Origin of the sequence: Bryocella elongata (genome assembly GCF_900108185.1) — a bacterium.
GTDB classification, from domain to species: domain Bacteria; phylum Acidobacteriota; class Terriglobia; order Terriglobales; family Acidobacteriaceae; genus Granulicella; species Granulicella elongata.
Genome location: NZ_FNVA01000003.1, coordinates 230686 through 288356, shown reverse-complemented (window position 1 = coordinate 288356; position 57671 = coordinate 230686). Strand labels below are relative to the sequence as shown.

Sequence of the window (57671 nt, the reverse complement as noted above, 5' to 3'; positions counted from 1 at the left end):
GCCTCCGCGCCCTCGAGCATGATCTGGCTTCCGGTCGTGGACGCCAGAGGAACCGCACCCGCAGTGGTCATCTCCAGCGCCGGCTTCCCGCCGGCCTCGCCTGGCACGATCGCAATCGCCGCAGCATTTGCCACGACTAACTCCGCATAGGTGTGCGAGCTCAGCCCGAACACGCGATCTCCCACCTTCAAGCCGGTCACCTTGTCGCCAAGAGCTTGCACGGTTCCTGAGAAGTCGTAGCCCAGAATTGTAGGAAACTCCTGCGGCATGAACTCCTTCATCGCGCCCGAGCGCACTTTCCAGTCGATGGGATTGATCCCCGCCGCATGCACTCGCACCAGCACCTCGCCCTCGCCGGGCTGCGGGTCGGGAGCATCTTCCCACCTCAGGTTCTTCGCCGGACCATACTCATGCAACAACACTGCCTTCATTCCTTCACCTCTTGTGCAGTTGAGATGCGTAAGACGCAACCCACGGTGCGGTCCCTTCGAGGGATCGCTCACTGTTCACGGCGCATCAACATACTCTCGCCAGCCGTCGCCCTCCGCCAGCCGCTTGATCAACGCAAACCGCTCGCGCATCAATCGCTGAGCGTGGGGCGCTACGATCCATTGCCCCACCAGCTTGCCCGCCCAGCCGAACGGGAGAGAGAACTCCACCCGGTCACGCAATATCGTGTCCTCGCCGTACTCCTGTCGAAAGTCGTGCTCATGCGAGAATCGCGCGAACCGTCCTTGTTCCTGCCTATCCACGAAGACGGCGCTCTTGTATCGCACCGGGGCCTCGCCCGGCCTCCGTGCAGGAAGTTCATACTCGTGCGGTTCCTTCAGCTCGCTGATCAGCGTGTGATGTTCCGTGGGCAGGCCGAACTTCCATCCCCGCCACACCACCCGGCTCCCCGCGCCCACGTGGCCACTTGTCACGCCAGCCACCGGTTTCATCCCCAATGTCGTGCGCACCAGCTCGATTCGCGTGGACAGTGCAAAGCACCGCTCCAGCGGAGCATTGATGGCAATCGATTCCCGCAGCGTGAACATCATGGCTTCCACTGTATGCTGGTGTCGCTTCGCCGGGGAGGAACTCATGCGCGCCATCAAGTGTTTGCTTGCCACCTTCGCACTCGCTGCAACCAGCCTCGCCATGAACGCGCAACAGCCAGTCCCGATCGCGGTCATCGGCCTGGAGCACGGCCACGCGATGGGTCTCTTCAACACCCTGCGCCACACACACAACGTCGAGGTCGTCGGCATCGTCGAGAAGGACCCCACCCTGCGAGCGAAGTATGCAAAGCAGTTCAGCCTCGCCAGCTCCCTCTTCTACGACACGAACGACGCCATGCTGGCCGCAGTCCATCCCAAAGCAGTCCTCGTCTATACCTCGCCCGAGAAGCACCGCCTGGTCGTCGAATGGGCCGCAAAGCATGGCCTCGACGCCATGATGGAGAAGCCCTTCGCCACCACGCTCGCCGACGCCGTCGCCATGCGAGACGCCGGCCGCAAGTACCACACCCGCGTGCTCGTCAACTACGAGACCGGCTGGTACGCCAGCAACGCCGAGGTGCTGAAGGACGTTGCGGACGGTAAGCTCGGCCACGTCTACAAGGTTGTTGTGCACGACGGCCACCAGGGTCCGAAAGAAATCGGCGTCGGCCCCGAGTTCATGGCCTTCCTGGGCGATCCCGCTCGCGGCGGCGCAGGAGCCATGTTCGACTTCGGCTGCTACGGCGCCGACCTGCTGACCGTGATGCGCCACGGCGAGCTGCCCGTCAGCGTCACCGCCGTCGCCCAGACCAACAAGCCCGGCACCTATCCGCACGTCGATGACGACGCGACCATCATCCTCCGCTACAAGGATGCGCAGGCCGTCCTGATGCCCAGCTGGGACTGGAGCTTCGCCCGCAAAGACATGGAGGTCTACGGCGACAAAGGCATCGAAGTAGCCCTCGATCCCGACCGCGTCAGCACCCGCTTCGCCCAACGCGACCAGCCCACCACGCAGGACGCACCCAAGTTGCCCCTCGCCTACACCAACTCCCTCGAGTACCTAGCCGCCATCGAACGCGGCGAGATCAAAGGCGACGACGACCTCACTTCAGTAGACGTGAACCTCGCAACGATGCAGATCCTCGACGCCGCCAAACGCAGCTCCCAGACCGGTCGCACGGTAACGGTGATTCCTGTTTCGAAGTGATCCTGCGAGGACGCCGTCGAGGTGCGAGGTCATGAGACCCAAGCGCCCAACCTCGCACCTGAAAACCTCGTACCTCATACCTCTACAGATCAGTGCTCTTACGGAGCGGCATCGCCCTTGTCCGTATCGATGTATCGTCGCCAGTCATTCGTCGACTGAGCTACACGACGAATCACTTCATTCCGTTCGCGAAGGAAGCGCTCGAGATAGCCGCGCAGTACAAGCTTCTCAGCAAGAAAGCCTATCGGCCTCAACGGAGCTTCGAAACGAAGCGTATCGCGCATGATCGTTCCTTCGTTGCCGTTCTCCTCGAAGAAGTGATCGTGTACGAAGCTGCGAAAGGCTCCACGGGTCATGGAGTCCTGAAAGTAAGTCGGCCTCTCGTATGCTGTGATCCTCGTCGTCTGCGTAAGCATGACGCCAAAGTGCCTTCCGCGCCACGTGACAGACTCTCCTGGGCCTATAAGCCCGCGCGTGACGCCGGCAATCGCCCGCTCACCAGTCCGTTTGGTCGATTCGACATGTAGATCGATACTGAGAGACAAAAGAAAGCAGCGCTCTACAGGCGCTGCGATCTTTGTCACGAGTTCGATCTGCTGCACTACAGCTCCATCGAGTGCGAGCCAACCAGCCCCTTCGCCCGCGTCAGGAACTCCTCCACCGTCACCGAGCCCTGATCGCCCTTGCCTCGGGTGCGCACGGAGACCGCGTCCGTCGCGGCTTCCTTGTCCCCCATGATCAGGATGAATGGCACCTTCTGCAGGCCGAAGTCGCGGATCTTCGCGTTCATCTTCTGGTTGCTCTGGTCGAGCTCCACGCGCAGGCCCGCTGCTTCGAGCCGCTTCTTCACCGTCTCCGCGTACTCCAGGTGCTTCTCGCTGATGGGCACCAGGCCCACCTGCACCGGCGCGAGCCACATGGGGAACGAGCCCGCGTAGTGCTCGATGAGCACGCCGAAGAACCGCTCCACCGAACCGAACAGTGCGCGATGGACCATCACCGGCTGATGCGCCGCGCCATCCTCGCCGATGTACTCCAGCTCAAACCGCTTGGGCAGGTTGAAGTCGAACTGCACCGTTGAGAGTTGCCACAACCGGCCCAGCACGTCGACCAGCTTCACATCGATCTTCGGGCCATAGAACGCAGCTTCGCCGGGGAAGCTCTGGAACTTGAGCCCACGGCCGGTGAGCACATCGCGCAGCGCGCCTTCCGCCTTGGCCCAGTCCTCATCGCTGCCCACAAAGTCGCCCGGCTTCTTCGGATCGCGCACCGAAAGCTCCACGCGATACTCCTGGAAGCCGAAGGTCTTCAGCACCGCCTCGGCGAAATCAAGGCAAGCCTCAATCTCCGAGACGATCTGTTCCGGTGTGCAGAAGATGTGCGCGTCATCCTGCGTAAAGCCGCGCACACGCAGCAGGCCATGCATGGTGCCGCTGCGTTCGTAGCGATACACATTGCCGAGCTCGGCATAACGCTGCGGCAGGTCGCGATAGCTCTTCGGCGTGGCCTTGTAGATGAGCACGTGGCCCGGGCAGTTCATCGGCTTCAGCCGGTACTCCGCATCGTCCAGCGTCATCGCGGGGTACATGTTCTCCGAGTAGTAGCCCTCGTGGCCGGAGATCTTCCACAGCTCGCGCCGCATGATGTGCGGCGTGAAGACCATGTGATACCCACGCCGGATGCATTCCTCGCGCATCCAGTCTTCCATCGTCTTGCGGATTAACCCGCCCTTCGGATGCCAGAAGATCAGGCCTGCGCCTGCGACCTCCTGGATGGAGAACAGGTCGAGCTGCTTGCCCAGTACGCGATGATCGCGCGCCTTGATCTCTTCCAGCCGCTTGAAGTGCGCGTCCAGGTCCTTGGCGTTGAAGTACGCCGTGCCATAGATGCGCTGCAGCTGCTGGTTGTTCTCATCGCCCAGCCAGTACGCGCCCGCCAGCGACGTGAGCTTGAACGCCTTCACCCGGCCGGTCGAAGGCACATGCGGCCCGCGGCAGAAGTCCGTAAAGCCGCCGTTCTTGTATAGCGAGATCTCTTCGCCGGGCTTGGCGAACCGCTCGATGAAGTGGACCTTCATGAACTCCGCCTTGGCCTCGTACTCCGCAAGGCCCTGCTCGCGGGTCTCTTCCACGCGGACAAACTTCTCATCGCGCGCGACCACCTCTGCCATCCGTGCTTCGATCGCCGCGAGATCGCTCTCCGTGAACGGCACCTCGCGATAGACGTCGTAGAAGAACCCGCTGTCGGTCGCCGGGCCGTGGCCCAGCTTCGTCTCGGGATAGAGCTCGAGGATCGCCGTCGCCATCACGTGCGCGGCCGAGTGCCGCACCACCTGCAGCGCAGCAGGGTCGGCCTCCTTCAGGAGCTCCAGCGTGACGTCCTCCGTCAGCGGCGCGTTGAGGTCGACAATTCGCGAGCCGGTAGCGTGCGACGAGTACATCGCCTCTTCGCTGGCCTCGAGAGCCGCTTCGCCTTCCGTGGCGGGCGTCTCGGTCAGCGGCGCGATGCGCGCCACAACAACCGCTGCGGCGAGTCGAGGGGAGATGCTGTTGGCGATATCGAGCGGCGATGTCCCGCGCGCCACCTCGCGCACGGAGCCGTCAGGAAGCTGAACCTTGATCATGTCACTCACGCCGTTAAGGATATCCGTTTGCGCGCTGCCTTGCGCTAGTCTTCGGGCTTCAGGTAATCGTGCAGTACCCGCAGGGCTCCGATGGCGTGGTGCCCCCAGTGCGAATAAAAGCTGAAGCGCCAATTCCACCAGACTCCCCTCTCGGCCGCGGCGTCGGCATTCTCAAGTGCCAGGAGACCGTTTTTCAGATCGCGCCAGATGTCGGTTAGGTCATCCACGAGCGAGCTCGCAATCGCAAGCTCCGGAGGATCAGCGAGTGGTTGGAAGGTATCCCAGTAGTAGTCAATCGGGAGTTTCTTTCCAATGAGCCGGAAGATTCCCATGGCCTCGTCGTGAGTAATGTCCCTGGTTGGGGCTGGACCGCATGGAATTGCGGGAAGAGATACTGCTGCAACATAAAGCTTCAGGAGGTGGGTTCGGAGAATGGATAGCTCGGCTCCTACCTCAAGAGCCTTGCAGTATGCCTGCGCCAACTCGCGGAACTCCTCGTAGATCTCTGCTGTGCTTCGCTCGTTCATGGGGACTCTACGTCAGCTTACGTCCAACTGTCCCACTCTGAAACACCTCTCTGTCCCACCCACCGCTCAACCCTCATCCCGCAACCCTCCGTCGCCGATGGGGTCTCTACCGACGGGCGGTGCGTACGCAGGCACACTCTTCGGGAAGGAGGCCCACCATGCGGTTACGGTGCGAGGCGTCGAATGCAGGCAGCGACATCCGCTGCAGCGTGTGTGGCCAGGGATTTCTCACCCACTGGTCCTCTGAATCCCCCGAGACTCCGGAAGAACAAGCCATCCTCCGTGCCCAGCTGATGCGTGAGCTCCGCCGCCACCACGCAGTGAGCACCGACCACCCGGCTGCCCATCCCCGCTGCTGCTTCCATGTGCATACGCCGGAGCCGCAGGCGGAAGTCTCGTTGCCGGTCTTTGGCAGCGTCCCCGAGTGGGCTACGGCCTGATCCCAGCTGGCAGCAGGCTTGCCGCCCAGCTCAGCCCGCCGACGCAGAGCACAATCGCCCACGCCGGCATCCGCGTAAGCGTCAGCACCGCGAACACGCCACCGGCGACGCCCACATCTACGAAGCTGTGCACGCTCTCAGTCCAGACCGGATGGACCATCGCCGCGAACAGCACCCCCACCATCGCTGCATTGATCCCCGCGAGCGCCGATCGCAACGACGCTCGCGAGCGAATTGCGCCCCAGAACGGCAGCGCCGCTGTAATCAGCAGCAGCCCTGGCAGGAAGAGACACACCAGCGCCAGCAGGCCGTCCAGCAGAGGGTGCGCCGCTGGCTGCGCGGCGGCGCCCACATACGCCGCGAAGCTGAATAGCGGTCCTGGCAGCGCTTGCGCCGCGCCGTAGCCCGCCAGATACGCGTCCTGCCCGATCCACCCCTTCGCCACCACCGCGTTCTGCAGCAGAGGCAGCACCACGTGGCCTCCGCCGAAGACCAATGCTCCGGTACGGTAGAACGCCGCGGCCAGCGTCCTCGCGCTCAAGACGTTCCCCTTCGCCGCCAGCGTTGCGGCCAGCAGCAGCACGGCGAACGTCCCCAGCGCCACCCCGCCCACACGCCGCGATAGACACAGTCCGGATACGGCAGCTGCTGGTTCCGCGACCTTGCCTTGCAGCAGGGCTCTTCCCGCAGCAGCCCCCACGACCAGCACCGCGAGCGTCCCCACTCCTGCTGGCCGCCACAGCGCCAGCGCCGCCGCCACAGCTGCAATCCCCATCCGGACCGCGTCGGGTGAAAGCTTCTTCTGCATCGCCAGCACCGCCTGCGCCACCACCGCCACTGCCACCAGCTGCAGCCCATGCAGCGCAGCCATGGCATGGGGTCCCCGCAACGCAGCGTGACCAAACGCAAACGCCAGCATCAGCGCCGCCGATGGGCCGGTAAACCCCACCCACGCCGCCAGCGCTCCCGGCATTCCCGCCGTCAGCATTCCGATGCCAAACCCCACCTGGCTGCTGGCTGGACCGGGCAGAGACTGTGACAGCGCCACCAGCTCCGCGTAGGCGTCGGCGGAGACCCATGCCCGCCTCTCCACGAACTCCCGCTGGAAGTACCCCAGGTGCGCCACGGGCCCGCCGAACGACGTGCAGCCCAACCGCAGAAAGGCCAGGAAGACAGCCGTCGCGGACTGGCGTGGAGCGCTCGAGGGATGGTTCTCGGGTGGCATAGGGAGCGAGGTCGCTCCATTCTGCACCAGTCTGCTTGCCGCCGCGTTAAGCCCAGTCCCGCGGGGTTCGATACAATGGCGGAGGCCCGAGTTTCGGGGCCGGAGATCCGCCCAAGCGATGAGCTGGTTTAAGCGCGAAGACAACGAGATCGTACCGCCCGAGGGGCACGAGGTCCGCACCGAGGGCCTCTGGATCAAGTGTCCCCAGTGCCGCAAGGTCATCTGGAAGGCCGATCTCGAAGCCAATCTGCAGGTCTGCACCAACTGCGGCTACCACTTCAAGTTCGACGCCCGGTCCCGGATCGCCAACCTCCTCGACGAGGGCTACGAGCTCGTCGATGGCGGCCTGACCTCGACGGATCCGCTCGAGTTCACCGACCTCAAGCCCTACAAGGACCGCCTGCGCCAGGCGCAGAAGAAGTCCGGACTCAACGACGCCATCATCAATGCCATCGGCAGGATGGGGCCGCACGAGATCGTTCTCTCCGTCATGGAGTACAGCTTCATTGGTGGCTCCATGGGAGCCGTCGTCGGCGAAACCATCGCCCGCGCCGTCGATCGCTCTCTCGCGACGCGCCACCCCCTCATCATCGTCTCGGCCTCCGGCGGCGCCCGCATGATGGAAGGCATTGCCAGCCTGATGCAGCTCGCCAAGATCTCCGCTGGCCTCGCGAAGATGGACGACGCGAAGATCCCGTACATCAGCCTGATGACCGACCCCACCACGGGTGGCGTCACCGCCAGCTTCGCCATGCTGGGCGATCTGAACATCGCCGAGCCCGGCGCCCTGATCGGCTTCGCCGGCCCCCGCGTCATCGAGCAAACCATTCGCCAGAAACTCCCCGAGGGCTTCCAGCGCTCCGAGTTCCTCCTCGAACACGGCTTCCTCGACGCCATCGTCCCCCGCCGCGAGCTGAAGGACTACCTCATCAATGCACTGAGCTGGATGAAGGACAAAGCGTAAGTTGGGTGCTTCGCAGCACCTGCGGCTGTTCCCCTATGCGGCAGGTTCTCGGTCCAGGGCTTCATGAACCGCCAGACGCACGTACTCAAGGAATGTGATTCGGCGTCTGCGCGCGGCGTCGTGTACCTTCAGTAATTCGTCATCGCTCAAACAGAGACCAGGTACTTCAGCAGACGGGGTACTGCTATCGGAGCGGCGGAGAAGGCGTCCCTCCCGTGCCGCTAATGCAAACTCTTCGGACACAAGGTCGCGATTCGAGTCCCACCAGGCTGCCTCGTCCGCTTCGTTTGCAAAGGCCGGAATCTTCACGTCTAACATGATCAGCTCCAATCGGAAATTGCTTCCAGATAGGCAAGGCGCTCAAACCGGGTCGCGTCCCAGCCCGTAATCGCGCGAATCTGGCCGTCACGATCCACGGTTATCAGGGTGATCGTCCGGCCGATCGCAGTCTCTCCTACCTCGGTGAGCCGTTGCTCTCCATTGACGGTTTGACTTTCGAGGATCACCGAGCCGTTCCGGATCGCTTCCTCTGCTTCGCCTGGAGTGATTCCGTGGCGTGCAAGGTGAAGGATGTTTGCGTCGTCCCAGTCAAACTGCACGGCGGTATTCCTCGGCGTCGCCAGACATTGTTAGCTTATGCTCCCTTTTCACAAGTTCACAAGCGGCAATCATAAGGTAGAAGCATGATCGAAGCTCAGCCCTCCCGCACGGCTCTGCGCGTAGCACTGCGTCGTGCAGCACACCAGATCCACGATGCTTTGCCGCGCGTGCTGGACGACCCGCTGGCTGTTCCAATCCTCGGTCCCGAGGCGCGCGAGGAGCTCAGCCGCACTCCGGATTCCGTCCGCCGCCCCTTCTCTGCAGGCCTGCGCGCGTTCATGGTGGTCAGGGCCCGTCTGGCAGAGGATGTCCTCGCGGGTGCGGTGAAGGAGAGCGGCGCGCGCCAGTATCTCGTTCTCGGCGCCGGGCTCGACACCTTCGCCTATCGCAACCCGCACGCGCAGGTCCGCGTCTTCGAGGTCGATCATCCCGCCACGCAGGCCTGGAAGCAGGAGCGGCTCTCCGCCGCGCACATTCAGCTTCCGGCCACCATGCGCTTCGTTGCCGTGGACTTCGAGCGCCAGAGCCTTCGCGAAGAACTTGCCGCCGCGGGCTTTGATTTCAACCTGCTGACCGTCACCGCGTGGCTGGGGGTCGTTCCCTACCTGACACCGGAAGCCTTCCGCGGCACGATCGCTCTCCTCGGCTCTCTGGCCAGGGGGAGCGATGTCGTCTTCGATTACTCGCAGCCCCGCGAGGTTCTCTCGCACAACGAGCAACTGATGCTGGATTCCATGGCGGCGCGCGTCGCCCAGGCGGGAGAGCCGTTTCAGCTGTTCTTCAGGCCAGAGGAGTTAGCCGCGGAATTGGCTCACGCGGGGATGGCCGTCATCGAGGATATGGACGGCCCGGCACTGCACAATCGCTACCTGGCGGAGCGGTCGGATGGTCTGGCGTTGCGGGGCCGGGCAGGACGCCTTTGCCATGCCCGCACGCTGTGACCAGTTGGGGACGCACACGGGGGCGAGTCTCGTAACTTCATGCTTTGCCTGGGCAAAGCGTGCAATATTGTCTAACCGTCGTTGCGATCCGTGGTGCCCGAACGATAGGCCAGATAGCAGGGAAACATCACGAAGGTCACAAAGGAGAAAAAGATCGCAACATCTTGCATGGGGTGTCCTGACTTGAATCCTCAAGGGTGAGCGCGATGGCTCTACACAAGGAGTGCAGGGGGGAACGAATCGAACGGCAGCCAACGGCTGGCCCGCCCCACGCGGTACTCTATTCTCCTAAGTTTGGCCCGATCAGCAGGATTGACAATACCTTGAAATACACCGACGCGCTAGCCACTTTATCGTCACTTGGAGCCGAGTTACCGAAGGGTCATACGACTGTTACGGGCGTTCGGAAGTTCTCGCTTGACCACATTCGAGCCTTGTCGCAGGCGCTCGGAAATCCGCAGAATCGCTTCCCCTCCGTGCTTATCGCCGGCACAAATGGAAAAGGATCAACGGCTTCTACGCTTGCCTCCATCGCCGCGGCTGCCGGCATTCGCTGCGGGCTCTACACCTCTCCGCACCTCGAGCGCATCAACGAACGCATTCGCGTCTCGCAGCCTCGGGAGACCGGAAGCTCCCTCGAGGAAATTCCTGACGCGATCTTCGGATCCCTCGTGGAGCGAGTAAACTCTGCCGCCCGTTTGCTGGTAGAGCAGAGCGTCCTGCCCCATCCCCCGAGCTTCTTCGAGGCCATGACCGCCGTCGCCTTCTGCTACTTCGCGGATGAGGGTGTGGAGCTGGCGATCCTCGAGGTCGGGCTCGGCGGCCGCCTCGATGCCACCAACGCCGTGGAGCCGATCATCTCGGTGATCACCGATATCGGCTTCGATCACATGGAGTACCTTGGCGACACCATCGCGAAGATCGCCGCCGAAAAGGCCGGCATTCTGCGCCAGGATGGCGTGCTCGTCACCCTGTCGCAGCATCAGGAGGCAAACTACGCCATCGGCGAGATCGCAGTCGCCCTGAACGTGCGCGGCGTGGACGCAGCCCGCTGCCTGCCGGGTACGCGCCTCGTCGCTCCCGATCCGGCCTCCGAACGGCAGCTGGCCCGCCTCGATTCGCCGCTGGGGCGCAACCGCTACGATCTCTCGCTCGACGGCGAGATCCTGCACATCGACTCCCCTCTGTCCGGCCCTCATCAGCAGCGCAACATCGCGCTCGCGATTGCGACCGCCGTGGAGCTACGCACAAACCACGGCTTTGCGATCAGCAATGAGGCCATGGAACAGGGCGTGCGCGATACGGTGTGGCCGGGACGCCTCGAGTGGCTTCCCCCTCGCCTTGCTCCCGATGGCCGCGTGCATGCGCCTTTGCTGCTCGACGTCGCTCACAACCCCGCAGGTGCGTGGACGCTGCGCTCCGCGCTCTCCCTGCTGCCGCCCACCATGCCGCGCACGCTCGTCTTCTCCTGCCTGGCCGAAAAGCCTGTCGACGAGATGATGCAGGTGCTGCTGCCGCTCTTCGATTCCAGCTCCGGCGATCCCGACCGCGCGGGCGACCACGTCGTCCTCGCGCCGATCCAGAGCCCACGTGCGGCTTCGCTCGAGGAGTTGGAAGCCGCTGCCCGCAAGCTCGACGTCCCCTTCCACGCCGCTCCGCATGTGCCTGCGGCACTGGCCCAGGCCGAGGCCGTTACGCCCAGCGAAGGCATCATCGTCGTCACCGGCTCGATCTTCCTCGTTGGGGAAGCTCGTACCGTGGCTCTTGCCGAACGCAAGCCGCAGGCCGTCCCGGCAATAGGGAAAAAGCTCTAACATCGAGAGAGTGCCAGAGCAGGTCACACTTCGAGACGAGCCCCAGGCTGAGGAGTCGCAGGCTCCAGTTGTCGCTGTACCTCCGCGTCCGCAGATTCCGCTGCCCTTGCAGTGGCTCACCTACCTGCTGCTGATGCCTCTGGTCGGCATTGCCACCGGGGCCTTTGGCACGCTGTCGCTTCTCGTTGGCCTCTGGGACGGTACCGGGCGTCAGCAGCATTGGGTCGCCAGGCAATGGGCGCGCGTGCTGCTGCGCATCGCGATGGCGCCCATCAAGGTGGAAGGCGTCGAGCATCTGCAGCCGCTTCGCCGCTCGGATAGCCATCGCCCCGTCGCGGTCTATGCTTCCAACCACCTCAGCTACTACGACACCCCGGCGCTGTTCGCGAAGCTTCCCTTCCAGTTCCGCATCCTCGCCAAGGCCTCCCTTTGGAAGGTGCCGTTCATCGGCTGGTACCTGCAGCGTTCGGGCCAGGTGCCAATCGACACGGGCTCCGGTCGCTCGCTCATTGCAAGCCTCGGCCGTGGTGTGAAGACCCTCGACAGTGGTCTCCCGCTGGTCCTCTTCCCCGAAGGTGGCCGCACACCCGATGGCGAGGTGAAGACCATGGTCGCCGGGGCCGCATGGATGGCCATCAAGGCACAGGTGCCGCTAGTGCCCATCACCCTCGTAGGCACCTACGAGCTGCTGCCGATGCACACCTACGTGCTCCGTCCGCGCCCGCTCAAGCTCATCATCGGTGAACCCATCGACACGATGGGCATGACCACCCGCGATGCCGACGCGCTGACCAAGCGGTTGCGCCAGATCATCCACGACACCTACATCGCAGAGACAACCAGCGCGGAGGGACAGTGATGGACAGTGGATCGAAGACGGGTCTCACGCTCCTGAGCATAGGCGCTGTCGCCGTCGTGGCCTTGATGATCAAGCTGCGCGGCCACCTCGTCTTCGAGATCGTCCTCGGCGTCTTTCTCGCACTCCAGGTCGTGAATGCAGTGCTGATCCTTCGCAGCGCGAAGCGGGATTGACTCGCGACCCGAAACTGACAACTCGCAACTCAATCATCCGCTTTTGTTCTTGCTTGAGACCGCACCCGACCGATCCGCTGGAGCAAAGTGCCTGTCGATGTATAGCGAGGCGTAGATTTGCTCTAAACTCGTCCTGTGATTGCGCACATCCGCGGACAGATCCTCGCGAAGACCCCCAACTCCGTCATCGTCGACTGCCAGGGTGTCGGCTATGAGCTCGCGATCTCCGTCGCCACCTACACCGAGATCGGCGAGGTGAACGCCGAAGCCAGGCTCCACGTGCACACCCATGTGCGAGAGGATGCACTCCTTCTCTATGGCTTCGCAGAGCTGAACGAGAAACGTCTCTTCGAGAAGCTGCTGACCATCTCCGGCATCGGCCCGAAGCTCGCGATCACCGTCCTGAGCGGTATCAGCGCCGACCGCCTCATCGCAGCGATTCGCGGGGGCGATCACGCGACCCTCACGAAGATCCCCGGCATCGGCAAGAAGACCGCCGAGCGCGTCGTGCTGGAGCTGAAGGACAAGCTCGACGACATGGCGGCAGCAATGCCGTCGCCAACAGCCACGCCTTCCCTGGGAGCTGTCGCGGAAGACGTTCTAAGCGCTCTGGTCAACCTCGGCTATCCAAGGCCCATCGCGCAGAAGGCCGTCGAGAGCGCAGCCAAGGATAGCGCCGTAGCAAGCGATTTCGAGAAGCTCTTCCGCGCTGCCATGAGCGCAGTGCGCTAAACGCGGGGAGCGGCTACGCCCTGCGCCGGTACTTCACCGCGAACTCATACCCCGCGTTCGGCGGGAAGAGCTCAGCGACCAGCTTCAGCCTGGCAGCGAGAGCCGCCGGCGCCAGCAGTGGATACTCCCGCTCCCGCAGCTCGCCGTAGTCGAAGTCCATCGCCAGCGAGAGCAGGTAGATCGCGATCGCGTCCGAGAACCCAGCTTCCAGAAACAGCGTCTTTTCCCGCTCGTCGATGGCGGGGTTTGCGGCTGCGCTGAGCGTCGCTGCGAAGCTGCGCTGCGGCTGGCTTGCGGCGCGATTGCGGCGCGGCGCCTGGGCCTCTGGCTCGCCGTTGGCGGGCCGTCCGAAAGCCAGGTTGCGTGACTCCCAGGCGTCGAGCGAAGTTTCCCCACGGACGTTCGCCACGGCCTGCTGCCAGGCGAGGTCTGCGAAGCTCGCGGGAACGCCCGCCTCGTCCACGAAGGCATGGGCCACGTTGATAAAGAACTCGAAGCACAGGGCGAAGCGGTCGCCCATCAGCCGCGTGGAGATGAAGATCCCGCGGTTGCCGTGCCCCAGTTCGACGTTGCGGTGGCAGATCGCCGCGTCCGAGAACTCTTCCGTGTAGCTCCTGGCGACCATCGGCTGGTCCGCCTTGCGCTGCGACGCGGCGTCGAGGTCCTGGGCCGGCTCTCGCAGGGCCAGCGGCACAAAGTAGTACGTATTCGCCTTCAGGGCGCTGACGATGGTGGTGGGCACTGCTTCCAGCATCCGGTCCAGGTCAAGGTCCGCGACGCCAGTCTCGCCAAAGGTGGCAAAGTGGACACCGTTGGAGGAACGCCGAACTTCGGTCTCGCGTGCAACCTGCGTCGCTAGAACCAGCCCGCCCGGCAGAGAGTCAGCCATTGCCGTATTCTAACTCCAGATGGCTACCGCGAATCATGTCGAACAGGCCCGCCGCGACGGCGTCGTGCTGGGAGTCCCGCTTGGGGACCTCGGCTGGTTTCAATCCCTGCTGATGGGAACGGCCGCAGGAATGGCCTCGTTCTTCGCTTCCACCTTCTGCGCCATCATGGGTTTTCTGGTCTACCTGAGCGTGACGCACAAGCCCGTCGACTTCGCCCGCACCTATCGGGACATCGGTTTTCCCATCGGTCTTGTGGTGCTGATCGTCAGCTACGTGTACCTCGGCTACCTCTGGATCCGCCGCAAGGCCCGACGCACGCGCTCCGAGAACTAGCTCGCTTCCCACTCACCAGAGCTGCTGGACTCCGCAGCGCCCCCGCGTCTTTTCCTGCCTGTGAACTCGTCTCTCCCTACGACTTCGTGAAGCCAATCGATTGTCAGGCCGTCGCGCCTTATGGCGGCTTGGTCTATGCTTCCAGTCATCCCCAGTAGGAGAACGTTCCTTGCAGATGAGACGTATTGCGCAAGCTGTGAGCCCGGCCCTTGTGGCGCTGTTGCTCTGCCCGCCCGCCGCCTTCGCCGCCGAAAAACCTGAGCCTTCGTACTACGGTCCGCAGCCGGCCACCGAGTCGCTGGACCTCACGATGTATCAGCGCATTCGCACCGAAGGCATGACCCACGGCAAGGTCATGGACTTTGCCGCCGCGCTCACGGAAGGCATTGGGCCTCGCCTGACGGGCTCGCCCAACATGAAGAAGGCCAACGAGTGGACTCGCGATACCTTCACGCGCATCGGCCTCGTCAACGCTCACCTCGAAGACTGGGGTGACTTCGGCATGGGCTGGCAGCAGATCAACACCTGGGCCCGCATGGTCTCGCCTGACCCCGAGCCGCTCTGGATGCAGGCCGCCCCGTGGTCCATGTCCACGCCCGGCGCCGTCTCCGGCGAAGTGATCTTCCTTCCCCAGGTGACCAAGGAAGCTCTAGCCAAGTACGAGGGCCGCCTCAAGGGCAAGATCGTCCTCGCCGGTGACACCCGCGAGACCCCGGACCTCGACAAGCCGCTCTTCAATCGCTACACCCAGGAAGAACTGGACGAGATGACCGGCCCTGAGAAGCCGCGTGCGCCTCGCCCCGGCCAGCCCACCGATATCCGCGCCTTCATGCGGGAGCGCCTCGCTCGTGCCAAGGCTCGTACCGAGGCCGTGAAGATGATGGCCGACGAAGGTGTGCTCGCCGTCATCACCCCCACCCGTGATGGCGGCAACGGCGGTGGCTCCGGCATCATCTTCGACGACAACGGAGCCAACCTCGCTCAGTCCGCGCAGAAGCCCGAGAACAAGGTTCCCGTGCCCAACGCCGTCATGATGATCGAGCACTACAACCGCATCGCCCGCATGGTGCAGGCCGGTGTGCCCGTCAACCTGGAAGTGAACATCGAGACGAAGTTCACCGGCGACCACGAGCACGGCTTCAACAGCGTCGGCGAGATCGCGGGCACCGACCCGAAGCTGAAGGACCAGGTTGTGATGGTCGGTGGCCACCTCGATAGCTGGATCTCCGGCACCGGCGCCACCGACAACGGTGCAGGCTCCGTCGTCGCGATGGAAGCCATGCGCATTCTCAAGGCGCTGGACATCAAGCCGCGCCGCACCATCCGCATCGCTCTATGGTCCGGCGAGGAGCAGGGCCTCTACGGCTCCAAGGGCTATGTCGATCAGCACTTCGGCACGTTCGCTCCGGCAAAGGGTGGCGACGATGGCGTTCCTTCCTTCATGGGTGGTGCCCGCGGCCCGCTCACCACGACCAAGGAGTGGGAGACCCTCGACGCCTACTACAACCTCGATAACGGCAGCGGCAAGGTGCGCGGCGTGTACACGCAGGGCAACTTCGCCATCGCGCCCATCTTCGCGCAGTGGATCGCTCCGCTGAAGGATCTCGGCGTCACCACCATCACCAACCGCAACACCGGTGGCACCGATCACCTCAGCTTCGACGCCGTGGGCCTGCCTGGATTCCAGTACATCCAGGATGAGCTGGACTACGAGACCCGTACGCATCACTCCGACATGGACACCTACGATCACCTGCGCCAGGCTGATCTCGAGCAGGCCGCCATCGTCGAGGCCATCTTCCTCTACAACACCAGCCAGCGCGAAGCCATGATGCCCCGCAAGCCCTTCCCGCATCCCGAAGACGAGAACAAGCTCCGCGCTCCCATCCCCGGGCTCTACCCCAACGCCATCAAGAGCGAGAAGTAAGCTCTCCGGCAGATTCACCGCAGCAACATAGCGGCGAGAGGACAATCCTCTCGCCGCTATGTTTTTGCCTGTCTGGCTTATCCGACTTTGGCGGGGCTTGCGAGAAATACCTGCGCCGCAATGCCTCCGCCGAAGATCTTCGGTATCTCCGCTATTCCAGGTTGCAACCGATATCCACGGTGCCGGGATGTTCACGGAAACCTGCCATCGTTTCAAAGCCGCTCACGACCCACTGCGGTGAGTCTTCGGGGGGAAGGTGATGCTGCTTAGCGACGTCGGTCAACTGCGCGACCGCGTATCGGCATCCAGGCGCTGGTGAAATTCCGAAAGTCCACGTCGATTCGTCGTGTGAGAGGACGTGCAGAGGGTGAGAGGAGCATTTGCTCCAGGTCGTCGTCCAAAGGAGACCTGAGCTTGTGAGATCGAACCTGCCGTGGCATGCGCGCGTGTCCCCGCGGAGGTGGACCGCAGGGATGGGGTCTCCGGGTTGTTGAGCACAGGCAAGTAACGCGCCGCACATCGTGAGCCCGGACAACGTTCTAAGCCTCATGGGATTGCCTTTCGCAGTGGAGGCGCCGTTGTAACCGCGGGCTTCGGTGGAATTGGAACTTTGCCGTCCATCAGATCCATCGCATATCGCAGTTTTTTCGCGTAATTCCCATCTCCCGCGTTGTAATGGGCTCCTACAAACTCAGGCGTCAGTGTCTTCCATCCCGTGATTCCTAATATCTTCTTGGGCGCAGCCTTCTTGTGCGGGCCATGTGCACTCTTGGCCGGTGGAAGGACAGGGATGACACTGATCGGCGGCAACATCGGTTCTTCCATCGTTGATACCAATTGGGCTTCGGGAAGTTCCCAGATCGTGCATACGCCGAAGCGCGCGAGGGCCGCCTGTTGATTCATGGTGACGTGCTCAGGCCTGTCTGTCGAAAGCGCAGGCACCCAACCGAACTTGGCCTGGATCTTGAGCAGGTACCCAATGCCGGCTTCGATGTTCAGGTGGCCATCCTTTGGAACGTTCGCTTCCGTCAGGATGCCCCGGTAACTCGCAGGCAGAATGAGTTGCCCTTGCGGGGTTCGCAGCAGCTCGCGCAGGCCAGGATCGCCATTCACACCGATCTGCATCGGAGCCGTCGTCCATTGGCTGTTCAGCGCGCCGGTTTCAACCCAGATCATCGCCTTGATCAGCTTCCAGTCAGGTTCCTGGTAGCCGGGAATCGAGCTCAGTTTCGCGGTGTAGATTGCCAGCGCGGCCTTTATATCGTCATCGTAGGAGTTCCACGGGCCCGGATTTGCCAGAACTGCGTCCTGCAGCCCCTTCTCCCATTTGGCCAGCCTTTTGTCATCCGCCGCATAGGTCATTGCCGCTCCCCTGCCTTCCAGACGATTCAACTGCTAAATCATAGCTCCGCATTGGGGTGGTATCGCGAATTTAGCGCGTGGCCTGCGGGCAGTCCGGGGTCGACAGACCCATGTTCCTCTTGCGTGTGCGGGTCTACTCAAGACGAACGGGCAGATATCCGCTCGGAGCAACACTGCATGGATTGTTCGTGGGCGCCTTCCACGAGCTTCCATCTGCAAACTCAAGGGCCTCGACCGCAACGCTCTTCACACCCGAGACACGCCCCAGCAGCAGGTCCCCTGTGAGCTTCTTTTCCGTGGCGTCCTTCGCGCTGAGATGAAACGTCCGCGTCTGCTCCTGCATGTCCCTCTTCGTAATGCTGTCCGTGGGAACCGCACGCAGACCGTACGGCAGAAACGTCACGCGCAGCGTTACTTCGCGCAGCGCCTTCTGCGGTGTAACGACGACATGCAGCCCACTCTTATCCTGCGGAGCCTGGTCGTGATCTTCGAACAACGTCGTCCACACCGTGACGCCTGTGGACCGCTGCTGAGCGAATAGTCCCACACCGCATTGCTCAGCAGGTGCAGGATTCGTCATCATCGCCTGTCCGCAAGCGGCCGCCGAGTCCAGCGCGGAACCAACTGAGGAACCAAGTGCCATCACCACGAAGAGAGGAAGTCGCATCAGAGCCTCCTTGCCGTGCGACGATTCTCCTCCACAAAGGTCAACCCGCGCCAGCCTCTTTCCCAACATGCTGATCGAGTTTCGCCAGGCCGAAGAGCAGACCTGCGTCGGCGTGCAGCTCTGCCCCGAGCCGCATCGCGTGATCCTCTACGCCTCGCGCTATCATCCAACCTGCATGGCTCCGCACTTCTCTCCCAACGCAATCAAGTTCCTCAAGGACCTGGCTCGCCACAACGACCGCGACTGGTTCGAGGCCCGTCGCGACGTCTACGAGGCTGAGCTCAAGACGCCCATGCTCGCCTTCATCGATGCGCTCAATCACGAGATGCTCTCCTTCGCGCCCGACCACGTCCGCGACCCGAAGAAGGTCATGATGCGCATCTATCGCGACACGCGATTCAGCAAGAACAAGGCGCCCTACAAGAAGCAGGTCTCAGCCTGGTGGGCACGCTATGGCATGGAGAAGACCTCCGGCGGCGGCTACTACATGCATGCGCATCCCGACCAGGTGATGGTCGCCGGCGGTGTCTACATGCCCGAGCGCGCGCAGCTGCTCGCCATCCGCGAGTGGATGGCCGACAACCACGCCGAGTACCGCAAGCTGCTGAAGGCTGCGCTCCGCACGAAGGTCGCGGGCGTCTCCGTCACCTTGATCGATCCCCAGGCTCTTACCCGCATGCCCAAAGGCTTCGCCGCAGATCATCCTGCCGATGAGCTTCTTCGCGCAAAGAACTGGGGTGTGCATGTGCTGCTTCCGGGTGAAGCCGCGCTCGAGCCCTCGCTCGTGAAGAACGTCGCGAAGGGCTTCAAGGCTGCGGCCCCGTTGATCGACGCGCTGAACGCGGCCATTCTCGCTGCATCCAAACCGACGAAGTCCTCCGCCAACGAGTGGCTCTGAGGCATCGTGCCTGCGCTGTTGCCGGCGCAGTACCTCGACCGTAATACCCGCGCGTTCTCTTCCACGTAGTTTGCACCGCCGGCCGATGTATGCTTTCCGCTCATCGAGGTGCGACGAATCACCGCTGCTCATGCGGGTTTGAGCCGTCCTCCCCCCCGAATATCCGGGAAAAATGGGTGAATTTCGGACCAAAGCGGATAAAAACCTGTGGAAACGGTACAAATACCGTTGACAAACAGTTCGCGAAGGTTGATCGTGAACATCGGCGCGGTTCTCCGCACCCGCATGAAACACAGGCCCCACGCGTGTTTTCGAGCTGCTGAGCGCGGAGGCTCAATAGAAATCGAACTCGCTTGACGGTTACAGTGCCTGGTGCGGAGTTGGGTCTTCGGGCCTACGCTCAATCGACGCAGCAGAGTCAAAGCAACTGAAAATCAAAGCAACTGCATTTGAAAAATCAAAGCAACAAGGAGTGATACGAAATGGCAAAGGGTATGACCAAGACGCAGCTCGTTCGCACGCTGGCAGAAAAGCTGGAGCTCACCAACAAGCAGACCGCTGGCTTCCTCGAGCTCCTCTCTGAGACCGCTGTCAAGGAGACCAAGAAGAACGGCGAGTTCACCATCCCCGGCATCGGCAAGCTCGTCAAGGCCGAGCGCAAGGCGCGCATGGGCCGCAACCCCCAGACCGGCGAAGCCATCAAGATCAAGGCCAAGACCGTTGTCAAGTTCCGCGTGGCGAAGGTTGCCAAGGACGCGATCGCTCCCCCCAAGAAGTAGCCATCTCTCCCTGCTCCGCCTCTGCGCGGTTCAGGGAGAACAGCATCTGAGTGCACGCTCAGAATGCGCGAGGCCGAAGCCTGCGGAGTTCCTCTCCGCGAGCTTCGGCCCATTTTTTTTGCAGCGCGCTTCGGTGCGGGACACAGGCGGGAAACTTGCGCCGGCTTACGGCGCGATGGCTGCCTCGTCCGTCGCTGGTGCGGGCGGCAGGAATGCTCGAACGACGATCGCGAGGCCAAGGCAGATGAGCAGGTCCCGGCGCAGAGGGCTCGCGTTGAAGTCCCAGCCAAAGATCGCAAGCGTCAGGAATGCGCCCACGAAGTAGAGCTCTCCCAAAACCGCTTGACCCCAATGTGGCCGCTGGCCTGCTGAAGGAACCTGCGGCGAGGGCGTCGGTAGAAAGCGCGGCACCTTGGAGCAGTACTGGACATACGCTTCTCCAAAGCGCTCACGCAGGAAGGGCTCCTCAGCAAGCGCGAGGCGAATGTTGAGCACGATCAGGAGCACGACCGCGAGGATCGCCCCGCTCGGTGGCATCAGCAGCGAGATGCCAATCGTGTGCAGCATCGTGCCGAGGTACAGCGGGTTCCGCGTGTGCCGGTAAGGTCCATCGGCGAGCAGCGCCTCTCCGTGCATGGAGGCCGATCGGACCACCCCGGAGCCAACGTACGCCGCTCCCCAGACCCGCAGCAACGCGGCTGCACCGGTCAGGACGAGAGCCAGGCCTATCAGAGCGAGCACCGCTCCCGGAAAGGTCAGCCAGCCCAGGCGGGTGATCGCGGAGGACAACACCAGCCACGTGGATCGAGGCTCCATGTTCAGCACATTGCCGAAGAGCAGCCACGGTGACAGGAAGCCGAGAAGATAGATCAGCGCGTGCAGCGCGAAGCGAAATCGGTACTCGAAGCGAGAGGCTTGCATACAAGCCGATGGTATCGAATCGGGGAGTCTGCTGCTCGCGGCCACTCAGCGATGGCTACATCAGGATCGTCATCTCCGACGCGCTCGTGAGGGTGAGCGGCGAAGTGTTCATGAACGGAATCTTGTACGGGAAGGTGTACGAGCACGACACCTGCACCAGGTTGCCGGGCGCGTTGCTGGTCGTCGACGCCCCGGCGGAGGTGTAGAAGGCTGCCGTGCAGGTCGTCGTGCCGCTGCCAAGGTTTGGATAGCCGAGACCCTGTGCGTACGTGGCGATCTGCGTCGTGGTCAGGGAGCAGGAACCGCCGCTGTTGGTGCAGGTGTTTCCGTGGAGGATCGCATAGCGCGCAGCCTCGCGAGCGCACTCGCTCATGCGCTCTTTGTTGTAGTAGCCCAGACCCACCTGGATGATGCCGAAGGTAAAACCGAGCATGATGGAAAGCGACAGCGCGATGGAAATCAGCGACTCGCCGGACTCCTCAGAGCCAAATCGCCGCACCCATGAAAGCAGCGGATTGACGGAAAAAAACCTCACTCCTCCACCTCCAGGATGGCCTGGCCATGCAGCGTATAGCTCGTCGCGATGGCAGGAAGATGGAACGGAGCGTTCACGGTCACAGACGTATTGACCTGCACAAACTCCAGCACATGATTGCCGCTCCCTGTGCAGTTGCTGGTAGCAGTTGCCTGCGACGTGTACTGCGTGCCGTTGATCGCGCTGGAGCAGGCATAGAAGATCGTCGGAGTGACGGTGAGATTGGTTCCGAAATCCGCGGCCTCAGCCTGGGCAGCCGACTGGATCGCGCTGGTATTCGAAGCAAAGGTCGTGCTTTGCGCTCCGTACAGGGCGCCGGCATGAGCCGCGCTTGCAACCTCGATCGAGTCATAGGAGATAGAGGCAAGGTCGGCCGTGCCGAAGAGCACGATCGGACAGAACAGGCACATCACCAGCGCTAACTCGATGGCAGCGGCGCCGCGTTCCGAGTGCGATCTCGTGCTATCCGGTTGTGTGCTGGAGCTAGGCATCGCGCTCACTATCGCAGCGTCGCTGCGGAGGAATTGTTCGTGCCCTGGTTGGGTGCATTCGTCGAGGTCAGGTTGCATCCTCCGTTAAGTGTCAGCGACTGCGCCACGATGCCCAGATTGAGGGTGGAGCTGCTGCCGTTGCCCACCGTCACATTCGCCCCGGGAGCATAAACGATGCCGCTGATGTTGGTAGTGGAGCCGCCCTGGAAGTTCACCGTGCTTGTATTGGACGAAGGCTGATAAATAAGAGCGTTCTGGTACGTGCCGCTCGTGGGAGCTGACAACGTGGGGTTCGCTCCGTTATCGATCGTCAAGGTCGCTCCATTGACGAGATAAAAGAACACACCACTCCCACCTTTCTGCGTTCCGCTCTCAAAATGTAATGATCCTCCGTTGATCACATAGACCCCGGGGTTCAGTGTTACTGTATCTCCGTTCGCACCGACCGTAAGAGCGTTGTAGCAGACCGTGGTCCCCCCGCTGGTCGTTGTTCCATACGACGACCCCGGACCTACGGTGTAAGTGCTTCCGCCGTTCTGTACAGAACTCAACGGATCTGCGGAGCAGGTGCCATAGGTGGGAGCAGCTGGCAATGCAGGGCTGCAGCCGGACGAGATCCCGAGCACCACGCTTGTACTCGAGCTGATCTTGCCGTTGTTATTTACGTTGTTGGAATTATCCCAGGTCGTCGAAATTGTCCCCAGGGAGAGCGCGCTCAACGTTGCGCTGCCTACGATGCCGACGGCGTTGTTGCTCGACGAGTTCACCGTAACACCGCATCCCGTAGCTGTGAGCTTCGAGTTATTGCTCATGTTCAGGTCCTGGCCGGTGCCACCTTCCAGGCAGATACAAGTGGGACTCGTTTCGTTGTAACCTGCCATCGCGCTCGCCAGAATATTCATCGTGCCCTGGCCATTGAAGGCGGCGAGAAAAAATGTCGGGACCGGCTTACTTACGGTGGCCTGCACCCAGCTCGGCGTTCCGGTCGAGGCCGAGGAGTAATCTCCACTCGCCGGCTGCGTGATGGTCACGGTCGCCGGGTTGGTCGTCGCGGTCGTACTGAACCCGTTCAGGGCTGCGATGGCATTTGCCGCACTCTGGGCGTTACTCGAGTTGTTGGAGCTGTACTCCTCGGCAGCTGCGACTGCGGCCGCGTCTGCCGCAACCTGCGCCTGCCGCTTCTGCTGAAAGAAGTATCCGACGTCCAGCGCGAACCCCAGGAAGCCCATCATGACGAGGCCCATGAAGATGGCCATCATGATCGTTGCCTGGCCGCGTTCTCCGTTGCGCACTGTCATCCCGGTTGCATCCTTCTCCTCGTCGAGCCAAAGGCTTCCGAGCCGACGGCCCTGCTGATTGAGCGGTCGTTGCAGAGTTCATCGGCAGATCGCTGCAGCCTGTGCTGCGCGTCGCCGACAATCTCTGGCTCCACTGATCGTAGGAAAACGCGTCCGCCGGCAACATTCCCCAAATAGGTCAAGCCGCGCACCTGCGGTGACTTAAGTCCTGCAGCCAACAGGGTCACTTAGTGGAGCAGCAGAAGGACTGCCGTGTACGGAGGTACGCTCACGGGGAAGGTCGCTCCCGGGACGCTTACGGTGGTGGTGCTCAGCACGCCTCCCGACTGGGATGTACTGACGCCATAGCTGTACTCGGTCGCAGTCGAACCCACCGTCGCTCCGCTCATCTGCACCGAGACCACCGCTGCATTCGACGGATCGGCGTTCACCAGCAGCACTCCCTCTCCGCCCGTCGTCTTCGTCGTCGACCACGCCAGAACGAAGGGGCTGCTGCTCGTCGCTGAGAGCAGTCCGTCGCCCGGCGCCGCTGCGAGATGAGCCAGCTGGAAGCCGTAGTACGAAGGGCCCGGCGTCTCCGATTCACTCAGGTAGGTCCCGTCGTGCATCTCCAGCCATTCCATCGTGCCAATGCCCGATTTCAGGGCACTCATCTGGTCGTTCAGCGTGAAGAGACCCAGGGCCGGCTGCGGGAAGCTCGTTGCGAGCGGTCCGTTCGGCGACGTCTCGGTGAGGTACACCTTCACCGACGCAGCGTTCGCCGGGCAGTAGGCGTCGATCGCCGACATGATGTTGGCGTAGACGTTGGGGATATCGACCTGCGGCCGGCTGAGCAGTTCGCTCGCCTGGACGTTCAGGTACGTCCCCGGGTAGTAGTGCATGATCGCAAAATCGATGTTCGTTCCTGCGCAGACAGCCTTCGCGAGATCGGGATTCCAGTTCGCCGGAATCGGGTCCGTCGCAATCGGCGACGAGAAGTCCACGCCGATCTGGATCGTGGGATCGACGGCCTTCATCGCATCGATCCACTGAACAGCATTCGTACCGTATGAGGTAGGCGACAAGGCATCGACCGCGTTGCGCGAGTTGAACCCGCCCGGCGTGTAGCCGCTCGGATAGACATATGGCGCGTGGTTGTCGCTCTCTGCGTTGTGGTTCGTCGCCCAGCCGTTGTAATAAAGCTCGTTGCCAATCTCCCAGTACTTGATGCCGACCGGCGCGCTGAGTCCGAGCCGCAGGAAGTTGTACCCGTCATCGGTCGCAAGCGGACTTGCCGCGCGCATGCTGGCCCAGTAGCCCACTGTCTTCCAGTCGAACCCAGTTACGTCCACGCCGATGACCTGTGTGCTCGTGGTGCTGCCGTTCGCGTACGCCACCCACGCCGCGGCTTCTTCCGGCTGGCCCTGCGAGTTCGGCTCCGAGCAGGTCTTCTGGCCATCGCTGCCTATGGTCTTCGAGCCGCTCGCGCTGGACACGCTGGTGCCATAGTTCACCGTGATCATCGCCTGTGTGCCTGCGGCCTTTACCAGCTTCACAAAGTTGCCGAAGTCACCCACCGTCGAAAGCGAGCCATTCGCCAGCACACCGCACGCGGGTGCCGTCGAGGTAAAGAACGGCGTGATCGCATACTGCGCCCAGTGGTAGCTGTCCGAGTAGGTACCGCCGGGATATCGCAGCACCGTCACACCGGTCTTCGCCAGCAGAGCGGGAAGGTTCGCCGTATCGTTCAGGCTCGTGTCATACACGGAGGTGTGGAGGCCGTAAAAGTTGGTCGGCACGGTCAACAGTGTCTTGGTCGCATCGATGCTCACCGTCGCCGAAACCGTGCTGACGATCAGCGTGAGGTTGGCCGTCGCGGCGCCCTGGGGGCTGCTCGTATCCGTGGCTTTCACCGTGATCGGATAGGACCCGACTGTCGTCGCTGTGCCGGAGATGACTCCCGCCGAGCTCATGCTCATCCCCGTGGGCAGTGTTCCACTCGTGATGCTGAACGTGTACGGCGTCGTTCCACCGCCGGCTCCAATCGCCGTGGTGTACGCAGTGTTCACCAGGGCCGTTGGCAGCGACGTGCTGGTGAAGGCAATCGCTGCCGGTCCGGTGTAGCCGATGTACACCGAGTACACCGCGCTCGCACGGCTGGAGACCGCATCGGTCACCGTGATGCTGAAGGTCGAGGTGGCCGTGCCCACAATCGGTGTTCCGCTTAGCACGCCAGCCGAGGTCAGCGTGAGCCCCGCCGGAATCTGCCCGCCCGTGATCGCGAAGCTGTACGGCGCCGTGCCGCCCGAAGCTGTGATCGCCGCGCTGTACGCTACCGAGTACGTTCCATTGGGAAGCGTCGTCGTCGTGATCGCAAGCGTGCTCGCGGCGTTTACCGCGAGCGAGAACGTCGCCGAGGCCTGCTTGCTCTGCGCGTCTGTCGCCGTGATCGTGATGCTCACGATCCCGGCCGACGTGGGTGTTCCGGTCAACACACCCGCCGAACTCAGGTTGAGCCCCGAGGGCAGCGTCCCGCTGGTTACGGCGAAGCTATAGGGCGCCGTCCCGCCGGTAGCGACAATCGTCGCCTGGTAAGGCGTGTTCTCCTGTGCGGCGGCGAGGGAGCTCGTCGTGATCGAGAGTCCGGCCGCTGCCGCACCGATCGTTACCGTAAAGCTCGCACTCGCCGTCGCCGACGTGGAGTCGGTAACCTTCACCGTGAAGGTCGAGCTGCCCAGGGTCGTCGGTGTGCCGGAGAGTACGCCGGCCGTGCTAAGCGAGAGACCTGCCGGCAGTGAGCCGGAGCTCACCGCATAGGTATAAGGAGCTGTCCCGTTTACAGCGGAGAGCGTCGCGCTGTACGTCGCGCCCACGGTGCCGCCCGGCAGAGTCGCCGTCGCGATCGAAAGGCTGGTCGACGAGGCCGCAATCGTCACGGTAAAGCTGGCGGTCGCCGTCAACGCAGCCTTGTCGGTCACCATGACGGAAAAGGTGAAGCTTCCCGTGGTGGTGGGAGTTCCGCTCAGCACGCCTGTGGTCGAGAGCGACAAGCCTGCGGGTAACGTCCCGGCCGTCTGCGTAAACGTGTACGGTGCTGTCCCACCGGCTGCGGTGATCGTTGCGGTGTAGGCCGTGCCCACCGTGCCCGCAGCAAGCGTGGACGTCTGAATCGTGGGCGGCGTCGCTGTGCTCACCGTCAGATTCAGCGTCGCCGTCGCAACGTTCGCCGCCGCATCCTTCACCTGCACGACAAAGCTGTTGCTGCTCACTGCGGTCGGCGTGCCGGAGATCACTCCGCTGGTCGCCAGGGTGAGCCCTGCCGGAAGCGAGCCCGACGCCAGCGTGAAGGTATAAGGCGTCGTCCCGTCCTGCGCCAGGATGGCAGCACTATAGGCGACACCCACACTCGCGCTGGGAAGCGCGAGCGTCTGGATGCTGACCGGGGTTCCCTGCCCGCTGACCGGGTTGGTGATGCCGCTGCCACAGCCCGTGATGACCAGCGCCAGTGCGCACACTGCGACCCATACACCCCATCGCGCCGCTCGTCCGATGCCCCTGCTCATCCCGAAAAAACCCTCGATCATGGCCCTCATCCCGCCCACAGTCTACGGGCTCTGCGTGGATCCCGCCGCCCAACCGACGCGTCAACCCCGGAGCCGTTCGTTGTAGAGAAAAGGGGTTGCGTTTGCAGCTGCCGGACGCCCGCCGGGCAAGGTTCCCCGGGCCCGCGGACTGCCCTCGCGCTGAAGTTGTGCAACAGTTTTGGTGCATCGCGAAAGCGCAGTGTTTTCTGCTGGTTACGCTTACGCTGCCCACGTATCCCAGCGGACGGCGATTCATGAGCCCTCGCCGCCAGATGTACCATCGAACATGGGGAGCCGCGCGAGCCGGGAGGAATCCAGCTTGCTATTAGCTCCCGGGATTCATCCCCGCCAGTGAGACCTGACCATGTCCGACCGCCCCCGCATCGCCATCCCCGTCCCGACATCCATCGACCCGGACTACAACCAGCGGTCGTGGAAGAACTATGCCGCGGCGGTGACGGCTGCCGGTGGTGAACCTGTGGAGCTTGATCCGCTCTCCACGCCCGCAACGCTCAGGGCGCTGATCGCGACCTGCGATGGCGTCGTTCTTCCTGGAAGCCCCGCCGATGTGGAACCCGGCCGCTACGGGGCTGATCGCGACCCGGGCTGCGGCCCCGCGGATGCCGCCCGCGAGCAGACCGACTGGATGCTGCTCGACGATGCCGAGTCGCACGGTAAACCCGTCCTCGGGATCTGCTACGGGATTCAGTCGCTGAACTCCTGGGGCGCGGGCACCTTGGTCCAGGATCTCTCTCCTTTGCCGGTGAATCATTCTGCCGGCCCCAGGGTCGCGATCGCCCACAGCGTCTTGATCGCACCCGATTCCCTCCTCGGTTCTCTGGTGAAGGGGGCTGCCGACTGCACCATCGATGGCGACTTCCTCCGCCTGCCGGTGAACTCCAGTCACCACCAGGCCGTCGCCCAACCCGGCGATGGAATGAAGATGGTCGCCCGGTGTCCCGAAGACGCCGTCGTGGAGGCCGTAGAACGTCCGTGGGGTGAGGCTGGCAACTGGTGGGTTCTCGGCGTGCAGTGGCATCCTGAGCGCTCGGTGGAGATCAGCGAAGCGTCTCGAAGAATCTTCTCCGCTTTCATGGACGAAGCCCGCCGCTGGTCCGCCGCAAATCGCGTGCCCGCAGAGGCAGCCCTCCGTGACTGAGGCGCTGACTCCCGCGGAGATCGGCAAGCTCATCGCACCCTTCCTGGAAGCCGGGGAGCTTGAAGCGCCGGAGAGCATTCCCGGCGTTTTGCCGGTCTCCGAGCCTGAGGGCCTGACCGCCCAACTGCAGACATACCTTGATCTACTGCTGCGGTGGAACTCCCGCACGAACCTGACTGCGATCCGCGACCCGCGAGAGATTGTGCAGCGTCACTTTGGGGAGAGTCTCTTTGCCGGTGTCGTTCTCTCTCGACGCCTTGCGCCCGGTGCGACGCTCCTCGATGTAGGCTCCGGTGGAGGCTTCCCCGGCCTTCCGATCCAACTGCTTCGACCGGATCTCCGAGTTACCCTGGCAGAATCACAGGGCAAGAAGGCGAGCTTCCTCCGGGAGGCCGTGCGCTCATTGGGCCTGAAGACCGAGGTGTTTTCCGCAAGAGTAGAGACGATGCCGGCCGGCCGGCTCTTCGACGCTGTGACCCTTCGGGCCGTCGACAACATGGAGTTGGCGATTCGGCTGGCGTCAGAGCGAATCGCACGGCCCGGATGGCTGGCCGTGCTCGGAGAGAGCCAGTCCCCGGATGTCTCATTTCGATTTCCCATTCCGGGTCGGGAATCTTCGTTTCTAGAGATAACCGAAAGATAATTCAGCAGATAGGCGACGAGTCGGCGTTCCACGTGGAACAATCGCGTCATCGCATCAGGCCCCTGCTTCGAAGCAGTGATGATTATCACTGACACGATTGTCGCGCCTTCGTACAGTCCACTCACGACGGAAGCCCGACAAGCGCCCCGCAAACATCTCAGTTGGAGAACGACCGTGCGTTTCCACCCCTTGCTGGTGCAGTTTGTACTCCTCGCCGCCAGTACAACAGCTTTCGCGGCACTCCCTCAGTCTGCCGACATCCCCGTCGCCCCTGTCGCGGGCGATGCAGCCGCTGTCATCCAGCACTGTGGCCCTCCTTCCTCAGATTCTTCCACCTACGATCCGACGACCCGAAGGATGCAGCGCGTTCTGCTCTACGACCACGCTGGAATGCTGCTCCGTTTTCAGCCCGCTGGAGCTAGCTGGAGCTTCACCTCTGGAACCCTCGACGGTCAGGTTGCGAGTCTGCACACGCTCGAGAGCGCCTTCCAGTGCATGAGGGACGGGATGGGGCACGGATCTGTCGCTGCCTCATCAAGCCCGAACCCTCAGGCAACCTTCGGGCCGCAGGATGACGGTCTTCTGTCTCTTTTTGGTGTCCGAAGCTTTCTGACTTTGGCATTGCTAAGTCTCGCTACGGCGCTCCTGGTAGTGTGGCCTCCTCCGAGGAGGATGATGGTCGTGCGCGGCCGCGAAGTGCTGACAATGCCTTCTGTGGAGAACTCCGGCTGAGATCGATGTTCCACGTGGAACGTTCCGCCGTGGCAACCAGCCTGATGTGAAGCATTTGCCGCGCATGTTCCACGTGGAACATCATTCGTCTCCCTCACTCCCCTCGCCGTTCTCCACACGATCCACCGGTAACACCACTGGTACACAGGGCATACATCAGCCGCTTCCCTGTTCCTCTGCTAGGCTTGGGAACGCAAGCCCATGACCATCGACCCACCTAAGAAAAAGACCAAGGTCATCGCCGTCGTCAACCAAAAGGGTGGCGTCGGCAAGACCACAACCGCGATCAATCTCGCGGCCTCCCTCGCCCTCGAAGGCGTCCCTACCCTCCTGATCGACTGCGATCCTCAGGCAAATTCCACCAGCGGCCTCGGCGTTCAGCGCGAAGAGGCCAAACTCAGCGTCTACGACCTGATGCTCGGTGCCGCTACCGCGCGGGAGGCCGTCCTCCCGACAGGCGTTGAAGGCCTCTCAATCGTTCCAGGAACCCGGAACATGATTGGCGCCAACGTCGAGCTGGTCAACGCCGATCGGCGCGAGTCCCGCCTCCGGGACGCGCTCGCCCCTGATCGCAACGGCACCTGGGGATTCATCATTCTCGATTGCCCTCCAGCCCTCGACCTGCTGACGCTCAACGCCCTCGTCGCTGCCGACACGCTCCTCGTCCCCATGCAGGCCGAGTACTTCGCCCTGGAAGGCGTCTCGGAGCTGCTCTCCACGCTCGATCGCGTCGCCGCAGCCTATAACCCGCGTCTCGCGCTCGAAGGCGTCCTGCTCACCATGTTCGACGACCGGACCAACCTCTCGCAGCAGGTACGCGCCAACCTCATGGAGTTCTTCGGCGACAAGGTCTTCAAGACCACCGTGCCCCGGAACATCCGGCTCGCGGAGGCCCCAAGCCACGGCAAGCCGGTCGCCCTGTACGATCCCCGCTCCCGCGGTGCGGAGGCTTATCTCGATCTCGCGCAGGAGATTCTCGACCGCAATCCCGAGATCAAGCCGGTGACGCCGTCGGCCTCCCGGAAAAAGCTTGTCGTGGACGAGATTCCTTTGCCCCGCAGCATCCAGCAGCTCGCAGACGAGGAAGAGTCCAAGGGCTCGGGCATGTGGCCCTTCCGGCGCAAGAAGTCCTAGTACCCGGCCCGAAGCCCGGGCCGCGGGATCGATACAAGCACCAGCCCTGACTGCACCTGCTCCCGCAGTCAGGGAACCTCACCCATTCATACAGGAACGCATCATGGCCAATCCCCTCATCGACCCCAAGCGCCGCGCCCTCGGAAAGGGCCTCGAATCCCTGCTGCCTGCCCGCAAGCCCGTCGAGGCTCCGGCCCCGGTCGCGGCTGAGCCCACCGGCCAGCCGCTCGAGATTCCGCTCGACAAGATCGACCGCAATCCCTTCCAGACCCGCACCACCTTCAACGAAGAAAAGCTCGCCGAGCTGGCCGAGTCCATCAAGGCGTCAGGCGTGGTGCAGCCCATCGTCGTCCGCGAGGGCGAAAAGTTCAAGGAAGACGGCCGCTACACCCTGATCACCGGAGAACGGCGCCTCCTCGCCTCCCGCAAGGCCGGAAAGACCACGATCCCGTCCATCGTGCGCGAGGTCTCCAACGTGCAGGCGATGGAGATGACCATCGTCGAAAACCTGCAGCGGGCCGACCTGAACCCCATCGAGCAGGCCCATGCTTTTTCCCGGCTCGCCCGGGAGTTTCATATGACCCAGGAGCAGATGGCCGAGCGCACCGGCAAGGACCGCGCCTCGGTCTCGAACTTTCTGCGCCTGCTCAAGCTCCCTGAAAGCGTCCAGGTCCTGGTCTCCGCAGGCGAGCTGACCTTCGGCCACGCTCGCGCCCTCCTGGCGTTGCCCGACGCCGAGGCGATCGAGCAGGCTGCGAGGAAGGTCACCGCCCTTCACCTCTCGGTTCGTTCCACCGAAAACCTGGTCCAGAACCTGCTGAATCCCGAGAACCGAAAGGTTGAAGCCAAGCCCGCCGTCGCCCCGGACCCCAATGTGAAGGATGCCGAAGATCAGCTTCGCCGTTCTCTGGGCCTAAAGGTCACCATTGAGGACAAGAAGGGCAAAGGCAAGGTCATCATCGAATACTCCGGGGTGGATGACTTCGACGCGATCCTGACCGCCCTGCGCAAGTAAGAACTACGGCGGGAGGCAGCCACGGCTCTACTTGCCGATGCAGAAGGTCGAAAAGATTCGTCCCAGGATGTCGTCGCTGGTGGTCTGTCCCGTCAGGGCATCGAGCGCATCGAGGGCCCGGTGCAGGTCCATCAGCAGCAGCTCATGGGGGAGCCCGTCCGCGTTGGCGGTATCAGCCGCGGCCAGCGCTGCCAGGGCCTCCTGAACCGCCTCCTGCTGCCGCCTGTTGTTGAGCGCTCCAGCCTCGGCGACGGCGCCTTCCGATAGCTCACGCAGCATCGCCTCTCGAAGCTCCTCCAGTCCCTGGCCCGTACGAGCAGAGATCCTGATGGGGGCGTCACCCAACTCAGCCAGCCCGACGGCGGTGGCGTCGAGAAGATCAGTCTTGTTCTCCACTACGAGATAGGGGCGTCCCGCAAGCGAGGATAGGATCTCCTGCTCCTCGCTCGTCATCTCTTCGCTTGCATCGTGGATAAATAGCACCAGGTCCGCGTCGGCAAGCGCCTCGCGCGAGCGGGCGATGCCTTCCACCTCTGCTTCGTGCAGCGTTTCGTCCAGGTCTTCTCCGCGCAGCCCGGCCGTATCGATCAGCCGCACCGGAATCCCGTTGAGCGAAGCAATCTCTTCCACCGTGTCCCTCGTCGTTCCAGGGGAAGCTGTCACGATCGAGCGATTGCGCTCCAGGAGCCGGTTGAAGAGCGAGCTCTTGCCCGCGTTGGGCCTGCCGATCAACGCTACAGTGGCACCATCCCTCTCGAGACGGCCGCGGCGGAAGCTCGCAGCCAGAGCCTCCAGCGGCCGAACCGCTCCGGCAATTTCGCCGGCAATCGTCGCGGTAGGGACGACGTCCACATCGTCCAGTTCACCGGAAGCAAAGTCCATACCCGCCTCGAGCAGGGCGATGAGGTGCAACAGCTGCTCTTTCGCGGGCGCGACACGCCGGGACATCGCCCCACCCAGCTGTTGTGCCGCCGTTCGAGCCTGCTCCAGCGTCCGCGCGGCAATCAGGTCGTGGACGGCCTCCGCCTGCGTCAGGTCGAGCCTTCCGCTGAGAAAAGCCCTCTGGGTGAACTCGCCTGGCTCGGCGAGACGAACATCGAGGCTGTTTTGTCGCCCAACGACTAATGCGAGATCAATGATCGCCGTCAGCACCACCGGCGACCCATGTGCTGCAATTTCAACCAGATCCTCTCCCGTGTAGGAGTGTGGCGCGTGGAACGCGGTCACCAGGGCTTCGTCCAGGGTCGAACCGCTGCCGCCTGCGTCCCGCACGCGTCCGAAGCGTGCCCGGGCATGGTCCAACTTCCCGGCCATATCAATCAGTTCGCGTGCGATGGTGATGGCGGAAGGCCCGGAAAGCCGCACAATCCCAATCCCACCGCGCCCCGGAGGCGTGGAGATGGCGACGATCGTGGCATTGGCAGGAGCATTGGCAGGAACGGCGACTTGGGGAAGCAGACTCACTGCAACATTATGGATGGCACACCGGAACTCTGATAACCCACCGACCTTCCCGGCCGCGCACTCGAGCCGCCTGATTCCGTGGGCTAGAACTCAATCCCCCGCTGAGCCAGGATCCCCTTCTGATAGGCGTGCTTCACCTCGCGCATTTCCGTCACGGTATCGGCCAGCTCCACCAGCGTCGGATGCGCATTGCGCCCGGTCAGGATGACGTGCAGCATCTCCGGCTTGCCGCGCAGCACCTCTGCCACCCTCTCCGGATGAAGCATCTTGTATCCGATCGCATAGTTGATCTCATCAAGCACAATCAGGTCCCACTCTCCGGACTCGATCGCGGCCGAAGCCTCGGCCCACGCCCTCTCCACCATGGCGAGGTCTTCTGGATCCGTCTCAGCCCCGCCAACCTTCACAAACCCGCGACCCAGCTGCCGCATCACGTAGCGAAAACCCTCAACAGAACTCAACGCTTCTGCTGAATCCAGCTCGCCATAGTGCCAGGAACCCTTGAGAAACTGCAGGATGAGCACCCGCATCCCGTTCCCTGCAGCGCGGAACGCCGTCCCCAGCGCCGCAGTGGTCTTCCCCTTGCCGGGGCCGGTGTTGATGAGGACCAATCCCCGTCGAACGTCATTTTGCTCGCAGTCTATAACCATGCCCCTACGCTATCGCACGCCTGCGCTTCGAGGGAAAAGCATAGAGATTCGATGAAATTTTGTATAACGGCCGAAACACCTACGATTTCAGGGATAAATTGTCTATCTTTTGATATTTCCCAAACCGGAACTATGGGTACTAACCCTCGTTTTCTCTGCGACCTATCGTTCGATCTTCCGTTTGGCAGGAAACCTGCGACCCTTCTCCGCAAAACACTCACCACGCCCAGCCAGACCTGTATCTGTACTAGTCCGTTACACGGCACTTCGAAGAACAGAAACTGACTCGCGCCGTTTTGTAGTTGATGCCTCTAAGCCATTCTGTAGCTGATACCCGTAAGGAGCAGACCACACGATGAAGAACTTGCTGCGTTCTCTGATCGTCGCGATGGCCGTAGGCGGAGCTGTCATGCCCGCGAACGTCGTCGGCCAGGCCATTTCGTCCAATGGCGGATCGATCCAAGGCACTATCTCCGACCCCACAGGCGCTGCGATACCCAATGCGTCCATCGTGATCACCGATCCGGACACCGGGTATACCCACAAGCTCACTACCGACTCTGCCGGCTTCTACAGCCTTGGCCCCCTGAATCCAGGAACCTATAAGGTCACGATCGCAGCACCGAGCTTCAGCCAGGAAGTGCTCACGACGGTCATCCGGACCGGTACCGTGACGTCCGGCAACGCCAAGCTCACCCTCGGCAGCTCGACGGAGACCATCGAGGTCAATGCCGGCGCCCTCCAGATCAACACCGATCAGATTGGTGTGTCGGGTGTCGTTACACAGGAAGAAATCGATACCCTCCCCATCAACGGGCGCAACATCCTCGACGTCGCCCAGCTGCAGCCGGGTGTCATCCTGCAGTCCGGTCAGACCTTCGATCCTACCAAGGCCGGCTACTCAGCAATCTCGGTTTCGGGTGTTGGTGGCCGTACTACCCGCATCCTCTTCGACGGCCAGGACATCACCGACGAAACCGTCGGCACCACGATCTATAACGTCCCCGAGGGCGGCGTCGGCGAGCTCCAGCTCAACCGCTCCACCCAGGACGTCTCCGGTGAGACCACCTCCACCGGCCAGGTTCTTCTCTCCTCCCGCAGCGGTACGAACAGCTTCCACGGAAACGCCTTCTATAACTTCCAGGACAATCACGCGGGCTTCGCCAACGTCGGCGGCCTCCCCGCACCGTTTCAGCGCAACCAGTTCGGCGGCTACGTCGGCGGTTACATCATCAAGGACAAGCTCTTCTTCTTCGGTGGTGGCGAGCGCATCAAGCAGCATGAAGATGACGTGGCAACGGGTGCGAATCCTGTCTTTGCAGCGACCGAAAAGCAGTACCACTACGTCCCCGCTCCGTTCAACGACACGTTCAGCATCGCCCGCTTGGACTACAACGCCCCGTGGAACATGCACATGTTCGTCCGCGCCGTGTATAGCGTGAACTCAGATGACGCCACCTTTGGAGCCAATCCGTATCAGGTCTACGAGAACCGGGATAACGTCCCGGGCCTCGTCGGCGGCGTTGACATGCAGAAGGGGCGTCTGACGCACTCCTTCCGCGTGGGCTATGAGAAGTTCCACAACCTCCTGGTCGATGGAACGGCTGCCCTTGGTAACTCCATTTATAACCCGTCGACCGGTCCCAACAACCAGATCACCCTCGCGGGCGACATGAACGCTGGCCCGAACTTCCTTGCGCCGCAGGGAACCTTCCAGTCCGACAAACAGCTTCGGTATGACGGCACCGCGACCTTCGGAGCCCACTCCATCAAGTTCGGCTTCGACATGAACCGCCTCCTCGGTGGTGGTTTCGCCGCCTTCTATGGAGCTTCCCTCTACACCGAACTATCGGTAGCCAACCCTGTTCCCTGCGCTGACGTGGCCGGAACCTCCTGCCCGGGCGACCCGGTCAGGGGCTACTCCGCCGAGTACTACATCCTCGGTAACGGCAACGGCTTCTTCTCAGAGCGTCCTGGCTTCGGCCTCGCCGGCGGCGGCGTCTTCAGCTGGCGCTTCGGCTCCTACGTCGGCGACACCTGGAAGGTGAAGCCCTATCTCACCGTCACAAGCGGCCTCCGCTGGAGCACCGATACCGATCGCGCCAACCAGGATGTTCCCACCCCCCTCTGCTCCACTGTCGATCCGAGCTACCTCGTGACAGGCTGCAACGGTACCCAGCCGCTGTTCAACTTCTATGGTTCGGTCGGAGGCACGGGCGGAGCCTACGGCGCCATTGGCTACAAGACGCATCAGCCCTACGCGAACTTCAGCCCCCAGCTCGGTTTCGTCTTTAGCCCGGGCGATCACAAGACCTCTGTACGCGGCGGCATCGGCCTGTACTACGAGAGCGATGTCTTCAATAACACCGGCAACGCGCGTCCTGGAGTGATCACAGCCAACGGACCCTACTTCGGGTATGCGTACGTGCCCGCCAAGAGCTCCTCAATCGCCCTTCCGGGCTATGGCACGATCAGCACGGCTCCGGACGGCACTCCTATCTCCACCATCACCACGGAGTCGATTTATCACGCCGCGCCCGAACTCAATGCCATCAAGGCCGAATACCAGGCCAAGGTGAAGGGTTCGCTCTCGGCGAACGGTAGCTACGTTGGAACCGGAAACGGGTTGTACGCGAATAGCCTCTACGCGGGTCCTTATAAGTCGCCGTACTCCATCCAGTTCAACGGTGGTGTCCAGCACGAGTTTGCGCGCGGCATCGTCCTGAGTGTCGACTACGTCCACAACGCGACCCTCAAGATTCCGATCTCCGTCGACGTGAACTCCAATGGCGCTGCGCGCACTTTGAACACGGCAGCTGCCAAGAACGCCATCGCCGCGACTCTCACTGCTTGCGGCGTCGCGACCATCGCGCAGGCTATCGCCGCCTGCCCAGGCCTCCACACAGACCCGACCACAGGTGCCGTCAGCGGAGCTACCATTACCGATTTCGCCGGCAACGGTCTGGATAGCGGAACGAACTACCTGCAGAACTTCTCCGCAGCCGCGGATGGTTTGACGCCTGCCACTGGCGCTGCCTTCCCTGGCATCAACCCCAACGTCGGCACCGGTCTCTTCATCCTTCCGGTAGGTCGTTCGGGCTATGACGCCCTACAGATGCTCTTCCAGGAGCAGAAGGCCCATCCGCTCCCGGGTATCGTCACCAGTAACATCTCGATTGCCTATACGCTCTCCCGCATCGTGACCGGAAACAAGGGGACCAACGCTGCCGACCAGTTCTTTGCTGGTGCTGGCGCCTGGGATAACGATGATCCGAACCGCTACCTCGGCCGCAGCAACCTCGACCACACCAACGAGCTCAGCTTCGGTGGCACGTTGGGCCTCAAGTACGGCCTTCAGGTGGGCGTGGTCAGCCACTTCTACTCCGCTCCCCCCAGCACGCTCACTCTGGATACCCTCGCTGGCAATACCGCGCAGATCTTCCAGACGGACGTAGATGGTGACGGCACCATCGGTGATCTTGCCCCGGGAACGAACCCCGGCGCTTACATGCACCAGGTTCATCACGGCAACATCAACAAGTTCATCGCCCAGTACAACTCCGTGCACGCAAACCAGCTCACCCCCGCTGGCCAGGCCCTGGTCTCGGCTGGACTGCTCACCCAGGGACAGCTACTCGCCCTCGGTGGCGTGCAGCAGCCCATTGCTCCGCAGGCCGTCGATGTACCGATCGACAATGCCGCCTTCCGCTACTTCGACTTCAACGCCAGCTACCCGATCAAGTTCAGCAAGTTTCATGAGGGCCTGAGCCTGGTGCCTGGCGTCGTCATGTACAACGTCTTCAACATGAGCAACTTCGGCGCGATCAACGGCACCCTCCTCAACCAGGCAGACGCCGGTATCGCTGGTTACGTCAACGGCCCGAACAATCTGGCCACTCAAAATCCGCTGCGCATCAATCGCAACTCGGGCACCTTCGATCAGGGCGGACCGAGAACGACGGAGTTTCAACTCAAGCTGAACTTCTAACGAAACCTCAACAGCAGTCCCGCGCAGGCGAAGAGCTTCGGCTCTTCGCCTGCGTGCTTTGGGCGGTAGTGCGCGAACAGCCTGTGTCGGTGCCCCACGGTCAACTGGACTGCCGACTTGCAATCCTCAGCACCGGCCGGTCGCCCTGGACAACCCCGCTTTGTGACATTTCTACGAAATCCCGGATCTACTCCCGTCAGCCGTATCGAATATCCCGTATTCCATATTTATCTGCGGCTTACACGGCGGCTCATCTAAAAGATTCAGTCAAAATTGGCCCAAAAATCGCTAGATATTGCGGGTTGTCCCAGAATGGCCCCCCTCGTGCATACTACCTCTCCATGAAGTCCCCCTTCAGATCGAAGATCTCAGGAGAGTCCCAGTACATGAAGAAGTTTCAGCTTGCGCTCGGTTTGATGGTCGCCTTGATGGCGGGTGCGACTGCCCCGGCCTTGGCACAGTCGACCACGTCCGGCGATATTAGTGGCACCCTTAGTGATCCGACCGGTGCGGTCGTGCCGAACGCCACGATCACGGTGACCAACACTGGCACGGGCGAGACCAAGACGGTTACTTCCTCAGCTGGGGGTAGCTTCCGTGCCTCCCTGCTTACCCCCGGAAGCTATAAAGTGACGGCTACCGCGCCTGGCTTCTCGACCGTGACGGGCGTTGTCACGGTCTCCGCTGGCGTCGTGAGCGAGGACGACATCAAGCTTCCTGTGGGCGCAAGCGGCACGACAGTTGAGGTGAACGAGGTTCCCGAGTTCGTGAACACGACGAACGCCGACATTACGACAACACTCTCCGCACAGGAAGTGCAGCGGATGCCGAACCCCGGCAACGACCTGACCTTCGTAGCGCAAACCGCTCCCGGCACCGTGATGAACACTGGTACTGCAGCCGGCGGTTACGGCAACTTCTCCAGCTTCGGTATCTCAGGCTTGTCGAACATGTTCTCCCTCGACGGCGGCTATGAGAACGATCCATTCTTGAACCTGAACAACACCGGCGCTTCAAACCTGACCCTCGGAAATAACGAGGTCGATACCGTGACCGTCGTGGCTCCGGCCTACAGCGCTCAGTATGGCGGCCTCGGCGGCGCCCAGGTGAGCGAGATCACGGCTGCAGGTACGAACCGCCTTCACGGGAACCTCAGCTACTACTGGGATGGTCGTGCTCTCAACTCGAACGACTGGTTCAACAAGCAGAGCGAAGCGTTCAATGGCACCAAGAACCAGCCGACCTTTGTAAACGCCAACCAGTGGGCAGCGCGCATCGGTGGTCCTGCATTGAAGGATCGCCTCTTCTGGTTCGTAGATACGGAAGGTATTCGTGCAACGACCCCCGCGTCCGGACAGATCTACGTCCCCACGGCTCAAACGGCCGCTTGCGCTGAGGGCAGCACGACAGCCTGCGCTGCGCTGAATGCTGCAGCAGACGCAAACTGCGCGGCCTCTCCGAACACCTCTACCTGCGTTGGCAACAATGGCTACGCCGCTTTTGCTCCCGCATCGGCGAGCCAGCTCCCGCTGGTGACAACGATCATGAACACGTTCCGCAACAGCCCGTTCCGCCCAGGTGCGAGCTCGGTGCATGCGGATCCGAACGATGCTGCTCTCGAGACTTACTACACCAGTTCGCAGTCGAACCTCAAGGAGTGGCTGCTGACCGCCCGCGCGGACTGGAAGATCAGCGACAAGGACACGTTCTTCGTCCACTACAAGCAGGATCATGGTGTCCAGCCGACATACGTCGACCTCATCGACCCCCGTTTCGATGCTTACAGCCCTCAGCCCGCCTATGAAGGGCAGATGAGTGAGGCCCACAGCTTCACGCCGAACCTCACCAACCAGCTTGTGGTTACCGGCAACTGGTACAGCGCACCCTTCCAGAACACCAACAACTATCTACCCATCGCTCCTTTCACTTTCGTCCCGAATCTGGATGGTGACCTCTACGAGCAGTACTACGGTGGCGATGACTACGCCTTCCCGCAGGGCCGCCGCGTTACGGGCTACCAGGTCATTGACGACGTAAGCTGGACGCGCGGCCGCCACACAGTTCGCTTCGGATATAACATCCGCCGCGATAATGTAACGGACCTCGACCAGAGCCGTTCCGTCGCTCCACTTGCCGAGGGTTCAGAGGAAGCGTTCTTTGCAGGGCAGATCGACTACGTGTGGTCGCAGTACTTTCCAGTCAAGCCGGAGCAGCCCGTCTCGGTCTATGACGAAGGCATCTATGTTCAGGACGAGTACAAGGTTCTCCCGAACCTGACGCTCACCGCAGGTATCCGCCTCGAGCGCAACTCGAACCCCGTCTGCCACACGCTTTGCTTTGAAAGCTTGTCGACCGATGTGAACTCGCTTGCCACCTCGAGCAGCACCATTGCTTCGGCGAACGTTCCCTATAGCGCTGCGTACCCAGGTGGGTATATCAAGTCCAGCCGCTACCGTGCCTTCACCAAGTATCAGAAGCTTGCGGTGATGCCTCGTCTGGGCCTCAACTGGCAGCCAGAGCACAATACCGTGATCCGCGCCGGCTTCGGCATGTTCTCCGATAGCTTCCCTGCCCTGATCGCAGACACCATCATGGGCAATGCGCCGGATAACTTCCACGCTGCGGCTTATGGTCCGGTTGGCGGCGGTGCTGCTGATCTGAACCTTGACCCCAGCACGGCAGGCAGCGGCGGGGCGTACGCTCGCGCCTCAAATGCTGCGTTCCAGAATGGCTACGCATCGGGTGGAACGTACACAACCATTCGTTCCGCAGTCGCGGCAGCTGGCGGCCTCTACTCTGCCCCTAGCTTTACGACGACAACCCCCGCCGGCATCAAGTATCCCACGTATGAGGAGTGGAGCCTTGCTGTGGAGCGTCGCCTAGATGCGAAGAGCAGCTTGACGCTTACTTACGCTGGCAACCACGGCTACCATGAGCCGGTCGAAAACGGCGGGCGCAACCTCACACTCGCGTCTGCATCTGCTACGAAGTATCCCACTCTGTTCGCAACCAATGGTACGGCGAAGCCTGTGACCGCCTTTGGTACGCTGACAAACGTCTACTCCGGCGCTAGCAGCAATTTCAATGGTGTGGTCGTTACAGCCCAGCGTCACCAGGGCAACTTGACAGCGGTCTTCAACTACCAGTGGAGCCACGCTCTTGACGAGGTCTCCAATGGCGGTCTCGAGCCCTTTGCCCCGGATAACGGCGATGCCGAGTCGGTGGCAAACCCCTACAACCTCCACGCTCAGTACGGGAATGCCGACTATGATGTTCGCCAGAACATCACGGGTAACGTCACCTGGTCGGTACCTAACTACCTGCATAAGTGGGATGAGGTCTTCGGCGGTTTTGAGTTCAACGCTGTGGCCTTCCATCAGACCGGCTTGCCTTACACGATCACTTACAGCTCGAGCACCGCTGGCTTCTCCAACGGTACGGTGAACCTCTTCGCTAAGCAGGCTAACAACAACTTCGACCATCACTGCGGTGGCGGCAACCACGCCCTCCTACCGGATGGCTCAATCCCGAATCCTTGCAGCTTCCGCTCGAATGCGTCCTTCGTTGCACCGACGGACTTCACCCAGCAGCACAGGAACTCGCTTACTGGTCCGGCCTACTCCAACGTCGATTTCGGAGCCTTCAAGAACTTCAAGATTCCGCACTATGAGTTCATGAAGATCAAGGTCGGTGCACAGTTCTTCAACCTCTTCAACCACCCGAACTTCCAGAATCCTGGCCACGCGCTGACAGGCTCCAGCACCTACGGTGCAATTACGAGCACGGTAGGCGCTCCGACCAGCATCCTCGGTTCAGTGGGCGGTGCGGACGCGAGCCCGCGCCTTATTCAACTCCATGGCGAGTTCACCTTCTAACCAGGAAGTGAACTTCGACAACAAAAGCGGAGAGCTTCGGCTCTCCGCTTTGTTTTGTCTAATGTTTATCTGCATCAATCTTGCCCGGATCTCGCCACGCCAGAGAGCATCAGCACCGTTAGAGCTGCTCAGTGGCCTGAGTGGTACGGATGTCCCTCGAGAATCGCCAGCGCCCGGTATAGCTGTTCGGCTGCGACAGCAAGCGCTAGCTCGTGCGGCAGCGTGATTCGCCCGAATGCAATCAGCTGATCAGAAGCTTTCCTTGCAGCATCGCTCCACCCATCGGGTGGGCCAATGGCAAAGACGAGGTGCTGTTGCCCGTCGACTCCTGCCTGCCCTAGCTGCTGAGACAGCTCTTCCGAGCTCAGGCTCTTGCCTCTTGAGTCGAACAGATACACCAGAACCCGGCCCTTGGATCGGGTCTGTTCCAGCCATGCCAGAAGTCGAGCTTCATCGGCGAATCGGTGCGCTGCGACCGGCGCAAGCCGCAGTGCTCGCTGGCAGTAGTCCTCCACCAGCGCCGCACAGGGCGCGGACTTCATCTTGCCGCCGATCGAAGCCAGCGTGATCTTCAGCGCGCAGTGCCCTTCTTGACGGCCTTCTTCGGCGCAGCAGCCTTCTTGGCAGGAGCCGCCTTCTTCGCCGCAACCTTCACGACCGCCTTGGTGGCAACAGCCTTCTTGACCGCCTTCTTTACCGCCTTCTTTGCCACGGTCTTCTTCGCAGCCTTCTTCGCCGGAGCCTTCTTCGCAGCAGTCCGTTGTGCCGAGATAGCCGCAGTAAGATCAGAGTTCAGATCAGCGACACTCAACGATGTCGCGGACTTCCGCAACCTCTCCAGGCCATAGAAAGCGCGCTTCTCGGGCGAGAACACGTGGACGATGAAGTCCACATAGTCCATCAGGATCCACTCTCCCTGGCGTTGGCCTTCAATGGAGTTGGGATAGGTGCCGAAGTTCCTCTTCAGCTTGATCTCGATCTCATCGACGATTGCCTGGTTCTGCCGCTCGTTGTTACCGCTGCAGATCAGGAAGTAGTCGGTAAGGCCGCTCTCGGCCGGGTCGAGAGCCAGAATACGAATGTCCTCGGCCTTCTTGTCTTCTGCCGCCGCGACTGCCGCGGCCAGCAATTCTTTCACTTCAATCTTTGCCATTAAATCCTCTTCGGTTCTCAATGGTAGCGCAGCCCCAGCGCGAACGCAGGATTCCTTACCAGCAAGTTAGATGGGATCAGCGCTGCCACGGCCTTCAGCTATCTGCCATAAAGATGACGGGCCTCGATATAAGCAAGAACTCCCGGGGTGAGTGACTCAAGGCGACGCTCGCCTGCCAGAAGCTGCGAACGAACATCAGTCGCCGAAATCGGCACATCCACGCTCTCTAATAGATGCACGCGCTCAGCATCATCCTCCGGCAAAGCCACAGATCGCAAGTCTTCTCGCGAGAAACCTGGCCGGCTCACGACAATCCACTCGGCTGCCCGCAGCAGGCCCTCCGGGCGATGCCAGAGCGGCAGGCTGAGAAAGGCGTCCGCACCCACCACGACAAACAGCTCCAGCCTCGCTGCGGAGGCTTCCGTGGACCCGAGCGTGGCTCTCAGTCGATCAAGGGTATCGATCGTGTAGTTCGGCGAGCCGTCCGGCCGAGGAGCGTCGATCGCACTCGCCTCGAGGCCCACTTCCCCCTCGCAGAGCAGCTCCACCATCGCCAGCCGATCAGCAAACGGAGCAGATCGCGCATCGGGCTTCAAGGGCTGCTTGCCCGTTGGCGCCAGCAGGACGAGGTCGAGCGAGAATGCATCGCGTGCGGCGCAGGCAACCGCCAGATGGCCCCGGTGCGGAGGGTCGAAGGTTCCACCGAAGTACCCGACCCGCATGCTCGTGCTCCCTCCCAGCGCCGATCTCCACCGTGCTCCCGTCATGATAGGCGGCACTGAGGCAAACTGCATTCCGGCAACCCAGGGAAGCTTGGAACACACGTGCGAAGAGCGGGCCGTGAGGGCCGCAAAAGCCAAAGCGGAGACCCGAAGGTCTCCGCTTTGGTCAAGCTCGTATTTGAAAGAGCTACTTCTTGGGAGCGGGAGCTGCTGGCCGCGAGGCTGCAGGACGCGGTGCCGAAGGCGCGGGAGCCGCAACGCCCGAGCTGGTGTTGTAAGCGTTGACGACGGCCTGCGAGATGTCCGTCGACGGCTGCCACCACAGGAACTGGCTCTGGCCCTGCTGCACGCCGCTGTTCACGACCATCGTAAAGCCGTGGTCCTGGGCGTACTTCACTGCCACTGCGCCAACCTTCTGCGCAACCTTGCCCATGGCCTCGTTCAGGTCGCTGCCGTACGCTTCCTGAGCTTCGTTGCCGTCGAGCTGAGCCTGCTTCTCCTTCGTATCGATGTCGCGGAGCAGCTTCGCCCGCTCTGCATCGGTGGTCGTCGCAGGCAGAGCCTGCTCCTGCTTACGGAGCGCGTCGATCTGCGCACCGAGCTGGTCGAGGGCGGCCTTCTTGGGATCGTACTTCTTCTGAACTTCAGCTACGGTCTTCTGACCTTCGTTGGTGGCAAAGACCACCTGTTCGAAGGCGATGATCGCGATCTTTGCCGGAATAGCCTGGGGCTCAACCGACTGGGAAGCAGCCGGAGCCGCGGGAGCCGCGGTCTGCGCGGCCATGGGGAGGGTAGCGATGCCAGCGGCCAGCGCCGTGACAAGGACAAAGGTGCGGTTCATGTGGTTCTGGAGACTCCTTACCATTTCGGTCTTGAATGAGGTGTGCAGCATAGAGGGCTAGTGGCAGCGCAGGTTGGTTGTCGCGGTCAACTCGGTCGCCTTCGGCTTCGCTTCCTGGCGGAAGCGCCGCCGGAGAGATCCGCGATTCTCAATCTTCCCGCCCGCACACCCCTTCGAGCTTGCGGCGCGCATAGAGGTTCCAGATACGAAGACTGGAACGGACTATGGTCTTGCGGTAGCTTCGATCGCTTGGCTTGGATTATAGGAGAGCCCCGATGGCCGGTCAATCAAGGGGATTTCACATTCCCCTGTGCACAGCGAGCGAAGTGCCGCTTCTTGTCCGCATCTAAAGATTGACCCGTACCCTGGGCCCGGTGGACCGCAACATCATCGCCATCCGCCATAATGTCGCTAAACCCGCCCGGATATCCATAAAACGGAAGAGCTGAACCTCTGATATTTCAATTTTCAGGTGGTTTCTTGCGTCAGCACTGAAGTAAGTCCATGTAAACGCAGCAATTCCATTTTGGTACGCGGATTGCTCTATAGAAAAGTGTTCGAGATTGGGCGGCCGCCACGCGGACCCCCGCCGAACAGCCGGTATAAGGGTAACGATCAGCTTCCATCATGAGAAGCGCACCCGCTCCGGTCGGTTCCGTGTGGAGTCGCTCTGCGTAGGGAACCACCTTTTGGAGGCCAGTGACTGGCCATGCAAGGTCGAGGGCCATCTTCCGGGGAGGGGAGATGGCCCAACGGCTTTCTGGTCAGTCCGGCCGATTCTCCGGGAATTTCAAAGCTTCGCTCACTTCGACCCTCGAGGGTTACCATTGCGTCCCTTGCGCGCCTGCGCCATCGGGCGTAGTATCGTGGAGGTTCGATGGAGGAAACAAAATTCCTGCATCCAGATGTCCCAGCTGGGGAGCTGAGACAGGATAGAACCTGAAGGCATTGCCCTCACCGCAACCTTCAGCCAGCGTAGACTCGATCAACATTGCATCACCGATTGCAGCCAGCGCCCTTGAAGCAGTAATGCCCTGACCGTCATCACCGCGCAGTCGTCAAATCGCGGGGTGTCGACACGAACGGCGAGTACGGTTCACCCGCCCCGATCGTTCGCACGGAGCACTCAGGTTCGCGGATTCGAAGTTCGACGGAAGTTGCAGGGCAAAACGCAGGCCGCGGCAGGGCCTCCGACGAAGTTGTTGGAGCCACGAACCACGGTGCCAGCAAGTACAGCGGCGCGGGATGCAGCCGCGCGGCGGCCAGCCGAAAAAGACCGACCTATTGAGCGATAGCTTGATTCCTTCTCCGAGTGACAGCAGTACCGCGACAAGTCCAACCCTGTGCGCAAGCGCAGGTTCGTGCCTTATCGCGCCATTCGGCGATTCCTCCAGGCAGTGAAAGGCAAGAGGGTAACCACAGCACCATGTCCGAGCAGAACCTGATGGATGCTCCGTCGCACGATGCGGCGGGGGATTTCGACTCCGCCGATTTCGGTACCGAGTCCTATGGCGATCGCGAATTTGAGGCCGGCTCCGCAGGCCCCAACGGTCAGCCGGCCCCAGGTATGGGCCAGAGCAAGAGCAGCCGCCGCCGTCGCCGAAAGCGGAAGAACAAGCAGTCCCCAGGGGAGACCGGCGCCGGAAGCGTTGCTGCTTCGGTGTCCGAAGCGCCCATCGTGATGGAAGGCGAAAGCCTCGCGCTGGCAGCCTCCGCTGCACCTGTCGCGGCGCAGGCACAGCCCCAGTCGCAGCGACGCCAGCAGGGCAGCAGCCAGCGCAACGGCGATCAGCGTAACAGCGATCCTCGCGGTGGGGCCGATCAACGCAGCGGCGATCAGCAGGGCCCCGGCAAGCGCTGGAAGAAGAAGTTCCGCGATCGCGAGCGCCGTCCGCGCAACGAGAATCCTGGCAATGAAGTTCGTTCCGAGGCCTCGAGCTCAAGTTCGGGCCGCGAACATCGCCCCGACAACTTCGGGAACCTGTCCTCGGGCTTCAAGCGCAAGGGCAAGAGTGGTGGCGGCCAGTCGCGCGAGCGCACCGGCTTTGTCGGCCCGATGGACCACAGCTACCGCGAGGCCAGCGCCGACTTCCCGCAGGCTCCGGCATCGACGATCCAGCTCAATGGGCGTCGCGGCGGCCATCGCCATCACGGCGACAACCAGCCTATCGACCACTCCATGCCGCGCGCAGTGCCGATCCCGGAAGGCGCCCAGACGCACATCTACTTCTTCATCGAAGAGCTGTTCTTTGTGGCGAAGATCCAGGAAGCAGCGCGCAAGCTTGGCGTCAAGGTCGCCTTCATGAAGGGCGATAACAAGGAAGCCCTGGCGGAGCTCACCAGCGGTGAAGAAGTCAACAAGCCCGCGCTCATCGTGTTCGATCTGAACAACGCCAATGCCAAGCCCATGACGCTCATTCCGAAGCTCAAGGCCAAGCTCAAGCGTTCCGTCTCGGTCATCGGCTTCCTCTCGCATCTGCAGGGCGACCTCAAGGCCAAGGCCGTCGAGGCTGGCTGCGATGTCGTGATGCCACGCAGCGCGTTCTCGCAGAACCTGCCCAACCTGCTTCGCCGCTACGGTGTTCACGAAGAAGAAGAGATCAACTACAACTACTAGCTTTATGAGGGCCGCACACGGGCCCTCAGGATGCAAGCGAAAGAGCCCTGCCAATCGCAGGGCTCTTTCGCTTTTGGACAAAGGCCGAATGTTCTGTGTGGGATGAAGCGCACCAAACACCCGTGCGCCGCATCTCACAGACATATAGGAGAACGCACATGCCTAACAGTCAGCACTCCGGTCCCGCCGAGCGTCACTTCCAATCGGAACACGCGCACGATGTCGCCGCTGCATCCCGGGACCAGCACCAGGGACTTTCGAGCCACGAGCAGACAAAGTTTGCCGAAGAACAGGCCCGCGAAGCCCACGAGCATAATGCTGCCGTTCAGCACCACGCTGAGCACAAGGACGAAGCCGACAAGAAGTAGCCAGGGCAGCAAGGCGGCACGGATCGCTCCGGCCGCCATGCGCTCCTAGAAGCTGTAGCGAACACCAGCCTCGATCCGGCGACCCGGATCAGCCGCGTACGCTACACCGAACTGCGGCGAGCCCAGCACTCCGCCCACGCTCGTCACGTTCATGTGGTTCAGTACATTCGACGAACGCACATTCAGCGTGACACTCTGCGGATGATCCGCCTTCGCGTTATGCGAGAGCTTGAACGTCCGCTGCAGGTTCGTGTCGAGGTAGTTGCTCCAGGGCATCACGCCCTTGTCGCGCGGGAAGACCCCCGTGCCTCCGCTCGCGACCAACTCACCCCACTTCGTCGCGTACCCACAAGGCGTGGCGTTGGGATTCACGGAGCACAGTGGCGTTCCTGCAACAGCATAGGTGGGGCGATCGTTGAAGACGCCATCACCGTTGTTGTCGAAGCCCGTCGTCACGTTGAACACATGGCCGCCCTGTCCCGAGTAGTTGAAGCTCACCTGGATCTTCTCCGGCAGCGTAACGGTGGCGTTCCCAAAGACATTCCACTCTCCCTGGTTCAGCCTGCGTGCAAACTCGCCCGCGTCGCTGTTGGCATTCTGCGGCGTAAAGAACGTGTCGTCGTTGTTGTCGTCGATCAGGTTCACACGCACCCCTCCTACGAAGAACTGCACGCGCTTGAACTTGTGATTCTCCAGCCCGCCGAAGACCGCGTTGCCGGTTCCCTGCGCGCTGTTCTCGGCGCGGTAGATGTTGGTGTTCGCGGGCCCCGGCCGTGGCCCGGTCGGCGAACCGTTGAGCGGAGCGTTGATGTTCTTGCTCCGCATCATGTCCCACATGCGCACGGCGTAGTAATCGATCGATAGGTTGAAGCCGTAAGGCAAAACACGTGTGCCGCCAACATTGGTAGCGCCCCACGTCTGCGCTCCGAGATGCGGTCCCCACTCACGTTGACTCGTGATCACTGTTCCCGTCGAAAGCGGCTGGCAGGTGTTCGCTACAAAGACGCCTGTGCAGGTCGGGCTGTAGACCGTGCTGGTGATCCGGTGCACACCGTCTTCGCGCAGCATCTCCGCTTCGGAGGTTGTACCTTCCTGGCCGGAGAACATTCCCCAGTGCGCATGTAGTGTCCATCTGCCCTTCTTGTCCGGCGACCAGAGCAGGCCGATGCGCGGCACAAGCGAGCCGACAAATAGCGGATCGTTCTGAATGTAATACCGCACGCCATACGCTACATGCAGCCCGTGGCCCGCATTCCAGTCATCCTGGAAGAACAGCGTATCCCGCACCTGGTTGAAGTTCACGGTCGGCGTTCCCGTCACGACGCTGTAGGCCGTCGGTTGTCCGCCCGCATACCCAAGCAGCGCCCGGCGATACTGCTCGACTCCGGTGATGGTCTCGGTCTGTCCAGCGATGGCATTGTTGTTCGCATCCAGCACGGGAGCAGTGCCTCCGCCGAACACGTAACTCCCATTGAAGCTCTGCGTCAGTTGCCGCCGCTCCAGGTAGTTGAAGAACTGCGTGCCAAACTTCAACGTATGTGCCTTAGTCGTCAGGATCGCATCGTCGTCGTACTCAATCTGAAACTCGCGAATATGCTGCGGGCCAAGCGTTGAGCCACCTCCCGTGAACGCGCCAGCCACGCCAACCTGCGGCGCGTTTGACACAGGAGCGTCCACGCTCCCGCTCCAGCGGAAGCTCGCGCGTGCTTCGTGCATCAGGTGCGCGTTGAACAAAGTCACATCGCTTATGCGGAACATGTGCTCGTACGTCTGCGCATCATAGGCGCCTTCCTGCAGCGTGCTTCCGCCCACACCCTGGTTCGAGAGGTGGTTCACGTTCGCGCTGTACGTGGCGATGAACGTATTCTTCGCACCAAGCTGCAGATCGTAGCGCGCCGTCGCGAGCCACAGCCGTTGTGGCGTGGCCACGTTCGCGATGGTCGACGTCTGATTCCCGCTGCCGTCCAGCGTCACGGCATTGACCACGGCAAAGTTGTCGATCGAGCGGTGCTCCAGCGTGACCGCAAAGTCACTGTTCTTCTGCGTGACAGGTCCGCTCAGCTCGAAGCCATAGCGCTGCTTGCCGATGGAGGCCTTGCTCACCGAGAAAGGATCGCGAGCGTTCATCCACGGGCTGCCGTTCACTGCGAACAGGGCTCCATGAAAGGTCTTCGCCCCGGGCTTGGTGTAGACCTCGACTCGTCCGCCTTCGAACGGTGGCTCGCGATACTGCGCAGAAAACTGATCCGGGTTCACCACGATGTACGCGATGGAACTCTTCGGCGGCAGTGCGCTCGAGTCCTGAAAGCCATCGACGGCGATCGTCGTGTTGGATGGGTTGCCGCCTGCTGCTGCTGCCAGCTGTGTCAGCTCGCGCTGCAGATCATCGGGGTCATCCGCAAGCGCCTGCAGCCTGTCGCCGGCGATGGTCTGCGTCGGCCCGCTCGCGTTGGCGCTGGTCGCAGCTGTCGCGCTCACATCCACGTCGAGCTGCGTCTCCACCTGCTCCAGCGAAAGAATCACACTGAGCGCCGCGGCATGTGGTGCGCTCACATCGATCTTCTTCGCAGCGAAGCCATCACTCGCGACCAACAGAGTGTGGCGACCGGGAGTGACGCATGGAAACCGGAAGAGGCCATCCGCACCACTCGTGGTCGCGGACTGCCCGTCAAGTGTCAGGGCCGCGCCTGGAATCAGGGCTTCGGTCGTGTCGCGCACGGTGCCGCTCAACACCGTGCAACGTGCAGGCGCAGCTGCCTGCGCATAGAGAGTCATGCCCGCGCCCAATGTGGGGGCGAGCAGAAGCCATCGAGAGGCAAAGACAGAGTTGTTCATGGATTTTAGGCGAGTTGGGCCGTTGCCGCGCACTCCCCATGAGTGTGCGGACGATCCGCTCCAAGGCCTTCTACTCGCATTGCAAGGTACGCGAGGAGGCGCACGGCGGTTCCCGTACCGCAACCGAATGCACATCTACAGGTTGTTCAGGAAAGCACTGCCAGCTGAGTCAGCCCTGAGTCAAACGCGATTCGCATAAAGCTCGAGGTAGTGCTCGCCCATGCGCTCGAGCGTGAAACGCCGCTCGTACTCATCCTGAGCGCGCGTGGAGAGCTGAGACCTCAGCGCCTCATCCGTAGCCATGCGCACGATCGCCCTGCCATACGCTTCGCCGTCGCCCACGGGAACGAGAAGCCCACTCTGCGTCAGCCGCGATACCTCGCCCATACCACCTACGTCTGTCAGGATCGACGGAACGCCCAGGCTCATCGCCTGCAGCAGAGACATCGGCAGGCCCTCGGTCACAGAGCTCATCACGAAGACATCCGCCGCGGAGAAGAACGCCGCCGTATCCATGCGCATCCCCCAGAAGCGCACAACATCACCGAGACCAAGCTCTGCGGCCCGCGCTTCAAGACCGGCACGTGCGCTACCGTCACCGACGATCCAGCAGGCGAGGCCAGGCACATGCTCGCGTGCCTGCGCTACGCCCTCAAGCAGCGTCGTCAGGTTCTTCACCGGCTCCAGCCTCCCGACGAAGAGCAGCGTGAAGCCACGCTTCTGGACCTCATCGGACTTCACTGGCGCAAGAGGCAACGCACCGTTGTAGACCTTGCGAATTCGATCCTTCGCAGCAAGCGCACCCATCTCGATGCCGTCACACACCGCCTGGCACACGCCCACGATGTGGTCGCAGGCATGGCCTGCAGCGTTGTACTTCAGCTCCTCGTTGCGTGGATAGGGATCGAGCGTGAACCCGTGGCGCGTCGTCAACACGCAACGTACGCTTGCCAGCCGCGCTGGAAGCGCGGCCTGGATCGTTGGTGCGACGTTGTGGCAATGCACCACGTCGGGATCCAGCGTCGCAATAAGCTTGTAGTAGCGAGCCATCGTCAGCAGCGGATGCGCTTCACCCAGCACGTAAAGCTCGAAGCCTTCCGTCCTCAGAGCCTCGCCCAGCACGCCCAGCTTCGAGTAGCAGGCAATGCGGACATCATGCCCCTGCGAGCGATGCAGGCGCGCAAGCTGCGCGACGATGACCTCCGCACCACCCATCTCCAGGCTATAGACCGCATGCAGAATCCTCATCGCCGGAGAGCCCCTCGCCGGAGCTCGGCACAAGTCCGAGGGCGCGTCATCGCTGCGGTGTTGCGCTTCCCTGTCTTGCCGCTCATGGATATGCCGATTCTACCGCTGCGTAGGTACGTCTCATCCTGCTGCGCCGCTACAATGATTCAAGCCACTCCAGCTTCGCGCCGATCGACCCATGCCCTTCCCGAAATCCGCAGACCTATGGTTGCCAGGCTACCTTCGCAGCCGCTTGAGCCGCATCGGCCAGCCCCCTGCGAAGCGTCTCTGGGTCGCAATCACAGACCACTTCGAGCCGCACGGCAGGGTTGACCTCGCCCGCGCGTATCAGCGCATGAAGATCTGGCACGAATGCTGGCCGCGCATCGCCGCCGAAGCCCCTCGCGACAGCGCAGGCATGCCTCCCTGCTTCACGGCGTTCTATCCGCAGGAGGAGTACGACCGTGGCCTGGTGGACAACATCGCTTCTCTCTGCGGCGATGGCTCCTTCGACGTCGAGGTCCACCTCCACCACTTCAACGACAACGCCGCGAGCTTTGAAGCCAAGCTGCGTGAGTTCATCGCGCGGCTCCACAACGACCATGGCCTGCTGCACATGCGCGACGGCAGACCGGTCTTCGGATTCATCCACGGCAACTGGGCGCTCGATAACTCGCACCCCACCGGCTTTGGCTGTGGTGTCACGGGCGAGCTGCAGATCCTGCGCGACCTCGGCTGCTATGCGGACTTCACCATGCCCTCGGCGCCGTCTCCCACGCAATCGCGCATTGTGAACCAGATCTACTGGACCAACGGCGATCCATCGAAGCCTCGTGGCTTCGACGTCGGCACCATCGCATCTCCGGGCGAAGGCCGCCGCGGAGACCTGCTGATGATCACCGGTCCCCTTGGCTTGCGCTTCAAAGGCCGCCTGCTGCCACGCGTCGAGACAAGCGAGCTGGCAAACTACGATCTCCCAACGCCCTACCGCGTACAGCGCTGGCTCGATCTCGCTCCGCGCATCGGTGACGACATCTTCGTGAAGCTCTTCGGCCACACGGCCCGCGAAGATAACGCTGCGGCGCTCCTCGGCGATGGCTCCGCAAACGCGCCCATGGCGAAGATGTTCCAGTGGATCGCAGAGGCCGCGCGCGCGCGCAACCTCGAGCTGCACTGGGCCAGCGCGTATGGCATGTACAGCGCCATCGACAAGATCGTAGCGCCGGCCGCTTCTTAAGCTTCGTTCTGCTCCATCGCAGCGAGCTTCGTCAGATCCAGTGTCGGCTTCCCGCTGGCCTGCAGCGTTGCAAGCATTGCCGCCGAGGGCTTCTGCGCAATGACAATCGCATCGGTGTCGGTCAGCAGCTCCTCCACGCTCTTCACCATCAGCCTGCCGATATGCGGCAGCGCCGAGACAACGAAGCTCAGGTTGCTGCCGTAGATCGCCTCCAGCCGGATGTGGGGATCGTAGATGCGGGTCTCGCGACCCTTGCCCAGCAGGAACTCCACCAGCGCGATGATCGGGCTCTCGCGCAGGTCGTCGGTATCTTCCTTGAAGGCGAGGCCGAAGATGCCGACGCGCTTCCCGGGCAGCGCGAGAACAGCGCGAATACCGCGGCGCAGGTGCTCGTCGTTGGAGGGCAGCACGCTCTCCAGCAGCGGCAGCTTCACATCCAGCCGCGACGCGCGGAAGGTCAGCGCGCGCAGATCCTTCGGAAGGCACGATCCACCGAAGGCAAAGCCCGGCTTCATATAAGCCGCCGAGGTGTTCAGCTTCGTGTCCTTGCACATCGTGGCCATCACCTGCATGGGGTCGACACCCAACGCCGAGGCCAGTGATCCAATCTCGTTCGCGAAGCCCACCTTCACCGCGTGATACGCATTGCAGGTGTACTTGATCATCTCCGCCGTGCGCAGGCTCACGATCTCCGCCTCGACGGGGAGCGCGCTGTAGAGCCCGGCGACGATCGCCGAAGCCACATCACTCGTCCCGCCCACCACCAGCAGCGAGGGCTCCATGAAGTCCTTTACCGCGGCGCCCTCGCGCAGGAACTCGGGGTTCGACACCAGGTGCACACTGGGCTTGTCCGAGAAGACAGAGCTCAGCAGTGCTTCGCAGGTTCCAGGGAACACGGTGCTGCGAACTGCAATCACCAGCGGCTTCGAGCGCTCGCCCACCAGGTCCGCGATCTCCGCGGCAACGCGATGCAGCTGCCCCAGGTCGATGTTGCCGTTCACCTGCGAAGGTGTACCGACGCACAGCAGCATCACATCCGCTTCGGCGACGGCCTCGCGCGTCAGCGCCCCGGCGCGTAGCCGCTTTGCCTCCACATTGCGCTGAACGAGCTCGGTGAGGCCGGGCTCATAGAACGGAGATTGCCCCTGCGCGATCATCTCGATCTTGTGTTGATCGCGATCGACGCCCAGTACGTTGTGCCCAATCTCGGCCAGGCAGGCCGAGCTTACGCAACCTACGTAGCCCAGACCCATTACAATGATGTTTCGCTGTGTCACAGCCTGCACGGTGCTTTCTGCGGTCCAATCTCTTCGCGATGTCGGTGTCTGTTCATGGTAGCTGAAGCAATGTTCCGGGAGAGTCTGAACGGATGAAGATTCTCTGGGCCAGCCCATTCTTCCTTCACCCCACAGATCGCGGTGCGCAGATCCGCTCCCTGGGAACCCTCAGGGAGCTGCACAAGCGCCACGAGATTCACTTCGCCGCGCTGAATGACCCCGCAAATACAGAGGGCCCCGAGCGCGCGGGTGAGTACTCGACCACACAGACGGTCGTCTCCCATGTGGCACCCAAGCGTGGCTCGCTGGGCATGGTGCCGCAGCTCGTGGCCAGCCTCTGGGAGCAGGTTCCGCTTGCAGTGTCTCGTTATGCGTCAGAAAGACTTCGCAGCGTGATCGCAGCGAAGATGGCATCCGAGCACTTCGACTCCATCGTCTGCGACTTCCTCGCCTGCGCGCCGAATATGCCGGACCTCTCGCGCACCGTTCTCTTCGAGCACAATGTGGAGGCCACCATCTGGCAGCGCCACGCCAGCCAGGCCGGCAATCCACTCAAGCAGTGGTTCTTTACTCAGCAGGCCCAGCGCATGGAGATGTACGAGCGCAACGTCTGCCGCTCATCCAGGGCTGTCATCGCCGTCTCCGACCTCGACGCCCGCCGCATGCAGCAGATCTTCGGCGTCAGCAACGTGGCCAGTGTGCCGACCGGCGTCGACCTCGACTACTTCCGCCAGCCAGTCACGTCGCCAAAGCGCCAGGGCCTGGTCTTCGTGGGCTCGATGGACTGGCTCCCGAACATCGATGCCGTCCGCTTCTTTCTCGGCCAGGTCTTTCCGCTCATCCTGGCGCAGCGTCCCGGCACGACGTTCACCATCGCCGGGCGAGAGCCGACAGCCGAGATCCGCGAGCTGGCAGCGGCGGTACCCGGCGTTACCGTCACGGGCACTGTGCCGGATATCCGGCCCTATCTCTGGGAGTCCGCAGTCTCTGTCGTCCCCATCCGCATCGGTGGTGGAACCCGGCTGAAGATCTACGAGTGCATGGCGGCGGGCCTTCCCACCGTTTCAACTACGGTTGGCGCCGAAGGACTCACCTACAACGACGGCAAGGACATCCTCATCGCCGATGAGCCTGCGAAGTTCGCTGCCGCTTGTCTGCGCCTGCTGGAACAGCGCGAGGCCGCGATGGAGACTGCTGCCAACGCACTCGAGCTCGTCGAGCAGAGCTTCTCCTGGTCAGCGATTGGCCGCGTCTTCGAAGCCATCCTCGAGCGCAACCGCCTCGAGGCATGAGGCGGCCAACTGCCCTGTGGCTAGGCCCGTTCAGACCGCGACAGCCGAAGTCTGCCTGCACCAGGCGATAGTCTTCTCCAGGCCCGAGGCGAAGTCTGCAACCACCTCGTAGCCGAAGGTCTCACGCGCCAGGGAGATGTCAGCGAGCGAGTGCAGAATATCGCCCTCGCGTTCCGGCCGGAATGCCACATCGCCCTTGTACCCGGTAGCCCGCTTGATCAGCTCGTAGGCCTCGAGGAGCGTAGTGCTCTTCCCCGTGGCAACGTTGAAGACCTTGCCGGCGACCTTGGCCGAGGTCTTCGCGACGCGCAGGTTGGCCGCGACGACGTTGTCGATGTAGGTGAAGTCGCGGCTGGTGCTGCCGTCGCCGTAGATGACCGGCGTCTCGCCCGCGAGCATCTTCGCGATGAAGATCGCCAGTACGCCGGAGTAGGGCGAACCCGGATCCTGTCTGGGGCCAAAGATGTTGAAGTAGCGCAGCGACACCGCATCCAGCCCATAGCAATGGGCGTAGCTCGCGATCAGGTGCTCTCCCGCCAGCTTCTGCACGGCGTAGGGGGAGCAGGGGGCCGGCAGCATGCGTTCGTGCTTGGGCTGCTCGGGGGCGTCGCCATAGGCGGCCGAAGATGCGGCATACATCAGCCGGCGGACCCCAGCCTTGCGTGCACCCTCCAGCACCTGCAGCGTGCCCATCAGGTTCGAGTCCATGGTGCCGACCGGGTCCTTGACAGAGAGCGGAACCGACGGGATGGCCGCCTGGTGAAAGACATACTCGCAGCCCGCGCAGGCCGACTCCATGGCCTTGCCGTCCTGCACGTCGCCTTCAATGAACTCGATCCGGTTGCGCAGTCCTTCGAGGTTGTCCAGCTTCCCCGTGGAGAAGTTGTCTATGCCACGGACCGTAGCGCCCTCGGCCGTTAAGGCCCGCGCCAGGCTCGATCCAATGAAGCCTGCAACGCCTGTAATCAGAATCCGCGACATTCTCAATCCCTCGCCCGTGGCGGCAGCGCATCAGGGACGGCTCACGTCCCGGCTTCTCGGCTCAGCGTGTCTTTGTGCGTATGGTTCCATTATGCCCCACGTGTCATGCACTTCCAGCGAAATCTACCGTCCCGAAAAGGGGCATTCGGGGTATGCCTGAGTGCTGTTTGGTACAGCGCCAGATGACCACTCTGTGTCATCGCGCGGCCGGGAAGAATGAGCGCCCAGACACCGCTGGAGATCCCACCAAAGATCGAAGGCAATAGCCGCGGGCCACTCACATTGCCAAGCTACAATTGCCACATCGACCGCGCATTGAAACCTTCTGCCCCCTCTCTCAGACTCAACGGCGAAGCGTCTCTGGGCTCTGGCCCGCGCCACCGTATCGCTGCATGAGCGTCTCTGATCAAAAGCCGTCTGTAAGGATCCTCCGCAACTCGATCTGGTACGGCCTTGAGACCGTCATCGAGATTGTTGTCTTCTTTGCGAGCAGCATCGCGGTTGCGCGCTACCTCGGCCCGGAAAAGCTCGGCCACTTCAGCTACATCAACTTCTTCGTTGTGGTGCTCACCCAGACTGCGGGGCAGGGCGTCTCTGTCGCCACGCGAAAGTACATGATGGAGTTCATGGCGCAGGGCCGCCTCGGAACGGCGCGCGCTGTGTATCGCCTGGCCTACCGCTATCAGCTCATCGGCGCCATCAGCATATCCACCCTGAGCATCCTCCTGGTGGTTCTCTTTGGCGACCCCTCGTATAAAGCCATGGCCATCATTCTGCTGGCCTCCATCGTCCCGGGCCTCATGTCCTGGGTGCCGGCCCAGGCCAATGCTGCCTTCGAGGATCTCCGGCCCAATACCTTCAGCGCCTTCGGCTACCTCATCAGCTACGCTCTGGTGATCGCGGCAACGATCTACTTCCGCTGGGACCTCATCGGCATTGCCTCCGCGACTCTGGTGGGCCGCACTGTGGAGGTCATCCTCCGCACCGGACCGGTTCGCCGCAGGCTCAGCGTGCTCCCCCTGGACGTTCTGGAGCCCGAGCTCATTCAGCGCATTCGCCGCTTTTCGGTTCAGGGCATCGGGCTTCAACTCCTCACCACCGTGGTGTGGGACCGTTCCGAGCTGATCTTCCTGAAGTACTTCTCCACGGCCGCGCAGATGGCCTTCTACTCGGTCAGCTTCACCTTCACCAGCAACCTGCTGACTGCGGCCCGCGTGCTCTCGGGCGCAGCCTCGATCTCCCTGATGGGAGAGTCCGGGCGCGACTCCGACCGTACCCGTCAGCTGGCATGGAGTACCTGCCGCTTTCTGCTGCTCATGTCGGTCCCCGTCAGCCTGGGCGCCGCCGCTGTCACCTTCTCCGGGATCCAGATGGCATACGGCGGGCGTTATCTGCCGGCGGTCCCCGTGCTCATCACTGCCGTGCTCCTGGGGATTCCCCGCATCTTCCAAGGGGTACCCGAGACCCTGCTGCGAAGCGCCGACCGCCAGGACGTGATCATCTACTGGTATTGCGTCACGGCCGTCTTCAACGGCCTGGTCGACTGGATCCTGATTCCGCGCTATGCAGCTCTGGGCGCTGCCTGGGGCAACGGCCTCGGACAGGCCTTCGGGGTGGTCGTCATCTGGATGGCCTGCTCGCGGGTGATCCGGCTCAACTTCCCCTGGATGGCCGCCCTCCGGATTGGCGGCGCGAGCGTCGTCATGGCT

At 62.2% G+C, this 57671-nt stretch carries 48 protein-coding genes (2 of these 48 only partly in view); 23 read left to right on the top strand and 25 right to left on the bottom strand.

All coding sequences use genetic code 11. The annotated features are described in order from the left end of the window. Positions 1–431 carry the beginning of an NADP-dependent oxidoreductase gene (locus C4S68_RS10370; RefSeq protein ID WP_103932992.1) on the bottom strand. It extends 496 nt beyond the left edge of the window, so 431 of the gene's 927 nt are visible here — the first part of the coding sequence; the start codon lies at positions 429–431; its stop codon lies off the left edge, out of view. A gap of 75 nt (positions 432–506) precedes the next feature. Further along, positions 507–1085, bottom strand: a complete 579-nt coding sequence (locus C4S68_RS10365) for an SRPBCC family protein (RefSeq protein ID WP_235011506.1) — start codon at positions 1083–1085, stop codon at positions 507–509. On the opposite strand from C4S68_RS10365, the gene C4S68_RS10360 reads away from it, so the two are divergent. Then, positions 1084–2190 (top strand): Gfo/Idh/MocA family protein, encoded by a 1107-nt coding sequence (locus C4S68_RS10360; protein WP_103932991.1) that lies wholly within the window; start codon positions 1084–1086, stop codon positions 2188–2190. The genes C4S68_RS10365 and C4S68_RS10360 overlap by 2 nt on opposite strands. 98 nt (positions 2191–2288) lie before the next feature. Here C4S68_RS10360 and C4S68_RS23605 read toward each other — a convergent pair whose 3' ends face one another. From C4S68_RS23605 to C4S68_RS10345, 3 genes are all read right to left on the bottom strand, one after another. After that, a complete protein-coding gene (locus C4S68_RS23605) occupies positions 2289–2546 on the bottom strand; it encodes an SRPBCC family protein (RefSeq protein WP_235011505.1) in 258 nt (85 codons plus the stop codon). Positions 2547–2791: 245 nt separating this feature from the next. After that, entirely contained in the window at positions 2792–4813 is a 2022-nt protein-coding gene (thrS, locus tag C4S68_RS10350; protein WP_103932989.1) for a threonine--tRNA ligase, read from the bottom strand. A 44-nt stretch (positions 4814–4857) separates the two neighbouring features. Beyond that, positions 4858–5340, bottom strand: a complete 483-nt coding sequence (locus C4S68_RS10345; protein WP_103932988.1) for a DUF5063 domain-containing protein — start codon at positions 5338–5340, stop codon at positions 4858–4860. A gap of 158 nt (positions 5341–5498) precedes the next feature. Between C4S68_RS10345 and C4S68_RS22930 the strand changes: the two genes are divergently transcribed. Next, on the top strand, positions 5499–5780 hold the full coding sequence (locus tag C4S68_RS22930) for a hypothetical protein (protein ID WP_146072102.1): 282 nt from the start codon (positions 5499–5501) through the stop codon (positions 5778–5780). Here the strand turns inward: C4S68_RS22930 and chrA are convergent. Further along, complete coding sequence (gene chrA, locus C4S68_RS10335) at positions 5770–7005, bottom strand: chromate efflux transporter (RefSeq protein WP_103932986.1); 1236 nt, start codon at positions 7003–7005, stop codon at positions 5770–5772. The genes C4S68_RS22930 and chrA overlap by 11 nt on opposite strands. 118 nt (positions 7006–7123) lie before the next feature. Here chrA and accD point away from each other — a divergent pair, with 118 nt between their 5' ends. After that, on the top strand, positions 7124–7969 hold the full coding sequence (gene accD / locus C4S68_RS10330) for an acetyl-CoA carboxylase, carboxyltransferase subunit beta (protein WP_103932985.1): 846 nt from the start codon (positions 7124–7126) through the stop codon (positions 7967–7969). A 320-nt stretch (positions 7970–8289) separates the two neighbouring features. Here accD and C4S68_RS10320 read toward each other — a convergent pair whose 3' ends face one another. Then, a complete protein-coding gene (locus C4S68_RS10320; protein WP_103932983.1) occupies positions 8290–8568 on the bottom strand; it encodes a BrnT family toxin in 279 nt (92 codons plus the stop codon). Between the two features lie 84 nt (positions 8569–8652). On the opposite strand from C4S68_RS10320, the gene C4S68_RS10315 reads away from it, so the two are divergent. The 5 genes from C4S68_RS10315 (at position 8653) to ruvA (ending at position 13088) form a co-directional block, all read left to right on the top strand. Beyond that, complete coding sequence (locus C4S68_RS10315; protein WP_103932982.1) at positions 8653–9510, top strand: class I SAM-dependent methyltransferase; 858 nt, start codon at positions 8653–8655, stop codon at positions 9508–9510. 323 nt (positions 9511–9833) lie between these two features. Further along, positions 9834–11324: a bifunctional folylpolyglutamate synthase/dihydrofolate synthase gene (locus C4S68_RS10310; RefSeq protein WP_103932981.1), complete on the top strand. Its 1491-nt coding sequence runs from the start codon at positions 9834–9836 to the stop codon at positions 11322–11324. A 10-nt stretch (positions 11325–11334) separates the two neighbouring features. Next, entirely contained in the window at positions 11335–12183 is an 849-nt protein-coding gene (locus tag C4S68_RS10305) for a lysophospholipid acyltransferase family protein (RefSeq protein WP_235011504.1), read from the top strand. Further along, the gene (locus C4S68_RS23175) at positions 12183–12356 is read left to right on the top strand and encodes a hypothetical protein (protein WP_160115094.1); all 174 of its coding nucleotides are present in this window, start codon (positions 12183–12185) and stop codon (positions 12354–12356) included. Before C4S68_RS10305 ends, C4S68_RS23175 begins: the two co-directional genes overlap by 1 nt. Positions 12357–12491: 135 nt before the next feature. Further along, positions 12492–13088 carry a Holliday junction branch migration protein RuvA gene (gene ruvA, locus C4S68_RS10300; RefSeq protein ID WP_103932980.1) on the top strand — a complete coding sequence of 199 codons (597 nt, stop codon included), beginning with the start codon at positions 12492–12494 and terminating at the stop codon, positions 13086–13088. Between the two features lie 13 nt (positions 13089–13101). Here the strand turns inward: ruvA and C4S68_RS10295 are convergent, their stop codons facing one another. Next, on the bottom strand, positions 13102–13977 hold the full coding sequence (locus C4S68_RS10295) for a hypothetical protein (RefSeq protein ID WP_103932979.1): 876 nt from the start codon (positions 13975–13977) through the stop codon (positions 13102–13104). A gap of 19 nt (positions 13978–13996) precedes the next feature. Here C4S68_RS10295 and C4S68_RS10290 point away from each other — a divergent pair, with 19 nt between their 5' ends. Both C4S68_RS10290 and C4S68_RS10285 read left to right on the top strand, forming a co-directional pair. Then, a complete protein-coding gene (locus tag C4S68_RS10290) occupies positions 13997–14311 on the top strand; it encodes a hypothetical protein (protein WP_103932978.1) in 315 nt (104 codons plus the stop codon). Between the two features lie 175 nt (positions 14312–14486). Then, positions 14487–16238 (top strand): M20/M25/M40 family metallo-hydrolase, encoded by a 1752-nt coding sequence (locus tag C4S68_RS10285; RefSeq protein WP_103932977.1) that lies wholly within the window; start codon positions 14487–14489, stop codon positions 16236–16238. A gap of 546 nt (positions 16239–16784) precedes the next feature. Here the strand turns inward: C4S68_RS10285 and C4S68_RS10280 are convergent. Further along, positions 16785–17630, bottom strand: coding sequence for a hypothetical protein (locus C4S68_RS10280; protein ID WP_146072101.1), 846 nt, complete (start codon positions 17628–17630; stop codon positions 16785–16787). 103 nt (positions 17631–17733) lie between these two features. After that, complete coding sequence (locus tag C4S68_RS10275; protein ID WP_103932975.1) at positions 17734–18267, bottom strand: hypothetical protein; 534 nt, start codon at positions 18265–18267, stop codon at positions 17734–17736. A 67-nt stretch (positions 18268–18334) separates the two neighbouring features. Between C4S68_RS10275 and C4S68_RS10270 the strand changes: the two genes are divergently transcribed. Both C4S68_RS10270 and C4S68_RS10265 read left to right on the top strand, forming a co-directional pair. Beyond that, positions 18335–19165: a DUF2461 domain-containing protein gene (locus tag C4S68_RS10270; RefSeq protein ID WP_235011503.1), complete on the top strand. Its 831-nt coding sequence runs from the start codon at positions 18335–18337 to the stop codon at positions 19163–19165. Between the two features lie 482 nt (positions 19166–19647). Continuing rightward, positions 19648–19944 carry an HU family DNA-binding protein gene (locus C4S68_RS10265; RefSeq protein WP_103932974.1) on the top strand — a complete coding sequence of 99 codons (297 nt, stop codon included), beginning with the start codon at positions 19648–19650 and terminating at the stop codon, positions 19942–19944. Positions 19945–20109: 165 nt separating this feature from the next. Here the strand turns inward: C4S68_RS10265 and C4S68_RS10260 are convergent, their stop codons facing one another. The 5 genes from C4S68_RS10260 to C4S68_RS10240 all read right to left on the bottom strand — a co-directional run bounded on the left by C4S68_RS10260 (position 20110) and on the right by C4S68_RS10240 (position 26752). Beyond that, complete coding sequence (locus tag C4S68_RS10260; RefSeq protein ID WP_103932973.1) at positions 20110–20865, bottom strand: methyltransferase family protein; 756 nt, start codon at positions 20863–20865, stop codon at positions 20110–20112. A 55-nt stretch (positions 20866–20920) separates the two neighbouring features. Beyond that, positions 20921–21400, bottom strand: a complete 480-nt coding sequence (locus C4S68_RS10255; protein ID WP_103932972.1) for a TadE/TadG family type IV pilus assembly protein — start codon at positions 21398–21400, stop codon at positions 20921–20923. Beyond that, positions 21397–21891, bottom strand: coding sequence for a TadE/TadG family type IV pilus assembly protein (locus C4S68_RS10250; protein ID WP_160115093.1), 495 nt, complete (start codon positions 21889–21891; stop codon positions 21397–21399). Before C4S68_RS10250 ends, C4S68_RS10255 begins: the two co-directional genes overlap by 4 nt. 8 nt (positions 21892–21899) lie before the next feature. After that, positions 21900–23189, bottom strand: a complete 1290-nt coding sequence (locus tag C4S68_RS10245) for a pilus assembly protein TadG-related protein (protein ID WP_103932970.1) — start codon at positions 23187–23189, stop codon at positions 21900–21902. 227 nt (positions 23190–23416) lie between these two features. Further along, positions 23417–26752, bottom strand: coding sequence for a putative Ig domain-containing protein (locus C4S68_RS10240; RefSeq protein ID WP_160115092.1), 3336 nt, complete (start codon positions 26750–26752; stop codon positions 23417–23419). Between the two features lie 364 nt (positions 26753–27116). On the opposite strand from C4S68_RS10240, the gene C4S68_RS10235 reads away from it, so the two are divergent. The 4 genes from C4S68_RS10235 to C4S68_RS10215 all read left to right on the top strand — a co-directional run bounded on the left by C4S68_RS10235 (position 27117) and on the right by C4S68_RS10215 (position 31435). Continuing rightward, positions 27117–27911 (top strand): gamma-glutamyl-gamma-aminobutyrate hydrolase family protein, encoded by a 795-nt coding sequence (locus C4S68_RS10235; protein ID WP_103932968.1) that lies wholly within the window; start codon positions 27117–27119, stop codon positions 27909–27911. Beyond that, positions 27904–28554: a 16S rRNA (guanine(527)-N(7))-methyltransferase RsmG gene (rsmG, locus tag C4S68_RS10230; RefSeq protein WP_235011502.1), complete on the top strand. Its 651-nt coding sequence runs from the start codon at positions 27904–27906 to the stop codon at positions 28552–28554. The genes C4S68_RS10235 and rsmG overlap by 8 nt, the downstream gene beginning before the upstream one ends. Positions 28555–29487: 933 nt before the next feature. After that, positions 29488–30420, top strand: coding sequence for a ParA family protein (locus tag C4S68_RS10220; protein ID WP_103932966.1), 933 nt, complete (start codon positions 29488–29490; stop codon positions 30418–30420). A 103-nt stretch (positions 30421–30523) separates the two neighbouring features. After that, on the top strand, positions 30524–31435 hold the full coding sequence (locus tag C4S68_RS10215) for a ParB/RepB/Spo0J family partition protein (protein ID WP_103932965.1): 912 nt from the start codon (positions 30524–30526) through the stop codon (positions 31433–31435). A 27-nt stretch (positions 31436–31462) separates the two neighbouring features. Here the strand turns inward: C4S68_RS10215 and mnmE are convergent, their stop codons facing one another. Together mnmE and cobO are read right to left on the bottom strand one after the other, a co-directional pair. Beyond that, complete coding sequence (gene mnmE, locus C4S68_RS10210; RefSeq protein ID WP_235011501.1) at positions 31463–32899, bottom strand: tRNA uridine-5-carboxymethylaminomethyl(34) synthesis GTPase MnmE; 1437 nt, start codon at positions 32897–32899, stop codon at positions 31463–31465. An 83-nt stretch (positions 32900–32982) separates the two neighbouring features. After that, the gene (cobO, locus tag C4S68_RS10205; protein WP_103932964.1) at positions 32983–33549 is read right to left on the bottom strand and encodes a cob(I)yrinic acid a,c-diamide adenosyltransferase; all 567 of its coding nucleotides are present in this window, start codon (positions 33547–33549) and stop codon (positions 32983–32985) included. Between the two features lie 355 nt (positions 33550–33904). Between cobO and C4S68_RS10200 the strand changes: the two genes are divergently transcribed. Beyond that, the gene (locus C4S68_RS10200; RefSeq protein ID WP_103932963.1) at positions 33905–37537 is read left to right on the top strand and encodes a TonB-dependent receptor; all 3633 of its coding nucleotides are present in this window, start codon (positions 33905–33907) and stop codon (positions 37535–37537) included. A 386-nt stretch (positions 37538–37923) separates the two neighbouring features. Continuing rightward, the gene (locus tag C4S68_RS10195; RefSeq protein WP_160115091.1) at positions 37924–41412 is read left to right on the top strand and encodes a TonB-dependent receptor; all 3489 of its coding nucleotides are present in this window, start codon (positions 37924–37926) and stop codon (positions 41410–41412) included. Between the two features lie 128 nt (positions 41413–41540). Here C4S68_RS10195 and C4S68_RS10190 read toward each other — a convergent pair whose 3' ends face one another. The 4 genes from C4S68_RS10190 to C4S68_RS10175 all read right to left on the bottom strand — a co-directional run bounded on the left by C4S68_RS10190 (position 41541) and on the right by C4S68_RS10175 (position 44128). Continuing rightward, entirely contained in the window at positions 41541–41975 is a 435-nt protein-coding gene (locus tag C4S68_RS10190; protein WP_268807276.1) for a 23S rRNA (pseudouridine(1915)-N(3))-methyltransferase RlmH, read from the bottom strand. A gap of 8 nt (positions 41976–41983) precedes the next feature. After that, the gene (rsfS, locus tag C4S68_RS10185; RefSeq protein ID WP_103932960.1) at positions 41984–42565 is read right to left on the bottom strand and encodes a ribosome silencing factor; all 582 of its coding nucleotides are present in this window, start codon (positions 42563–42565) and stop codon (positions 41984–41986) included. Between the two features lie 98 nt (positions 42566–42663). Continuing rightward, positions 42664–43287 (bottom strand): nicotinate (nicotinamide) nucleotide adenylyltransferase, encoded by a 624-nt coding sequence (nadD, locus tag C4S68_RS10180; RefSeq protein WP_103932959.1) that lies wholly within the window; start codon positions 43285–43287, stop codon positions 42664–42666. 187 nt (positions 43288–43474) lie between these two features. Further along, complete coding sequence (locus tag C4S68_RS10175) at positions 43475–44128, bottom strand: OmpH family outer membrane protein (RefSeq protein ID WP_103932958.1); 654 nt, start codon at positions 44126–44128, stop codon at positions 43475–43477. Between the two features lie 1426 nt (positions 44129–45554). Between C4S68_RS10175 and C4S68_RS10170 the strand changes: the two genes are divergently transcribed. After that, on the top strand, positions 45555–46745 hold the full coding sequence (locus C4S68_RS10170; RefSeq protein ID WP_103932957.1) for a response regulator: 1191 nt from the start codon (positions 45555–45557) through the stop codon (positions 46743–46745). Between the two features lie 158 nt (positions 46746–46903). Continuing rightward, positions 46904–47113, top strand: coding sequence for a hypothetical protein (locus C4S68_RS10165; RefSeq protein ID WP_103932956.1), 210 nt, complete (start codon positions 46904–46906; stop codon positions 47111–47113). Positions 47114–47158: 45 nt separating this feature from the next. On the opposite strand, the gene C4S68_RS10160 is transcribed toward C4S68_RS10165, so the two are convergent. Together C4S68_RS10160 and C4S68_RS10155 are read right to left on the bottom strand one after the other, a co-directional pair. Further along, complete coding sequence (locus C4S68_RS10160; protein WP_235011498.1) at positions 47159–49948, bottom strand: TonB-dependent receptor; 2790 nt, start codon at positions 49946–49948, stop codon at positions 47159–47161. 180 nt (positions 49949–50128) lie between these two features. Further along, positions 50129–51196 (bottom strand): glycosyltransferase, encoded by a 1068-nt coding sequence (locus tag C4S68_RS10155; RefSeq protein ID WP_103932955.1) that lies wholly within the window; start codon positions 51194–51196, stop codon positions 50129–50131. A 178-nt stretch (positions 51197–51374) separates the two neighbouring features. Here C4S68_RS10155 and C4S68_RS10150 point away from each other — a divergent pair, with 178 nt between their 5' ends. After that, positions 51375–52412, top strand: coding sequence for a hypothetical protein (locus C4S68_RS10150; RefSeq protein ID WP_103932954.1), 1038 nt, complete (start codon positions 51375–51377; stop codon positions 52410–52412). Here C4S68_RS10150 and C4S68_RS10145 read toward each other — a convergent pair. Continuing rightward, positions 52409–53665, bottom strand: a complete 1257-nt coding sequence (locus C4S68_RS10145) for a UDP-glucose dehydrogenase family protein (RefSeq protein WP_235011497.1) — start codon at positions 53663–53665, stop codon at positions 52409–52411. The two genes, C4S68_RS10150 and C4S68_RS10145, sit on opposite strands and share 4 nt — an antisense overlap. Before the next feature lie 116 nt (positions 53666–53781). On the opposite strand from C4S68_RS10145, the gene C4S68_RS10140 reads away from it, so the two are divergent. Next, positions 53782–54981 (top strand): glycosyltransferase family 4 protein, encoded by a 1200-nt coding sequence (locus tag C4S68_RS10140; RefSeq protein WP_103932952.1) that lies wholly within the window; start codon positions 53782–53784, stop codon positions 54979–54981. 30 nt (positions 54982–55011) lie between these two features. Here C4S68_RS10140 and C4S68_RS10135 read toward each other — a convergent pair whose 3' ends face one another. Continuing rightward, positions 55012–55962, bottom strand: coding sequence for an SDR family oxidoreductase (locus C4S68_RS10135; RefSeq protein WP_103932951.1), 951 nt, complete (start codon positions 55960–55962; stop codon positions 55012–55014). Between the two features lie 392 nt (positions 55963–56354). On the opposite strand from C4S68_RS10135, the gene C4S68_RS10130 reads away from it, so the two are divergent. Further along, positions 56355–57671 carry the 5' portion of a lipopolysaccharide biosynthesis protein gene (locus tag C4S68_RS10130; RefSeq protein ID WP_103932950.1) on the top strand. The gene runs 219 nt beyond the window's last position, so 1317 of the gene's 1536 nt are visible here — the first part of the coding sequence; it begins with the start codon at positions 56355–56357; the stop codon falls past the right edge of the window.

Excerpts from the sequence above, each read along its gene's own strand:
- C4S68_RS10175 (WP_103932958.1), bottom strand. The coding sequence starts at position 44,128 with ATGAACCGCACCTTTGTCCTTGTCACGGCGCTGGCCGCTGGCATCGCT.
- C4S68_RS10220 (WP_103932966.1), top strand. The coding sequence starts at position 29,488 with ATGACCATCGACCCACCTAAGAAAAAGACCAAGGTCATCGCCGTCGTC.
- C4S68_RS10150 (WP_103932954.1), top strand. The coding sequence starts at position 51,375 with ATGCCCTTCCCGAAATCCGCAGACCTATGGTTGCCAGGCTACCTTCGC.
- C4S68_RS10245 (WP_103932970.1), bottom strand. The coding sequence starts at position 23,189 with ATGACAGTGCGCAACGGAGAACGCGGCCAGGCAACGATCATGATGGCC.
- C4S68_RS10250 (WP_160115093.1), bottom strand. The coding sequence starts at position 21,891 with ATGCCTAGCTCCAGCACACAACCGGATAGCACGAGATCGCACTCGGAA.
- C4S68_RS23605 (WP_235011505.1), bottom strand. The coding sequence starts at position 2,546 with ATGACCCGTGGAGCCTTTCGCAGCTTCGTACACGATCACTTCTTCGAG.
- C4S68_RS10365 (WP_235011506.1), bottom strand. The coding sequence starts at position 1,085 with ATGAGTTCCTCCCCGGCGAAGCGACACCAGCATACAGTGGAAGCCATG.
- C4S68_RS10275 (WP_103932975.1), bottom strand. The coding sequence starts at position 18,267 with ATGCGACTTCCTCTCTTCGTGGTGATGGCACTTGGTTCCTCAGTTGGT.
- C4S68_RS22930 (WP_146072102.1), top strand. The coding sequence starts at position 5,499 with ATGCGGTTACGGTGCGAGGCGTCGAATGCAGGCAGCGACATCCGCTGC.
- C4S68_RS23175 (WP_160115094.1), top strand. The coding sequence starts at position 12,183 with ATGGACAGTGGATCGAAGACGGGTCTCACGCTCCTGAGCATAGGCGCT.
- C4S68_RS10140 (WP_103932952.1), top strand. The coding sequence starts at position 53,782 with ATGAAGATTCTCTGGGCCAGCCCATTCTTCCTTCACCCCACAGATCGC.
- C4S68_RS10160 (WP_235011498.1), bottom strand. The coding sequence starts at position 49,948 with ATGAACAACTCTGTCTTTGCCTCTCGATGGCTTCTGCTCGCCCCCACA.
- C4S68_RS10295 (WP_103932979.1), bottom strand. The coding sequence starts at position 13,977 with ATGGCTGACTCTCTGCCGGGCGGGCTGGTTCTAGCGACGCAGGTTGCA.
- C4S68_RS10360 (WP_103932991.1), top strand. The coding sequence starts at position 1,084 with ATGCGCGCCATCAAGTGTTTGCTTGCCACCTTCGCACTCGCTGCAACC.
- rsfS (WP_103932960.1), bottom strand. The coding sequence starts at position 42,565 with ATGGCAAAGATTGAAGTGAAAGAATTGCTGGCCGCGGCAGTCGCGGCG.
- C4S68_RS10315 (WP_103932982.1), top strand. The coding sequence starts at position 8,653 with ATGATCGAAGCTCAGCCCTCCCGCACGGCTCTGCGCGTAGCACTGCGT.
- C4S68_RS10135 (WP_103932951.1), bottom strand. The coding sequence starts at position 55,962 with ATGTCGCGGATTCTGATTACAGGCGTTGCAGGCTTCATTGGATCGAGC.
- C4S68_RS10200 (WP_103932963.1), top strand. The coding sequence starts at position 33,905 with ATGAAGAACTTGCTGCGTTCTCTGATCGTCGCGATGGCCGTAGGCGGA.
- C4S68_RS10155 (WP_103932955.1), bottom strand. The coding sequence starts at position 51,196 with ATGAGGATTCTGCATGCGGTCTATAGCCTGGAGATGGGTGGTGCGGAG.
- C4S68_RS10270 (WP_235011503.1), top strand. The coding sequence starts at position 18,335 with ATGCTGATCGAGTTTCGCCAGGCCGAAGAGCAGACCTGCGTCGGCGTG.
- thrS (WP_103932989.1), bottom strand. The coding sequence starts at position 4,813 with ATGATCAAGGTTCAGCTTCCTGACGGCTCCGTGCGCGAGGTGGCGCGC.
- C4S68_RS10215 (WP_103932965.1), top strand. The coding sequence starts at position 30,524 with ATGGCCAATCCCCTCATCGACCCCAAGCGCCGCGCCCTCGGAAAGGGC.
- C4S68_RS10265 (WP_103932974.1), top strand. The coding sequence starts at position 19,648 with ATGGCAAAGGGTATGACCAAGACGCAGCTCGTTCGCACGCTGGCAGAA.
- C4S68_RS10260 (WP_103932973.1), bottom strand. The coding sequence starts at position 20,865 with ATGCAAGCCTCTCGCTTCGAGTACCGATTTCGCTTCGCGCTGCACGCG.
- C4S68_RS10195 (WP_160115091.1), top strand. The coding sequence starts at position 37,924 with ATGAAGAAGTTTCAGCTTGCGCTCGGTTTGATGGTCGCCTTGATGGCG.
- nadD (WP_103932959.1), bottom strand. The coding sequence starts at position 43,287 with ATGCGGGTCGGGTACTTCGGTGGAACCTTCGACCCTCCGCACCGGGGC.
- C4S68_RS10170 (WP_103932957.1), top strand. The coding sequence starts at position 45,555 with ATGTCCGAGCAGAACCTGATGGATGCTCCGTCGCACGATGCGGCGGGG.
- cobO (WP_103932964.1), bottom strand. The coding sequence starts at position 33,549 with ATGGTTATAGACTGCGAGCAAAATGACGTTCGACGGGGATTGGTCCTC.
- C4S68_RS10285 (WP_103932977.1), top strand. The coding sequence starts at position 14,487 with ATGAGACGTATTGCGCAAGCTGTGAGCCCGGCCCTTGTGGCGCTGTTG.
- C4S68_RS10235 (WP_103932968.1), top strand. The coding sequence starts at position 27,117 with ATGTCCGACCGCCCCCGCATCGCCATCCCCGTCCCGACATCCATCGAC.
- C4S68_RS10240 (WP_160115092.1), bottom strand. The coding sequence starts at position 26,752 with ATGATCGAGGGTTTTTTCGGGATGAGCAGGGGCATCGGACGAGCGGCG.
- C4S68_RS10345 (WP_103932988.1), bottom strand. The coding sequence starts at position 5,340 with ATGAACGAGCGAAGCACAGCAGAGATCTACGAGGAGTTCCGCGAGTTG.
- C4S68_RS10165 (WP_103932956.1), top strand. The coding sequence starts at position 46,904 with ATGCCTAACAGTCAGCACTCCGGTCCCGCCGAGCGTCACTTCCAATCG.
- C4S68_RS10290 (WP_103932978.1), top strand. The coding sequence starts at position 13,997 with ATGGCTACCGCGAATCATGTCGAACAGGCCCGCCGCGACGGCGTCGTG.
- C4S68_RS10145 (WP_235011497.1), bottom strand. The coding sequence starts at position 53,665 with ATGGGTCTGGGCTACGTAGGTTGCGTAAGCTCGGCCTGCCTGGCCGAG.
- chrA (WP_103932986.1), bottom strand. The coding sequence starts at position 7,005 with ATGCCACCCGAGAACCATCCCTCGAGCGCTCCACGCCAGTCCGCGACG.
- accD (WP_103932985.1), top strand. The coding sequence starts at position 7,124 with ATGAGCTGGTTTAAGCGCGAAGACAACGAGATCGTACCGCCCGAGGGG.